This is a genomic window from Stenotrophomonas sp. STK17_22 (assembly GCF_051983905.1).
GTDB lineage: Bacteria > Pseudomonadota > Gammaproteobacteria > Xanthomonadales > Xanthomonadaceae > Stenotrophomonas > Stenotrophomonas maltophilia_A.
Genome location: NZ_CP197010.1, coordinates 4,895,993 through 4,953,663, shown reverse-complemented (window position 1 = coordinate 4,953,663; position 57,671 = coordinate 4,895,993). Strand labels below are relative to the sequence as shown.

General features: G+C 63.3%; 50 protein-coding genes and 1 pseudogene (1 of these 51 cut by a window edge). 38 read left to right on the top strand and 13 right to left on the bottom strand.

Going from position 1 to position 57,671, the window contains the following annotated elements:
• Both ACSYS9_RS23050 and ACSYS9_RS23045 read left to right on the top strand, forming a co-directional pair.
• Positions 1–233, top strand: the end of a protein-coding gene (locus tag ACSYS9_RS23050; protein WP_071227650.1) for a M3 family metallopeptidase. The gene continues 1,606 nt to the left of window position 1, outside the view; the window shows 233 of its 1,839 coding nt (coding positions 1,607–1,839); its start codon lies off the left edge, out of view; its stop codon occupies positions 231–233.
• A 41-nt stretch (positions 234–274) separates the two neighbouring features.
• Complete coding sequence (locus ACSYS9_RS23045) at positions 275–1,642, top strand: TPM domain-containing protein (protein WP_071227664.1); 1,368 nt, start codon at positions 275–277, stop codon at positions 1,640–1,642.
• A 1-nt stretch (position 1,643) separates the two neighbouring features.
• Here the strand turns inward: ACSYS9_RS23045 and ACSYS9_RS23040 are convergent, their stop codons facing one another.
• The gene (locus ACSYS9_RS23040; protein WP_071227649.1) at positions 1,644–2,315 is read right to left on the bottom strand and encodes a VOC family protein; all 672 of its coding nucleotides are present in this window, start codon (positions 2,313–2,315) and stop codon (positions 1,644–1,646) included.
• 105 nt (positions 2,316–2,420) lie between these two features.
• Entirely contained in the window at positions 2,421–3,236 is an 816-nt protein-coding gene (locus tag ACSYS9_RS23035) for an AraC family transcriptional regulator (protein ID WP_071227648.1), read from the bottom strand.
• Positions 3,237–3,437: 201 nt separating this feature from the next.
• Between ACSYS9_RS23035 and ACSYS9_RS23030 the strand changes: the two genes are divergently transcribed.
• Positions 3,438–5,840: a TonB-dependent receptor plug domain-containing protein gene (locus ACSYS9_RS23030; protein WP_440568637.1), complete on the top strand. Its 2,403-nt coding sequence runs from the start codon at positions 3,438–3,440 to the stop codon at positions 5,838–5,840.
• On the top strand, positions 5,840–7,141 hold the full coding sequence (locus ACSYS9_RS23025) for an aminotransferase class V-fold PLP-dependent enzyme (RefSeq protein WP_071227647.1): 1,302 nt from the start codon (positions 5,840–5,842) through the stop codon (positions 7,139–7,141). The genes ACSYS9_RS23030 and ACSYS9_RS23025 overlap by 1 nt, the downstream gene beginning before the upstream one ends.
• 223 nt (positions 7,142–7,364) lie before the next feature.
• On the opposite strand, the gene ACSYS9_RS23020 is transcribed toward ACSYS9_RS23025, so the two are convergent.
• Genes ACSYS9_RS23020 through ACSYS9_RS23005 form a run of 4 tightly spaced genes read right to left on the bottom strand, consistent with a single transcriptional unit; the run spans position 7,365 to position 11,237 of the window.
• Complete coding sequence (locus ACSYS9_RS23020) at positions 7,365–8,879, bottom strand: aminotransferase-like domain-containing protein (protein WP_071227646.1); 1,515 nt, start codon at positions 8,877–8,879, stop codon at positions 7,365–7,367.
• A 9-nt stretch (positions 8,880–8,888) separates the two neighbouring features.
• Complete coding sequence (locus tag ACSYS9_RS23015; protein ID WP_071227645.1) at positions 8,889–9,488, bottom strand: DUF6436 domain-containing protein; 600 nt, start codon at positions 9,486–9,488, stop codon at positions 8,889–8,891.
• Positions 9,488–9,766 (bottom strand): hypothetical protein, encoded by a 279-nt coding sequence (locus ACSYS9_RS23010; protein ID WP_019336318.1) that lies wholly within the window; start codon positions 9,764–9,766, stop codon positions 9,488–9,490. Before ACSYS9_RS23010 ends, ACSYS9_RS23015 begins: the two co-directional genes overlap by 1 nt.
• Before the next feature lie 55 nt (positions 9,767–9,821).
• Complete coding sequence (locus tag ACSYS9_RS23005; protein ID WP_071227644.1) at positions 9,822–11,237, bottom strand: aminotransferase-like domain-containing protein; 1,416 nt, start codon at positions 11,235–11,237, stop codon at positions 9,822–9,824.
• A gap of 183 nt (positions 11,238–11,420) precedes the next feature.
• Between ACSYS9_RS23005 and cyoA the strand changes: the two genes are divergently transcribed.
• The 5 genes from cyoA to ACSYS9_RS22980 all read left to right on the top strand — a co-directional run bounded on the left by cyoA (position 11,421) and on the right by ACSYS9_RS22980 (position 16,088).
• Positions 11,421–12,326, top strand: coding sequence for a ubiquinol oxidase subunit II (gene cyoA / locus ACSYS9_RS23000; protein ID WP_071227643.1), 906 nt, complete (start codon positions 11,421–11,423; stop codon positions 12,324–12,326).
• Between the two features lie 5 nt (positions 12,327–12,331).
• On the top strand, positions 12,332–14,308 hold the full coding sequence (gene cyoB / locus ACSYS9_RS22995; protein WP_006474876.1) for a cytochrome o ubiquinol oxidase subunit I: 1,977 nt from the start codon (positions 12,332–12,334) through the stop codon (positions 14,306–14,308).
• On the top strand, positions 14,305–14,940 hold the full coding sequence (gene cyoC, locus ACSYS9_RS22990; protein ID WP_012512371.1) for a cytochrome o ubiquinol oxidase subunit III: 636 nt from the start codon (positions 14,305–14,307) through the stop codon (positions 14,938–14,940). Before cyoB ends, cyoC begins: the two co-directional genes overlap by 4 nt.
• A 1-nt stretch (position 14,941) precedes the next feature.
• Positions 14,942–15,274: a cytochrome o ubiquinol oxidase subunit IV gene (gene cyoD, locus ACSYS9_RS22985; RefSeq protein ID WP_006399830.1), complete on the top strand. Its 333-nt coding sequence runs from the start codon at positions 14,942–14,944 to the stop codon at positions 15,272–15,274.
• Positions 15,275–15,416: 142 nt separating this feature from the next.
• Entirely contained in the window at positions 15,417–16,088 is a 672-nt protein-coding gene (locus ACSYS9_RS22980; protein ID WP_071227642.1) for an SCO family protein, read from the top strand.
• 127 nt (positions 16,089–16,215) lie between these two features.
• Here the strand turns inward: ACSYS9_RS22980 and ACSYS9_RS22975 are convergent, their stop codons facing one another.
• Both ACSYS9_RS22975 and ACSYS9_RS22970 read right to left on the bottom strand, forming a co-directional pair.
• Entirely contained in the window at positions 16,216–16,809 is a 594-nt protein-coding gene (locus tag ACSYS9_RS22975) for a S8 family serine peptidase (RefSeq protein ID WP_006399785.1), read from the bottom strand.
• Complete coding sequence (locus tag ACSYS9_RS22970) at positions 16,809–18,575, bottom strand: S8 family serine peptidase (RefSeq protein WP_049400824.1); 1,767 nt, start codon at positions 18,573–18,575, stop codon at positions 16,809–16,811. The genes ACSYS9_RS22975 and ACSYS9_RS22970 overlap by 1 nt, the downstream gene beginning before the upstream one ends.
• A 310-nt stretch (positions 18,576–18,885) precedes the next feature.
• Here ACSYS9_RS22970 and ACSYS9_RS22965 point away from each other — a divergent pair, with 310 nt between their 5' ends.
• Entirely contained in the window at positions 18,886–19,326 is a 441-nt protein-coding gene (locus ACSYS9_RS22965) for a DUF2231 domain-containing protein (RefSeq protein ID WP_071227662.1), read from the top strand.
• Positions 19,319–20,629 (top strand): PQQ-dependent sugar dehydrogenase, encoded by a 1,311-nt coding sequence (locus tag ACSYS9_RS22960; protein WP_071227641.1) that lies wholly within the window; start codon positions 19,319–19,321, stop codon positions 20,627–20,629. Before ACSYS9_RS22965 ends, ACSYS9_RS22960 begins: the two co-directional genes overlap by 8 nt.
• 67 nt (positions 20,630–20,696) lie before the next feature.
• Here ACSYS9_RS22960 and ACSYS9_RS22955 read toward each other — a convergent pair whose 3' ends face one another.
• Entirely contained in the window at positions 20,697–21,662 is a 966-nt protein-coding gene (locus tag ACSYS9_RS22955) for an IS110-like element ISStma4 family transposase (RefSeq protein ID WP_440568632.1), read from the bottom strand.
• A gap of 331 nt (positions 21,663–21,993) precedes the next feature.
• Positions 21,994–22,656, bottom strand: a complete 663-nt coding sequence (locus ACSYS9_RS22950; RefSeq protein ID WP_049421123.1) for an exopolysaccharide biosynthesis protein — start codon at positions 22,654–22,656, stop codon at positions 21,994–21,996.
• 149 nt (positions 22,657–22,805) lie between these two features.
• Here ACSYS9_RS22950 and yidA point away from each other — a divergent pair, with 149 nt between their 5' ends.
• From yidA to ACSYS9_RS22935, 3 genes are all read left to right on the top strand, one after another.
• The gene (gene yidA, locus ACSYS9_RS22945; protein ID WP_071227716.1) at positions 22,806–23,639 is read left to right on the top strand and encodes a sugar-phosphatase; all 834 of its coding nucleotides are present in this window, start codon (positions 22,806–22,808) and stop codon (positions 23,637–23,639) included.
• Positions 23,640–24,136: 497 nt separating this feature from the next.
• Entirely contained in the window at positions 24,137–26,455 is a 2,319-nt protein-coding gene (locus ACSYS9_RS22940) for a TonB-dependent receptor (RefSeq protein WP_071227715.1), read from the top strand.
• Between the two features lie 119 nt (positions 26,456–26,574).
• The gene (locus tag ACSYS9_RS22935; protein WP_071227714.1) at positions 26,575–26,961 is read left to right on the top strand and encodes a hypothetical protein; all 387 of its coding nucleotides are present in this window, start codon (positions 26,575–26,577) and stop codon (positions 26,959–26,961) included.
• 124 nt (positions 26,962–27,085) lie between these two features.
• On the opposite strand, the pseudogene ACSYS9_RS22930 reads toward ACSYS9_RS22935, so the two are convergent.
• Positions 27,086–27,559: pseudogene (locus tag ACSYS9_RS22930) on the bottom strand (ATP-binding protein); the annotation flags it as partial.
• A gap of 366 nt (positions 27,560–27,925) precedes the next feature.
• Here ACSYS9_RS22930 and ACSYS9_RS22925 point away from each other — a divergent pair.
• The 23 genes from ACSYS9_RS22925 to ACSYS9_RS22815 all read left to right on the top strand — a co-directional run bounded on the left by ACSYS9_RS22925 (position 27,926) and on the right by ACSYS9_RS22815 (position 55,079).
• The gene (locus tag ACSYS9_RS22925) at positions 27,926–29,728 is read left to right on the top strand and encodes a hypothetical protein (RefSeq protein ID WP_143048170.1); all 1,803 of its coding nucleotides are present in this window, start codon (positions 27,926–27,928) and stop codon (positions 29,726–29,728) included.
• 881 nt (positions 29,729–30,609) lie between these two features.
• Positions 30,610–31,650 (top strand): hypothetical protein, encoded by a 1,041-nt coding sequence (locus ACSYS9_RS22920; RefSeq protein WP_440568628.1) that lies wholly within the window; start codon positions 30,610–30,612, stop codon positions 31,648–31,650.
• Between the two features lie 35 nt (positions 31,651–31,685).
• Positions 31,686–32,132: a hypothetical protein gene (locus ACSYS9_RS22915; protein WP_046984166.1), complete on the top strand. Its 447-nt coding sequence runs from the start codon at positions 31,686–31,688 to the stop codon at positions 32,130–32,132.
• Positions 32,133–32,371: 239 nt separating this feature from the next.
• The gene (locus tag ACSYS9_RS22910; RefSeq protein WP_177179488.1) at positions 32,372–33,484 is read left to right on the top strand and encodes a tyrosine-type recombinase/integrase; all 1,113 of its coding nucleotides are present in this window, start codon (positions 32,372–32,374) and stop codon (positions 33,482–33,484) included.
• Positions 33,485–34,492: 1,008 nt separating this feature from the next.
• On the top strand, positions 34,493–36,445 hold the full coding sequence (locus ACSYS9_RS22905) for an ATP-binding protein (RefSeq protein ID WP_071227722.1): 1,953 nt from the start codon (positions 34,493–34,495) through the stop codon (positions 36,443–36,445).
• A 178-nt stretch (positions 36,446–36,623) separates the two neighbouring features.
• A complete protein-coding gene (locus tag ACSYS9_RS22900; RefSeq protein ID WP_046984168.1) occupies positions 36,624–36,908 on the top strand; it encodes a CnrY/NccY family anti-sigma factor in 285 nt (94 codons plus the stop codon).
• Positions 36,908–37,354 carry a periplasmic heavy metal sensor gene (locus ACSYS9_RS22895; RefSeq protein WP_046984169.1) on the top strand — a complete coding sequence of 149 codons (447 nt, stop codon included), beginning with the start codon at positions 36,908–36,910 and terminating at the stop codon, positions 37,352–37,354. Before ACSYS9_RS22900 ends, ACSYS9_RS22895 begins: the two co-directional genes overlap by 1 nt.
• Before the next feature lie 15 nt (positions 37,355–37,369).
• Positions 37,370–37,927, top strand: coding sequence for an RNA polymerase sigma factor (locus tag ACSYS9_RS22890; RefSeq protein ID WP_143048169.1), 558 nt, complete (start codon positions 37,370–37,372; stop codon positions 37,925–37,927).
• 113 nt (positions 37,928–38,040) lie between these two features.
• Positions 38,041–39,243, top strand: a complete 1,203-nt coding sequence (locus tag ACSYS9_RS22885; RefSeq protein ID WP_160314165.1) for a TolC family protein — start codon at positions 38,041–38,043, stop codon at positions 39,241–39,243.
• 156 nt (positions 39,244–39,399) lie between these two features.
• A complete protein-coding gene (locus tag ACSYS9_RS22880; protein ID WP_275575464.1) occupies positions 39,400–40,410 on the top strand; it encodes an efflux RND transporter periplasmic adaptor subunit in 1,011 nt (336 codons plus the stop codon).
• The gene (locus ACSYS9_RS22875; protein WP_071227708.1) at positions 40,410–43,655 is read left to right on the top strand and encodes a CusA/CzcA family heavy metal efflux RND transporter; all 3,246 of its coding nucleotides are present in this window, start codon (positions 40,410–40,412) and stop codon (positions 43,653–43,655) included. Before ACSYS9_RS22880 ends, ACSYS9_RS22875 begins: the two co-directional genes overlap by 1 nt.
• A gap of 61 nt (positions 43,656–43,716) precedes the next feature.
• On the top strand, positions 43,717–45,087 hold the full coding sequence (locus ACSYS9_RS22870; protein WP_427916529.1) for an MFS transporter: 1,371 nt from the start codon (positions 43,717–43,719) through the stop codon (positions 45,085–45,087).
• A gap of 96 nt (positions 45,088–45,183) precedes the next feature.
• Positions 45,184–45,561, top strand: coding sequence for a hypothetical protein (locus tag ACSYS9_RS22865; protein WP_143048168.1), 378 nt, complete (start codon positions 45,184–45,186; stop codon positions 45,559–45,561).
• Between the two features lie 361 nt (positions 45,562–45,922).
• Positions 45,923–46,546, top strand: coding sequence for a HupE/UreJ family protein (locus ACSYS9_RS22860; protein WP_197593503.1), 624 nt, complete (start codon positions 45,923–45,925; stop codon positions 46,544–46,546).
• 23 nt (positions 46,547–46,569) lie between these two features.
• A complete protein-coding gene (locus ACSYS9_RS22855; protein ID WP_071227707.1) occupies positions 46,570–47,220 on the top strand; it encodes a transmembrane anchor protein in 651 nt (216 codons plus the stop codon).
• 103 nt (positions 47,221–47,323) lie between these two features.
• The gene (locus ACSYS9_RS22850) at positions 47,324–47,689 is read left to right on the top strand and encodes a hypothetical protein (protein WP_046984178.1); all 366 of its coding nucleotides are present in this window, start codon (positions 47,324–47,326) and stop codon (positions 47,687–47,689) included.
• An 87-nt stretch (positions 47,690–47,776) separates the two neighbouring features.
• Complete coding sequence (locus tag ACSYS9_RS22845) at positions 47,777–48,541, top strand: TolC family protein (RefSeq protein ID WP_440568622.1); 765 nt, start codon at positions 47,777–47,779, stop codon at positions 48,539–48,541.
• Positions 48,478–49,026 (top strand): TolC family protein, encoded by a 549-nt coding sequence (locus ACSYS9_RS22840; RefSeq protein ID WP_440568620.1) that lies wholly within the window; start codon positions 48,478–48,480, stop codon positions 49,024–49,026. Before ACSYS9_RS22845 ends, ACSYS9_RS22840 begins: the two co-directional genes overlap by 64 nt.
• Positions 49,023–50,255 carry an efflux RND transporter periplasmic adaptor subunit gene (locus ACSYS9_RS22835; RefSeq protein ID WP_046984179.1) on the top strand — a complete coding sequence of 411 codons (1,233 nt, stop codon included), beginning with the start codon at positions 49,023–49,025 and terminating at the stop codon, positions 50,253–50,255. Before ACSYS9_RS22840 ends, ACSYS9_RS22835 begins: the two co-directional genes overlap by 4 nt.
• Positions 50,256–50,265: 10 nt before the next feature.
• Positions 50,266–53,403 carry an efflux RND transporter permease subunit gene (locus ACSYS9_RS22830; RefSeq protein ID WP_071227706.1) on the top strand — a complete coding sequence of 1,046 codons (3,138 nt, stop codon included), beginning with the start codon at positions 50,266–50,268 and terminating at the stop codon, positions 53,401–53,403.
• A 56-nt stretch (positions 53,404–53,459) separates the two neighbouring features.
• Positions 53,460–54,131: a HupE/UreJ family protein gene (locus tag ACSYS9_RS22825; RefSeq protein ID WP_197652578.1), complete on the top strand. Its 672-nt coding sequence runs from the start codon at positions 53,460–53,462 to the stop codon at positions 54,129–54,131.
• Between the two features lie 19 nt (positions 54,132–54,150).
• The gene (locus ACSYS9_RS22820) at positions 54,151–54,792 is read left to right on the top strand and encodes a hypothetical protein (protein WP_046984182.1); all 642 of its coding nucleotides are present in this window, start codon (positions 54,151–54,153) and stop codon (positions 54,790–54,792) included.
• A gap of 41 nt (positions 54,793–54,833) precedes the next feature.
• Positions 54,834–55,079 carry a hypothetical protein gene (locus ACSYS9_RS22815; RefSeq protein ID WP_046984183.1) on the top strand — a complete coding sequence of 82 codons (246 nt, stop codon included), beginning with the start codon at positions 54,834–54,836 and terminating at the stop codon, positions 55,077–55,079.
• A 139-nt stretch (positions 55,080–55,218) separates the two neighbouring features.
• Here ACSYS9_RS22815 and ACSYS9_RS22810 read toward each other — a convergent pair whose 3' ends face one another.
• Positions 55,219–55,494 carry a hypothetical protein gene (locus ACSYS9_RS22810; protein WP_046984184.1) on the bottom strand — a complete coding sequence of 92 codons (276 nt, stop codon included), beginning with the start codon at positions 55,492–55,494 and terminating at the stop codon, positions 55,219–55,221.
• A gap of 62 nt (positions 55,495–55,556) precedes the next feature.
• Here ACSYS9_RS22810 and ACSYS9_RS22805 point away from each other — a divergent pair, with 62 nt between their 5' ends.
• Positions 55,557–56,171, top strand: coding sequence for a hypothetical protein (locus ACSYS9_RS22805; protein WP_071227704.1), 615 nt, complete (start codon positions 55,557–55,559; stop codon positions 56,169–56,171).
• Between the two features lie 268 nt (positions 56,172–56,439).
• Here ACSYS9_RS22805 and ACSYS9_RS22800 read toward each other — a convergent pair whose 3' ends face one another.
• The gene (locus ACSYS9_RS22800) at positions 56,440–56,928 is read right to left on the bottom strand and encodes a cyclin-dependent kinase inhibitor 3 family protein (RefSeq protein WP_229301142.1); all 489 of its coding nucleotides are present in this window, start codon (positions 56,926–56,928) and stop codon (positions 56,440–56,442) included.
• Between the last annotated feature and the right edge of the window lie 743 nt (positions 56,929–57,671).

The following is a 57,671-nucleotide window of genomic DNA, read 5'->3' as shown; positions in this document are numbered from 1 at the left end:
TGGCCGTGCAGTTGTATGTGCAGGACCAGCGCGACCCCGAAGGGTTCCGTGAGCGCTATCTTGCCGTGCTTGGCGAGGGCTTCGACCGCGCGCCGAACGAGCAGGTGGCGCAACTGCTGGGGCACGCGCCTGACTGGGCGGCCCTGGTGGATGCCGATCTGCAGGTGTTCAACCAGACGGCGGCGCAGCTGCAGGCGCTGCATGCGCAGATCGAGGCAGGGCAGGGTACGTGAACCCGGCGCGCCCCTTGCAGCAGGCGGCCGCCACCGTGTGGATGCTGTTGCTGCTGTGCCTGCTGCCGATGGCGGCGACGGCGGTCACCCCGATACCTGCGCTGGACGATCCGGTGGTGGATGCCGCCAACGCGTTGTCCGCTGAAACCCGCGCCACCCTGCGCAGGCAGGCACTGCAGCTGCAGGCACGGAAAGGTGCACAGCTGCAGGTGCTGGTGGTACCCAGCGTGGGCAGCGAAGGCATCGAGGCCTATGCACAGCGGGTGTTCGATCAGTGGCAGCTGGGGCGCGCCGGTGTCGACGATGGTGTGCTGCTGTTGGTGGCGGTGCAGGACCGCCGCGTGCGCATCCAGACTGGCTATGGCCTGGAAGGAGCGCTACCGGACGCGTACGCCGCTCGCATCATCGACAACGCGATCGTGCCGCGCTTCCGTGAGGGCGATGTCGACCAGGGCGTGCTCGATGGCACGAAGATCATGGTGGCGCTGATCGATGGCGAGGACCTGCCGGCATGGGAAGAACCGTCGGCCAGCAATGTGCTGCCTGCGGACTGGCGACGCGCAGACTCGGTGGTGGCGTTGACCCTGCTGGCCGGTTTCCTGGCCGGGCTGTGGCGCTCGCCGCCGCCCCTCCCGCCGGCGAAGACCGAGGACGATTTCAGCGGCAGCCGTCGGGAGCGGCGGCGCAAGGCACTGGCCGCCAATGCATCGGCACCAAAACCAACCTGGCCGACCTTGCCGGCCTGGGGGCGCCCGATGCTGGTGACCGCTGTTGTGGGTGCGGGCATGCTCTCCGTGGCGCTGCTGCTGCCACGCCATGTGCTGCCGGGCCTGTGCTTCGTGCTGGCGCTGGGTGTGCCGGTGGCTGCCCTGCTGGGCTGGTGCTGGCGCCGCAGTCGAGGTGTGCGCATCGTGCTGTGCGGGATGCTGATGCTCAGCGTGCTCTTCCTTGTGCAGGCGCTGCTGCGTGGCCAGCTGCCACCGAGCCTGGCCCGGCACCTGTTGCTGCAGGTCGCTGCGGGCGTTGTCACCTTGATGGTGTTCCTGCTGGTGCAGGCCTGTCGCACACGCTGGAAGAAGAGCCGCAGCAGCTTCGTCGTGCGCATGACGGTGCTGGTGCTGTTGACCCTCGGCTATGCCGCGGGCGCGTTGCTGGCGATCCATCGTGCCGAAGGTGACGATCCACGGCTGCTGGCAATGATCGTGTCCGGGGTGTGCGGCGTACTGCTGTACTTCGTGTGGTTGTTCACCATGCTGCCGGGCGAGCGCGCACGCGGCCGGGCTTCATCATCCCGCGAACGCACGTCGTCCCGTTCGCCGTCCTCGTCGAGTTCGTCGTCGAGCAGTTCCAGCAGCTGGTCTGGAGGCGGCGGCCGCAGCGGCGGAGGCGGCGCGTCCGGCAGCTGGTAGTTCAGGTCGCCTGCACCCGCCAGCCGAGCGAGGCGTCCTCCACAACACCCGGGCCGGCCACGTCGCCGACCTGCAGCTGCAAGCCGCGCGCGTTCGGCAGGTCCTTCTGCTCGGGGAACCAGCGTCGATCCGCAGCGACCACGATCAGCAGGCCCTCGTCGTCGCCCATCGGCGCGAACTGCGGCGAAGGCGGGCTGATCGGTTGCAGGCCGAACCGCAGGCTGGACTGTTCGCGCACAGCGTCGACATCGTGGCTGGGCAGGCCGACTTCGCTCAGGCAGGTCAGTTCGCTGCCGTGGAACGCACCTTCGCGCGCGCTGGCCGGCAAACGGCGGCGGCCGATCAGTTCCAGGATCAGGCCGTCAGGGCCAGTGAAGTACACCGACTGCGACTGCCAGCTGCTCTCCAGCGCGAAGTAGTCCAGTCCCGCCGGATTGCGTTGCAGCGGCGTGCGCTCACGCAACCAGGTCATCGCCTCGCTGAAGCGGTTGTCCGGTACGTTGAAGGCCAGGTGCACGCCACCGACCGGATGATCACCCGCCGGCTTCAGCTCGATCGTGCTCCAGCCGATGTGCACGTGATTGCCGACCACGCGCTGCTGCAGCACATCGTGGAAATATGCAGCGACGGTGGTGACGTCGGACACCGGCAGGGTGAGGTGAAGCAGGCGCATGATCGATCCTCCGTGGAGCGCATGCACCGAGTGTAGACCTGGCGGGATTGCGTGGGTGTCACCGCGGGCGCAACGATTCGTTACGGTGGGTGCCGCGCTCGAAGATCACTCCACCGGCAGCCAGATTTCCACGCCGCCGTTGCCGCTGTGCTCATCGAAACGCATGTCGTAGCGTTCCAGATCGGGGGCGTCGGCCAGGCTGAGCCCGGAGCCGGGCAGGTAGTGATCCAGCAGCCAGAACCAGGTCGAGCGGATGGTCGAGATGTGCCCGCCGTGCCAGGCCACCAGGTAGCGACGCGGCGGAATGTCCACGCGTTGCCAGTGCGCAGGTACGCTCGGCACCGCGCCGGCCGGCAGTGCGGCGATGTAGTCGAAGCCGCCATCGTCATCACTGTTGCAGCACACGCCGAAGCTGATCGGTGCCGGCGTCGGCCATTCCCGGTTGAGCTGCGCCCACTGTCCGGGTATCGCACCGCCGCTGTCGCGGGTATGCCGCATGCCGATACCCGCGACCTGGAAGGCAGGGGTATCGAGCAGGCGCGGCGCTTCACCGCAGGCAGTCGGCGCATCGTCCACGCGGATCTCCTGCACCAGCGCCAGCCCATCGGTGCCTTGTTCGCGTACCCGCTCCGGGGTCTGCCCGAACTGTTCGCTGAAGGCGCGGGTGAACGCGGCATGGGTGGTGTAGCCCGCGCCCAGTGCCACCTGCAGGATGTCGCCCGCCCCGTTGGCCAGCCGCTGCGCGGCAGCGGTCAGGCGCCGTCCCCGCAGATAACGCACCACCGAGGTGCCGGTGCGGGCCTGGAACAGGCGCGACAGATGGAACGGCGAAAGCCCCGCTGCGGCGGCAATATCGGCCAGTGCCAATGGCCGGTCCGCATGGGTTTCGATGTACCACAACGCCTTGCCTGCCGCGCTCATCCTTCCGTTCCCCGAATCCAATGCCGGGCACAGTAGCGGATCGGCAGGCGCCGCGTTTAGCAGTTCTTGCGCTGCAGCGGCATCAAGCTGTCGCACTGACGTCATGGCTCCTTCACAGATCGCGCCGAGACTGCGCGCCTTGTCCACGCCTGTTGTGTCCGAGCAGGTGCTGGCCCTGTCGCGTCCTCCCGGAGCCCTGCCGTGCATCGTTCGAAGCTTTCGCGTTCCATCCTCCTCGCCCTTTCCATGGCCAGCGCAGGAGGCGCGATCGCAGCGGAGGCCGATGCGGTCGATGCCCCGGCGGGCAGCCGTACGGCGCCCACTCAGCTCGACGCGATGCTGGTCACCGGCACCCGCGCCTCCAACCGCACCCAGTTCGAAACGTTGGCGCCGGTGGACGTGTTCACCAAGGAAGACATCAAGTCCGTTGAATCCACCGACCTGAAGGACGTGCTGGCGCACCTGGTGCCGTCGTTCGTGGTGCAGCGCCTGCCGATGGCGGACGGCCAGGTGTTCGTGCGCCCGGCCACGCTGCGTGGCCTGTCGCCGGACCAGACCCTGGTACTGGTCAACGGTCGTCGCTTCCACCGCAGCGCGCTGCTCGGCAACCGTGGCGCGCAGGCGGCCGATCTGGCACAGATTCCGACCAGTGCGATCAAGCGCATCGAAGTGCTGCGCGATGGTGCGTCGGCGCAGTACGGCTCGGATGCCATCGCCGGCGTCATCAACATCATTCTCGAGGATGGCCCGGGTACCGAGATCACCGCTGGTTATTCGCAGTATGCGCAGGGCGATGGCGCCTCGCGCGACTTCAGTGCACGCACCGGCTGGTCGCTGGGTGACTATGGCAGCCTGGTGCTGTTCGCCGAATCGTCCAACTCCGACGCCACCTCCCGCACCCGCCAGCGCCCCGATGCCATCGCCTTCCAGGCCGCGCATCCGGATCTGGACGTGCCCAACCCGGTACAGCGCTGGGGCCAACCGGAACTGGAAAGCCGCCGTGTCGGCTTCAACGTGAAAGCCAATGCCAATGACACGCTGGAGCTGTATGCGTTCGGCCTGTACAGCCACAGCGATGGCGTCAGCGATTTCAACTGGCGCAATCCGGATACCACCACCGGTGCCTACCGCAACACGGCGATCTTCCCCGGCTGGAACCTGCGTTCGATCTATCCGGTGGGCTTCAGCCCGCAGTACGGCAACGTCCAGAACGACCTGCAGCTGGTCGGTGGCCTGCGTGGCGAGATCACGCCGAAGCTGCGCTGGGATGTCAGCGCCTCGTATGGCCGCAACGCCATCGACTACAGCCTGAAGAACTCCATCAACGCCTCGCTCGGCCCGGCCAGCCCGACCGCGTTCGATCTCGGCCGCCTGACCCAGACCGAGAAGAACGCCAACGCCGACTTCAACTACGAGTGGGATGTGGCTGCGCTGTCCAAGCCGATCAACGTCGCCTTTGGTGGCGAGTTCCGCCAGGAGACCTACCAGGTGCGTGCCGGTGATCCGGCTTCGTACGCAGTGGGCCCGGGCGCTGCCGCTGGCCTGGAAGCCAATTCCAACGGCGCGCCGGGCTTCTCGGCCAGCCAGGCCGGGCAGTGGAGCCAGCGCAGCAAGGCGGCCTACGTGGATATGGAAGTGCCGTTGGGCGAGCGCTGGAGCATCGGCGCGGCCAGCCGCTACGAGGACTTCTCCAGCTTCGGCAGCACGCTGGACGGCAAACTGTCGGCACGCTTCGCGATCACCCCGGACGTGGCCCTGCGCGGCACGGTGTCCACCGGCTTCCGCGCACCGACACCCGCGCAGCTCAACACCACCAGCACCACCCAGGGCCTGGATACGCGCACGCTGCAGATCTTCACCAGTGGCCGCCTGTCACCGAACGATCCGCTGGCGCAGCTGCTCGGTGCCAGGCCGCTGAAGCCGGAAGAATCGCGTACCGCGTCGCTGGGCCTGACCTGGCGCACCGACCTGGGCCTGTCCGGCTCGGTGGATGTCTACCAGATCAAGCTCACCGACCGCTTCAGCCAGTCGGCCAGTTTTGCCATTCCGGCAGGCACGCCGAATCCGCTGGGCTATACCTCGGTGAACTACTTCACCAACGATTTCGATACCACCACCACCGGCGTGGACGTGGTCGGCAACTACCTGCGCGACCTCGGCGCGGGTCGCATGACGCTGACCCTGGCCTACAACTACAACCGCACCCGCGTGGACAACGGCAGCACCTCGGTGGCCACCAACGAAACCCAGCGCGTACTGTTCGAAGACCGCCTGCCCGAGCACAAGGGCAGCCTGACCGGCAGCTGGGACATTGGTGCCTGGTCGTTGATGGCGCGCATGCGCTACTACGGCGCCTGGACCGACGCCAGCGGCAATGCGGTGGGCGACATCTACCAGCGCTTCGGCGCGATGAGCTTCCTCGACCTCGCCGTGGGCTATCGCATCAACGAGCACCAAAGCCTGCGCGTGGGGGCCGACAACGTGCTGGACCGCTATCCGGATGAGGCGGTGTTCCAGGCCAGCCGCGGCCTGGTCTACTCGCGCAACGCGCCGTACGACACCGATGGTGCCAACCTGTACGCGCAGTACCGGTTGAGCTTCTGATGGACCGCACGCGCCGCTCCCTGCTGCGTGCCGGCACCCTGCTGCCGGCCGCAGCCGCACTGTCTTCACTGCCCGCCATGGCTGCCACGCGCTACGCTGCGCCCATGCAGATTCCCGCAACGACCGTGGCGCCGGACGTGCTGGCCCGCGATGAAGGCTATTGGGCCTCCGTGGCCAGCCACTTCGACATCACCGACGAAGTGAACCACCTGGAGAACGGCTACTGGGGCGCGATGGGCCGCGAGACGCTGGCCAGCTACCAGCGCCATACCGCTGAAGTGAACCGTGGCAACGCCTGGTACGGCCGTCGTGAGTTCCCGGCGCAGTACCTGGCGGTGCAGCGGCAGGTAGCCGAGCTGCTGGGCGTGGGCGTTGATGAAATCGCACTGACCCGTGGTGCCACCGAGGCGATGCTGGCCCTGATTGGCGGCTACAACCGCCTGCAGCCCGGCGACCAGGTGCTCTACGCCGACATCGACTACGACAGCATGATCGGCGCGATGCGCTGGTTGCAGCAGCGTCGCGGCGTGCAGGTCGAGCGTATCGCGCTGCCGGCGGTGCCGGACCACGCGCAGATCCTGCAGGCCTACGAGGCCGCATTCGCGCGGCTGCCACGCCTGAAGCTGGTGCTGCTGACCCAGGTCAGCCATCGCCATGGGCTGGTGCTGCCGGTGGCGGAGATCGTCGAACGCGCGCGAGCGCGCGGTATCGATGTGATCGTCGATGCCGCGCATGGGTTTGGCCAGATCGACTACGCGGTGCCGCAGCTGAAGGCCGATTTCGTCGGCATCAACCTGCACAAGTGGATCGGTGCGCCGGTCGGCGTCGGCGCGATGTACGTGCGCAAGGGCCGTGTGGCCGATCTTGACCCGTACATGGGGGAGACCGACGACGGCCGCGTGGGCAGCCGCGTGCATACCGGCACGGTCAACTTCGCCGCCTACCTGGCGCTGCCGGAAGCGATTTCCCTGCACCAGCGTATCGGCGTAGCCAACAAGCAGGCGCGCCTGCGTTACCTGCGCGAGCGCTGGACGGTACCGGCGCGGCAGATGGCACATATCGAAGTGCTGTCCTCGGCGGACCCGGCGCTGGCCAGTGCGCTGGCCAGCTTTCGCCTGCGCGGGCGCACCAGCGTGGTCGACAACATCGCGCTGCAGAAGCGCCTGCTGGACGAGCATCGCGTGTTCACCACCCATCGCGACGGGTTGGAATCGGGTGCGTGCGTGCGGGTCACGCCGTCGGTGTTCACCCGGCCGGAGCAGATGGATGCGCTGGTGCAGGCGCTCTCCGCCCTGGCCTGACCCTGCTTTGGTGGGTGCCAACCTTGGTTGGCACATTCCGTCCGTGCCGGGGAATCTTCCGCCGGGCATGGCCCGGCGCTACCGATCCTCCCCCAGCCTGGTGGGTGCCGACCGTTGGTCGGCACATTCCATCCACGCATGGCGTGCACGGGCATTGCCAACCAAGGTTGGCATCTACCGAAGCGGGTCCCGTAGATCCACGCCATGCGTGGATGCTCTCCACCTACCGCTCGATCGCCGGCAACGCATCCGACAACAACAACCGATCGATCCGCCGCAGCGCACTTTCCAGCTGCCGACGATCCGCCGCCAGTCCCAGCGACAGCCGCACGCCACTCTGATGCAATACCCCCGGCGGGCAGAACGCCGATGACGGCGCAATCGCCAGCCCCTGCAGCTGTGCGGTACGCACCAGGGTGGCATCGGTCCACGGTGCCGGTATCCGACACCACGCATGCAGGCCCTCTGCCCGCTGCAGCAGCGATGGCGCCAGCAGGTAGCGCGCCATGCGCATGCGCTCGCGCGCCTCGGTGCGCACCTGCGCCAGCAGTGACTGCGCCGAACCATCCAGCAGCAGTTGGCTGGCCAGCGCCGAGACCAGCGGATGGCCCATCAACCGCGTCGCCCGCAGTGCGGCCGTCATCGCCTCGGCATGCGCGGCGCTCGGGCAACGCACGAAAGCGGTGCGCAGGCCGGGGCTGATCACCTTCGACAGTGTCGCCACGTAGAACACATGACGCGGTGCCAGCGTTGCCAGCGGTATCGGCGCATCTTCGGCCAGATGCCAGTACGGATCGTCTTCGATCGCAAGCAGGCCTTCGCTTTCCAGCACGCGCGCCAGCGCTTCGCGCCGATGCAGCGGCAGGGTCAGTGCGGTCGGGTTCTGGCAGGTGGGATTGAGATAGACCAACCGCGCACCGCTTTCGCGTGCCAGCCGGGCCAGTGCATCGGGGCACATGCCGTGTTCGTCGCTGTCCACCGGCAGCAGGCGCCGGCCCAGTGCGGCAGCGGCCTGCAGCAGGCCCGGATAGACCAGCGCATCGCAGAGGATCGCGTCGTCGTCGCGTCCCTGGCTGACCAGGATCGACGCCAGCGCCACCTGTGCACCTTCGGTCAGCAGCAGGCAGGCATCGTCCACCTTTCCCAGCATCGACTGCAGCCAGCGCGCCGCTGCGTGGCGGTCGGTGGGGTTGCCACCGCCCAGGTGATAGGTCATCAGGTTCGGCGCGTTGCTGCGCGCAAGCACGGCGGCCGCGCCACGCCGCAGCGTCTCGGCCAGCGCATCGGCATCGGGCACCGGCGGCACGTTCATGCTCAGGTCCACCACCTGGTCGAAGCCGGCCTTGGGCGGTGCGATGAAACTGCCCTGTGGTCCACGCGCTTCGATCAGGCCACGCTTGCGTGCTTCATCGAAGGCGCGGGTGACCGTTGTCAGGTCGATACCGAGCTGCTGCGCCAACGCGCGTTGCGAAGGCAGGCGCTGTCCCGGTGCGAGACCACCGCGGCGCACCGTGCGTTCCAGCGAGTTGACGATGCGCAGGTAGATCGGCCCGCTGTGCGCGAGTACGTCCTGCACCCATTCGCGGGCTGCGACATCCGGTCGCGGCATGTACGGAGCATGTCGGGGCGTATCGTTGCTTCCAACGGCGGGAGCCTGTCCATAACCATCGGTCGGTTCGGACAGGTGACCGCCGTTGTTGTTTGCGGCGGCCACGCCGGCCAGCGTCAGTGATGTCATTGCGCGTCCTCAGCGCTTGGCCTGCCAGGGGCAGTAGCAGCCCACGGCAAGCAGTCCTTTCGGGCGCACGGTCTCGCCGCGCACCAGTCTGTCCAGCAGCGGTTCGACGAAGCTGTTGGCCGAGTTGCAGACCATGCCGATGCTGTACGGTCCTGCGTAGGCGAGGTGGCCCTGGCGATCCCAGATGGCTACGGCGGGGCTGGCCGGAATGTGTTCGATGCCGTCGATGGTCGGCAGGTTGATCACCTTGTTGCGCAGTGGCTCGGGCAGCTCGCCCTGCGTACCCGGGCGGCGGATGGCATAGAAGTCGATGCCGGCGCGGCGGTACATGCTGATCAGGTAGCTCAGGTGCGCACCGGTCTCGCGGTTGCAGACCGCGCACGCCGGGTCCCAGAAATGCACCACGCGGATGCGGCCGGTATCACCGGCCAGATCGGCCGGCAGGCGCAGCTGCGAATCGTCGAAGACGATGGCCTGTTCGGTGAAGGTGGACTGCGCGCTGTAGCCGAAGTACTGCCACAGCGCAGCTGCCACGCCGGCCATGAACAGGCAGGCGATGGCGATCATCGTCGGCAGCAGCCAGCGGCGACGCGGCGCGGCTGCGCCCATCAGGAATCTTCCCGGCCGAACTTGTGCACGTACTGCTTGCGCATCTCGCGGCAGGAATCGGCCTGCGCGCGGCGCTGGATCTCGCTACGCGACGGATCCTCGCTGCGCTGCAAGCACTGCTCGATGGCGTGGCGTTCGGCGGCCTGCACATCCACGGTCTGCGGCTGCAGGCAGACCCAGGCCAGCGCGGCCAGCATCAACACCACAAAGCCACCGCACCCGGCCATCACCAGGTGGAATTTCAGTTTCTCGGCGCGCATCGATGCACGTCCCTTCATCCATACATTGCATACAAAATATCATCTTGTATGGATAAAGCGCCATGCGCCCCGTTCAGACGATGGCGTTGTGGCGTGCCTCGGGGGCCTCGGACAGGATCTCGTTCAGCTTGGCCAGCGCCCCGGCCAGCGCGCCCTGGTCGACCGCGCCGCCCAACGACAGGCGGATCGCGTTGCCCGGTGGCGGTTCTTCCACGCTGAAGGCATCGGAGCTGGCAATGCCCAGCCCCTGCTCCTGTGCGGCCTGGATCAACCGGTACTGGTCGAGCCGCGGCGGCAGCGGCAGCCACACATGCAGGCCGGCCGGATGCGCCTGGGCACGGGCCGGCAGGTAACGGGCGGCAATGGCCTGGCGCTCGCGCAGTTCCTGCTGGAAGCGCTGCACCATGTCCTGGGCCTGGCCGCTGCGGATCCACTGCGAGGCCACCGCCACCATCGACTGGGTCGGCATCAGTGCAATTGCGCGCAGCGCATCCAGCACCGGTTCCATCGGCTCGCCGGCCGGCACCACCAGATAGGCGGTGCGCAGGCCCGGGGCCAGGCACTTGGACAGGGTGGAGATGTAATAGACCGGGCAGCCGGCATCGCGGTGTGCGGCCAGCGGTGGCGCGGCGTCTCCGGCCAGCAACCAGTAGGGATCGTCTTCGATCACGGTCAGATCGTGACGCTTGGCGACCGCCAGCAGCGCCAGCCGGCGCTGTGCCGACATCGTTGCCGTGGTCGGGTTCTGGATGGTCGGCACCAGGTACAGCAGACGCGGGCGACGTAGCTGGCAGGCCTCCTCCAGCGCCTCCGGCAGCATGCCCTCGGCGTCCATCGCCACCGGCACCACGCCCCGCTGCAGCACGCGCGCGGCAGCCAGCAGGCCCGGGTAGGTCAGCTGCTCGGCGGCGATCAGCTCGCCCGGCTGGGTGCGGGCCAGGATCAGCGCACACAGCGCGGTCTGCGCGCCGGGGCAGATCACCACCTGGTCGGCACCCACCGTGCCCAGCATCGGCGCCAGCCACTGCACCGCAGCGGCGCGGTCCTCGCGGGTGCCGGCGCCGACGTGGTAGCTCATCAGTTCGCCCTGGCCCAGCTGCTGGCCCACGTGCTGGAAACCGGCCTCCATGCCCTGTGCGAACGGCGCGCTGCCCAGCAGCGGCGGGATGTTCATGCTCAGGTCCACCGAGGTGCTGCGGTTGCCGGCCGACAACGCGATGAAGGTACCGCCAGCGCCTTGGGCGTCGAGCAGGCCGGCCTGGCGCAGCTCGGCGAAGGCACGGGTGACCGTGGTCAGGTCCACGCCCACCTGCTGGGCCAGGTCGCGCTGCGGCGGCAGGCGGTCGCCCGGGCGCAGCACGCCGTCATCCACCGCCTCGCGCACCTGCTGGGCAATCTGCAGGTACAGCGGGCCGGCGCCCTCGCGGAAGGGGCGAACCCAGGTGCGATTGGGGTGTTTCAGGCGGCGGCCGGCGGCAGGTGGCGTCATCGGTCAGTTTTTTCCATACGTGTAGATGCACAAGTCCATACAATGATGTATCTTGTATAGGCTTGATTGGAGTGGTTCGCCTGCTTGTAGGCGACCTCGTACCCACAGTGTAGCCGCTCCACGCCCGGGCGCTGCGCGCAGGCGAGCCGGTCAAGCGCGCTTCTTCAACAGGGTTGACCTCCAATGAATATCTGCTGGAACCGCATCCGCCTGGCGCTGGTCGCCCTGGCCTGCGTCGGCCTGTCGGGCTGTGACTGGGTGCTGCTGGATTCGAAGGGCATGGTCGGGCTCGCCCAGCGCGACCTGATCCTGATCTGCATCGGCCTGATGCTGATCGTGGTGATACCGGCCATCGTGCTGACCTTCGTGTTCGCCTGGCGCTACCGCGCCGGCAATACCAAAGCCAAATACATGCCGGACTGGTCGCACTCCACCAAAGTGGAGATCGTGGTCTGGGGCGTGCCGCTGATCATCATCGCGGTGCTGGCGGTGATCGTGTGGAAGTCCACCCACGAGCTGGACCCCTACAAGCCGCTGGACGTGGCCGGTGAGCCGCTGCACGTGGACGTGATCGCCACCGACTGGAAGTGGGTGTTCGTGTATCCGGACCTCGGCATCGCCACGGTCAACCAGCTCAACTTCCCGGTCGACCGCCCGCTGGCGTTCAACATCACCTCCAACTCGACGATGAACACCTTCTTCATTCCGCAGCTGGGTGGGCAGATCTACGCGATGGCCGGCATGCGCACGCAGCTGCACCTGATCGCCAACGAGCCCGGCCAGTTCCGCGGCATGTCCGGCAACTACAGCGGGCATGGCTTCTCGAACATGAAGTTCATCGCCACCGCCAGCAGCAACGAAGACTTCGAGCGCTGGGTGGCCGAGGTGCGCAGCGCGCCGGACGCGCTCAGCTTCACGCAGTTCAAGGCGCTGGCCGCACCGTCGAAGAACGCACCGGTGCAGCACTTCTCCAGTGTTGAACCACTGCTGTTCAAGAAGGTCATCGACCAGTTCATCGGCGTTGGTGAGAACACCGCTGCTGCGACCCCGGCGGGCGCTGCCGGCGGTGCCCAGGTTTCCCAGGAGTAACGAACATGTTGGGTAAATTGACGTGGGAGGCCGTGCCGCTGCACGAGCCGATCGTCGTGGTCACATTGGCGGCCATGGTGCTGGGTGGCCTCGCGCTGCTTGGCGCGGTGACGTACTTCAAGCTGTGGGGCCCGCTGTGGCGTGACTGGTTCACCACCGTGGACCACAAGAAGATCGGCATCATGTACGTGGTGGTAGCGCTGGTCATGCTGGTGCGTGGCTTTGCCGATGCGCTGATGATGCGCGCCCAGCTGGCCGCGGCTGGCCCGGGCAGTGACGGCTTCCTGCCACCTGAGCACTACGACCAGATCTTCACCGCGCACGGCGTGATCATGATCTTCTTCGTGGCCACCCCGTTCGTGGTCGGCCTGATGAACATCATCGTGCCGCTGCAGATCGGCGCGCGCGACATGGCGTTCCCGTTCCTCAACGCCTTCAGCTTCTGGATCTTCGTGGTCGGCGCTGCGCTGATGATGATCTCGCTGGGCGTTGGCGAATTCGCCATGACCGGCTGGGTCGCCTATCCGCCGCTGTCGGGCATCGAGTTCAGTCCAGGGGTCGGTGTTGATTACTACATCTGGGCGTTGCAGGCTTCGGGCATCGGCACCTTGCTGACCGGCGTCAACCTGTTCATCACCATCCTGCGCATGCGTGCGCCGGGCATGACCCTGATGAAGATGCCGGTGTTCACCTGGACCGTGCTGGTCACCAGCGTGATCATCATCGCCGCCTTCCCGATCCTGACCGTGGCGCTGGGTGCGCTCACCCTGGACCGCTACCTGGACTTCAACTTCTACACCAACACGTTGGGTGGCAACCCGATGATGTACGTGAACCTGGTGTGGGCCTGGGGCCATCCAGAGGTGTACATCCTGGTGCTGCCGGCGTTCGGCATCTTCTCTGAAGTGACCGCCACGTTCGCGCGCAAGAAGCTGTTCGGCTACAAGTCAATGGTGGGCGCCACCCTGGCGATCGGCATCCTGTCGTTCATCGTCTGGCTGCACCACTTCTTCACCATGGGCTCCGGTGCCAGCGTCAATGCCTTCTTCGGCATCATGACGATGATCATCGCCATTCCCACCGGCGTGAAGATCTTCACCTGGCTGTTCACCATGTACGGCGGTCGCGTTGAGTTCAGCGTGCCGATGCTGTGGACCATCGCCTTCCTGGTCACCTTCACCATCGGTGGCATGACCGGCGTGCTGCTGGCCATTCCGGGCGCGGACTTCCTGCTGCACAACAGCCTGTTCCTGGTCGCGCACTTCCACAACACCATCATCGGCGGCGCGCTGTTCGGCTACCTGGCCGGCTTCGCCTACTGGTTCCCGAAGGTGTTCGGCTTCACCCTCAACGAGCGCCTGGGCAAGTGGTCGTTCGCCTGCTGGGTGATCGGTTTCTACCTGGCCTTCATGCCGCTGTACATGCTCGGCTTCATGGGCATGACCCGCCGCATGAACCAGTACGACAACCCGGCGTGGACGCCGTACCTGATCGCCGCCTTCATCGGTGCACTGTTCGTGTTCGCGGGCATCATCCTGATGCTGGTACAGATCTACGTGAGCGTGCGCGACCGCAAGCGCAACCTGGACCTGACCGGCGACCCGTGGAATGCGCGCACGCTGGAATGGGCCACGCCGTCGCCGCCGCCGTTCTACAACTTCGCCGTGGTGCCCAAGGCCGATGAGCTGGATGCCTTCCACGAAGCGAAGAAGCGCGGCCTGCCGCCGCCGCCGAAGAAGTACGCACCGATCCACATGCCGAAGAACACCGGCGTGCCGCTGATCCTCAACATCTGGATCCTGGTGTTGTGCTTCGCCCTGGTCTGGCACATCTGGTGGATGGCCGCGGCCAGCTTCATCGCGATGATCGTGACCCTGATCGTGCGGTCCTATGACGAGGACGTGGACTACTACGTCAGTTCCGAAGAGGTGGCGCGCACCGAAGCGGCCAACCTTGCCAAGCTGAAGGAGGTACGCGCATGAACCTGTTGACCCGCCCCGAGCTGGCCAGCGACACGCAGGCGCACGAGGACCACCACGAACACGACCATGGCCACGAACAGGGCGGCATGAAGGTGTTCGGCATGTGGGTCTACCTCATGTCCGACCTGGTGCTGTTCGGTTCGTTGTTCGCCTCGTACGCGGTGCTCAGCACCGCCTACGCCGGCGGCCCCACCGGCAAGGACCTGTTCTCGCTGCCGTTCGTGATGGCCGAGACCTTCCTGCTGCTGGTTTCCAGCATCACCTACGGCCAGGCCGTGCTGGCGATGCATCGTCACGACACCTCGGCAGTGCTGCGCTGGCTGGGCGTGACCTTCGTGCTCGGTGCCTCGTTCATCGGCATGGAGATCTACGAGTTCTCGCACCTGATCCACGAAGGCGCGGGCCCCAGCACCAGTGCCTACCTGTCGGCGTTCTTCGCGCTGGTCGCCACCCACGGCCTGCACGTGGCCAGCGGCCTGATCTGGATGGCGGTGGTCATGCACCAGGTCTACAGCCGCGGCCTGACCCCGACCAACATCACCCGCGTGTCGTGCCTGAGCCTGTTCTGGCACTTCCTGGACCTGGTGTGGATCTGCGTCTTCACCTTCGTCTACCTGATCGGAGCCTTCTGACATGGCCCACGTCGAAACCTCGCGCGCCGGCAATGCGCACGGCTCCACCAAGTCCTACCTGATCGGCTTCGTGCTGTGCGCGCTGCTGACCGTGGTGCCGTTCGCGCTGGTGATGAACCCGGTGCTGTCGCGGCCGCTCACGCTGTTCCTGCTGGTCGGCTTCGCGGTGGCGCAGATCCTGGTGCAGCTGGTCTATTTCCTGCACATGGACCGTAAGTCCGAAGGTGGCTGGAACCTGGCCAGCTTCGTGTTCACCCTGGTGATCCTGTTCATCGTCGTCGCACTGTCGGTCTGGATCATCTGGAGCATGCACTACCACATGATGATCAACTGACCGTGGCCGGGGTGATCGGCATGGACCGCGCGATCACCCCGGCACCTCCGTCCTCTTTCCCCCACGGGCAGGCCTGACCGAGACCCCGCCCGCGTCTGCGTTGGTGGTACCCGTGAAGCGCTTTGCTGCTGTTACCCGTTCGTTGTTCTCTCCCCGTTTCCGCCTGCCGCTGCTGGCAGGCCTGGCCATCGGCCTGCTGGCCGGCTGCAGTGCGCAGTCGCGCATGGACTTCTATTCCAAGGACATCGCCTGCGAAGAACTCGGCCAGCAGTGGTCGATGCCCGACAGCCACGGCACCGTGCGTGGCCCGAAGGACCTGCAGGGGCAGGTGACCTATCTGTTCTTCGGCTTCACCAGCTGCCCGGACGTGTGCCCGACCACCATGGTCGAGCTCAGCCAGGTCAAGCACCTGATGGGCAAGGATGCCGACCAGCTGCAGGTAGTGTTCGTCAGTGTCGATCCCGCACGCGACACGCCCGAAGTCGCCCGCACCTATGTGGAAGCGTTCGACCCCAAGGCGATCGCACTGGTCGGCAACGAAGCACAACTGGCCGCGATGGCCAGCGACTTCAAGGCGTTCTACGAAAAGGAACCCGGCCCGGTGCCGGACACCTACACCATGAGCCACATCGCCGGCGGCTACGTGTTTGATCGCCAAGGCCGCCTGCGCCTGTTCGCGCCCTACGGCATGCCGGTGGACAAGCTGTTCTCGGACGTGCAGCGCCTGCTGCTCGAGCCGGGCCACCCGGCCGCCGGCAACGATGCATTGGCCAGCTGCCACCTCAAGCACAGCGATACGCTCGCCGCCCGGTAGGGGTCGACCTTGGTCGACACGCAGTGAATGAATCTGGTGGGTGCCGACCGTTGGTCGGCACACCCCCCACACACCAATACCCCGGCCGACCAGGAGAGCCAATCGGCCGGGGGCACCACTCAACGCCTTACTTGGTTTCTTCCCACTGCACCACGTCCGGCTCGGCTGCCTTGATGCCGGCGGTCGACAGCAGCTTGGTGGTCGCATCCAGTGCCGCGTTCACCGACGGATACTCCACAATCGCGCGGCCCGAGGCCTTGGATACCTTCACCACGGTGCCGCCGGTGGCGGTGGCCGCACGCTGCGCCGAAGCCGCATCGGTGAAGAACACCTTGACCCGCGAGGTCGCCACGACCGGCGCGCCATCGTTGGAGACAGCGGCCGCAAACTTGCTGGCACCGGCATCCGCACGTGCGGCCACACCGGTAGACGCATCCGTGGACCGCTTGCTGCGGGTGCCGACGGCCGCCGCGCTGGCATCAGCCCCGGTGGTGATCCGGAACTGGCCGCCGCTGGCCTGCTGCACGGTTGCCGACGGTGCCAGCTGGAAGCGCGAGCCGCCCACATTGAACGAACGGCCGGTGGCCTCCGCCTTCAACTGCTGCGTGTCTACGGTCGACAAGGTCTTCGCCGGAGGTGTCTGGCCCGAGCTCTGTGCCCAGGCGGTGGTGGTCATCGCCGCGAGGGCGAGGGTGCTCAACAGAATGGTCGTCTTCATCATCAGTGCCCCAGAACGCGGATCTTGAAGAATTCGAGGTTGCCACGCGATGCAGCGTTCGCGGCCTGCCCCAGGTCGGTGACTTCCAGCGTCCAGGTGCCCGTGGCGTTCTCATCCAGGAAGGCATTGCTGGACAGCAGGTCCCAGTTGGTGAAGTTGCGCTGCACACCGTTGAGGCCAGAGCCGATCGCGGTGAATGCCGGTTGCACCACGCTGCGGGTGCCACTGGGCGAGATCAGCACGAACTGCAGCTGGCGGGTGTTGCTGTGGTTGACGCGGAAGCCGAGCTGCACGCTCTCGATGTTGCGTGCACCGTTGGCGAGCTGGAAGGTCAGGCGCGCCGCGGCCGCCGAGGTATTGCCGATGGCCACGGTACGCGTCGTGTTGCGCCAGCCACTATCCACCAGTGCACCCAGCGGCTGGAAGTCCTCTGCGACCTGTACCGCGCGTGCCGCATTGACCACACCGAAACCGTACCAGTTGCTGTAGGCACGGCCGGCGGCATTCACCGTCCAGCCCGGCACCAGCACGCGGCCGTCGGAGTGGGTCACCGCTGCCCGGTTCGGATCGGTGCGGGTGGCGGTGGTGGCCAGGATGTACTTCACATCGCGGTAGGACAGGTTCGGGTTGGTCTCCAGCAGCAGTGCCGCCACGCCCGACACCATCGGCGTGGCCGCCGAGGTGCCGTTCATCTTGCCTGTGTAGTTGCAGGTGCTGTCGATGGCAGACTGGTCGCCGTCCAAGGTGTTGCGCAGGCTCGTGTTCTTGTTGCTTCCCTGCGCGCAGCCGGTGACATCGGTGGTGAGGATGGCCGGATCGTAGCGGATCGCCAGCTGCCCCGGCACGACCTGCCGCTGCCAACCATTCTCACCGCCGAAGCCGGACACCCACAGCGCCGAGCCGGTGGACGAGTAGGACGAGCGCACGCCGTCGGCGCGCACGGCGGCAACGGTGATCACGTTGAACAGGTTGTTACGCGGGTCGCGACCGGCCGGAATGCAACCCGTGTTGCGGTTCTTGGTGTCTGCCGAGCAGATGTCGGTGCCATCCGAGCGTGCGCCGTTGTTGTGGTTGTTGCCGGCGGCCTTCACGTAGATGCCACCGCGCCCACCACGGGTGCCGGACATGGCCTGCTCATAGGCGGCGATGTCGTTCTGGCTATAGGCGAGCGGCAGGTTGGGGTTGCCCGGGCTGGAGCCCCAGCTGTTGTTGAAGACCCCCACGTCGGCCACTTCGGCGCCGTCCCACCACGAGTACTCGATGTTGGAATTCGAATTGCCCTGGGCATTGGAGGCCAGGAAATTGAAGCCCTTGAGTGTGGCCGCCGAGGCAACGCCGCGCACGCCCAGGTTGTTGGCACCTACAGCACCGGCGATGCCGCCGACCATGGTGCCGTGATTGTCGCGGTCGGGATTGGACGGTGAAGGGTTGTTGCTCTGGTTGGCGAAGTTCTTGCCGGCGACCGCCGCGACGTTGGCGGCCAGGTCCGGGTGTGCGATCTGCAGGCCGTCATCGACGATGGCGATGGTGACGCCCTGGCCACGGATGCCATTGCGGAACAGGCCATCCACGTTCAGATCGTTGCCAGCCACCGGCAGGGTATCGCCCAGTACGGCCTGTCCGGTGTTGAGCAGATGCCACTGACGCCCGGCCAGCGGATCGGCCTGCTGGGCCTGGGCGGTGACGGCCAGGCTGCCCAGCACCAGGGCAGTGGCAAGGGCCAGGCGCGCGGAGCGCGGTGGCGCGGAGCGTTGCGTGTGTCGCTTCATACACGAATCCTTCTGTTGTGAATCGGCATGGCAGGACGGCGGGGCGGAACTGCCCCATCGCAACGAGCCAAACGCGACACAACGAAGAACCCCCTACCTCTTCACACTCCCAATCTGCAGATGTGCCGATTGCGTCACAAACACTTATGCCGTGGGGTAATGACGACTGCAGCGGCCCGCATCTGGTAGGTGCCCATCTTGGTTGGCACGCGTATCGACGCATGGCGTGGATCCACCCGGCATCATCGCGCGCCCTCACATCCGGCTGTGCTACTACAGCCCGTGCACCCTTCCGCATCGGAGCACGATGATGGTCAACCCTCTGGCCCAGGCCCATCGCGGCCCCGGCACCACGCTGTTCAGCCTGTTGAACCCGATACCCTTCGGCTTATTCGTCGGTGCATTGATCTTCGACGCGATCTATCTCAACAGCGCCGAGGTGATGTGGGGCAAGGCCGCCGCCTGGCTGATCACCTTCGGACTGCTGATCGCCATCATTCCGCGCCTGATCAACCTGTTCGCGGTCTGGCGCCGCAGCGGTACCGCCACCCGCATCGACCGCATCGACTTCTTCCTCAACTTGGTCGCAGTGGTGCTGGCCATCTGGAACGCGTTCGTGCACAGCCGCGATGCGTATGCCGTCGCGGTGCCGGGTACGATCCTGTCGGCGCTGACCGTGGCCCTGATCGCCCTGGGCCTGATCCTGCTGTCACTGCAGCCGCCGGTGCTGCAGGGAGGTCGTCATGGCTAAGCACATCCTGCCCACCGTGGCCGCGCTGGCACTGGCCGTCACCCTGTCGGCCTGCGCGGGCAAGGCCGAATACCACCCCGCTGACCAGTCCGGCGCACAGCCGCCGCTGCCGGCACCGAAGAACTTCCTGATGCCGCCGATGCAGGTGCCACGTGGCGTGGGCTGGGCCGATGGGCAGTCACCCACAGTGGCCGAAGGCCTGAAGATCGAACGCATCGCCGCCAACCTGCAGCATCCGCGGCGATTGTTGACTCTGCCCAACGGCGATGTGCTGGTGGTGGAGGGCAATGGCCCCGGCGAAGAACCGGTCACCACGCCCAAGCAGTGGATTGCCGGCAAGGTGAAGGCGCGCTCGGGCAAGGCCGGCAAGGGCGGCAACCGGGTCACCCTGCTGCGCCGTGCGCCTGGTACTGCCACGTGGACCCAGCACGTGTACATCGAAGGCCTGCATTCGCCGTTCGGCATCCAGTTGATCGGTGACACGCTGTACGTGGCCAACACCGGCAATATCGTGCAGTACCACTACGTGCCGGGCGAGACCCGCATGTCCGACAAGGGCCGCGAGTTCACCGACCTGCCCAGCACCATCAACCACCACTGGACCAAGGAACTGCTGGCCAGCCGCGATGGCCGCAAGCTGTACGTGGGCGTGGGCTCCAACAGCAACATCACCGAGAATGGCCTGGCCGTTGAATACCGCCGCGCAGTGGTGCTGGAAGTGGACGTGGCCACCCGTGGCAGCCGCATCTTTGCGTCGGGCATCCGCAACCCGACCGGACTGGACTGGGAGCCGAGCACCGGCACGCTGTGGGCCGTGGCGAACGAACGCGATGAAATCGGTGCGGATCTGGTGCCCGATTACCTCACCTCGGTGAAGGAAGATGGCTTCTACGGCTGGCCCTACAGCTACTACGGTCAGCACGTGGACGAGCGCGTGCAGCCGCAGCGGCCGGACCTGGTGGCGAAAGCCATCACGCCGGACTACGCCATCGGCTCGCACGTGGCGCCGCTGGGCCTGCTGTTCTACACCGGCCAGGCACTGCCGGCGCAGTACCACGGCGGCGCCTTCATCGGCGAGCACGGCAGCTGGGATCGCTCACCATTGAGCGGCTACGAAGTGGTCTACGTACCGTTCAAGGACGGTAAGCCGACCGGGCGGCCGCAGACCGTGGTCAGTGGTTTCGCCTCGAAGGACGAGAAGACCCTGATGGGCGCACCGGTGGGGATGGCGATGGACGCCGAGGGCGCACTGCTGGTCGCCGACGACGTGGGCGACGTGGTGTGGCGGGTGTCGGCCAAGTAACTCTGCAGCGTCGAGCCACGCTCGACTGCGTTGGATCTGGCCCTTGTAGATACCGTGTCGCCCTCGCCTAGGCAAGGGCGACGTCAGGCTCAAAGGGTCGGTCACTTCTCAGTACGCCCCAAATCAGATGGATGAGCTTGCGCATCACTGCACACATGACGACCTTGAAGGGCTTGCCTTTCGCGCTGAGCCGGTCTGCAAAGGACTTCAGTGTGGGGTTGTGGGTCTTCCCGGTCAGCGCCGGCATGTACAGCTTTTTGCGGAAATTGGCGTCGCCGGCGCGTGATATCCGGCATTTGCCTTCGTAGTTTCCTGATTGACGCTGGGCCGGATTCAGGCCCGCGTGGGCAACCACCTGGCGCACGTCGCTGTATTTGCTTAGATCCCCCAGAATGGCCAACAGCTGGGCACTGCTGGTGTTGCCTACACCGGGGATGCTGGTAAGCAGTTGATGACGCCGGCGCAGGTCCGGATCGTTATCGATATGGTCCTCAATCGCCTTCTGGACCTGCTTGATCTGCTCTTCCAACGTCCGGATCACATCCTTGATCCCTTGCTGGACCGAGATATCGGCAACGTCCAGGCGGTTGTGCTCCATCTGCAGCATTTCCTGGAGATCATCTCGACGCCGTACCAAGGCGCGCAGCTTCACCTCCGAGGGCGTCGGCGGAACGTAGGGATGCAGCTTTTCCGAGCGTTGTGCCTCAAAAAACCGGGCAATCAGCTTGGCGTCGCTGCGGTCAGTCTTGGTCCGCATCCCCTCCGCCTGCCCAAACGCCTTTACTCGGGCGGGATTGGCCACATGAACCACGACCCCCGCCTCCACCAGTGCTTGAGCCAAGGCCTCGTGATAGATGCCTGTAGCCTCCATACCTACCGCCGCGTTCGGCGCATGCTTGGCGCGCCAAGCCAGAAGCTCATCAAAACCCTTTGGCGTATTGGGGAGTTTGGCCTTGGTTCGATACTTGCCGTGAGATAGAGGCAGGGCGATGTCAAAAGTCGCCTTGGCTGCGTCGATGCCGATAAATTGCATGATTTCGCTCCAGCTTGAACTTACGATCGTGATCGGAAGCCGCCAGACTTGCCCTTGTGAGTACAGGCTCTCACCCGATGGCGGGCCTAAGATACCGTTCAAGTTCCATGGCGGTGTCAGGCCGCCGACGCGCTGAATCTACTTTGCAAGCTCGAAGGCTTAAGAGCCGAGGCAGCGTCATCGGAGCCTCCCGGGTCACCGGGGGATTGTGCCTGATCAGGGCACGATCCAAGACACAAGAGTCGAGCCATGCTCGACTGCTTTTGCCAGCAGCAGTCGAGCATGGCTCGACTCTACAAAAAGCCATAAGCCGCCGAGCCTGGGATCGGTTCTACACTTCCGACGGCGCCGCGCGCAGCCCGCTGAACACCGATTCGGCAGCGAACCCCACGCCACCCAGCAGCACGCCGAAATACACCACCGTGGCCACAACAAAGCCGTACCCAGCGGCCACCGCCGCACCATCGCGCTGGATGAAGCCAATCGCAAAGGACATCAGCGCCAGCGCCGGCAAGGTATTGCTGAACGGAATCGGCCCGGCCGGCGCCATCAGCAGCAGGGTCGCGAACACCAGCATCAGGTTGTTCAGGCGCATCATCTTCTTCGAGCGCACCATCACTGCCAGCCGCATCGGCCGCGACAACCGCTCCATGCGGTGCACCCACTTCAGCGCACGGCCCAGGTTGGCCTTCAGCTTGTCGGTGGCGATCTCGCGGCGTGCCAGCTTCTGCGGCACCCACAGCGGCCGGTTGCGTACGCGGCTCAGGCCGATCAGCAGGATCGAGGCACCAAACACCGTGCTCAGCCCCGGAATCGACACCGGAATGATGAAGATGGCCGAGAGCAGGATCACGATCAGCAGCAGGCCTTCGTCGCCCAGCGCACTGAGCAGGGTGCCGACACTTACCTGGTCGCCGGGCAGCTCGTCGATCATCTGCTCGATCTGCTGGGCCAGGGGTGCGCTGTCATTGGTTTCGGGGGCACGGTAGGTCATGCGTCGCAAGGTTCTCCAGGGAAGGGCGGTCAGCGGGCCGTCCTGCGGTGGGGGACGCACAGGCTCCCGCAGTATCCCGGCCAACGTGGGCAAAGAGGTGAACCGGGCATGAGGGGTTAAACTGGCGTGCCCCGCACGAGTTGAACGCAATGGACATGGGCCGCAGGCAATCGACCATCGAACTGGTCGCCATCGATATGGATGGCACCCTGCTGGACCCCACCCACACGCTCACCGCGCGGGCCAAGCAGGCGATCGCGCAGGCGCGCGCGCTGGGCGTGCACATCGTGCTGACCAGTGGCCGCCCGGTTCCCGGCCTGGCACCGTTCCTGCACGAGCTGGGCATCACCGGCGACGACGACTACTGCATCGCCTGCAATGGCGGCCTGGTGCAGCGCATCGGCACGTGCGAAACCGTCGTCGAGTATCCGCTCAGCTTCGACGACTTCCTGTTCTGCGAGCAGGTGGCCCGCGATCTGGGTGTGCACTTCCAGGCGCTGGACAGCCGGCGCATGTATACGCCCAACCAGGACATCAGCTACTACACCGTGGCCGACTCGCATCTCTCGCGGATGCCGCTGTCCTATCGCCGCGTGGCCGACATGGACCCGTCCATGTCGTTCATCAAGCTGATGATGATCGACGAACCCGACGTGCTGGATGCCGCCATCGCGCGCCTGCCCAGCGAACTGACCGAGCGCTTCGCGGTGCTGAAGAGCGCACCGTTCTTCCTGGAGGTATTCGACCACCGCGCCGGCAAGGGGCCAAGCCTGCAGAAGCTGGCCGAGCACCTGGGCATCGACCGCGCCAACGTGATGGCCATCGGTGACCAGGAAAACGACCTGACCATGCTGCAGTACGCCGGTACCAGCGTGGCGATGGGCAATGCCATCGACGCGGCGAAGGCGGTGGCGCGGTTCGAGACCACCAGCAATGCAGACGAAGGCGTGGCGCGCGCCATTGAGCGTTTCGTCCTGCAGTAACCGCGCGTCCCTATGCCCTGGTAGGTGCCAACCTTGGTTGGCGCACGCACACCGTATGCGCCGACCAAGGTCGGCCTCTACCATGTCCCATCCGCCCTGGTAGGTGCCAACCTTGGTTGGCACACGCAGACGGCAAGCGCCGACCAAGGTCGGCCTCTACCGGGTCCCGTCCGCCTCGGTAGGTGCCAATCTTGGTTGGCACACGCGCACCGTATGCGCCGACCCAGGCTATACCCACGTATAACCCACCCATCCCCATCGCCATCCGCGCTGTACCACCGCGCAATGGCGAATGCGGCACTGCGATGCAAGAATTTCGCACGTCGAAATCACCCCATCGAATCCCACGGCAGATGATCGCCTTCGTCTGCTGACCGGCGCGCACCGCGCCGTCACTCCCTCAACGCAATCGCATTGCCAGCCAGGGCGCCGACACCGGTGCTGCAACGCGCTGGGCGTGCGCCTGCGCCGCTCTCTCCCTGCACCTGGATCTGCCCATGAACACCCCACCCACGACGCGCCTCGCTCTGGCCGTCATCACGGCCATCGCCGCACCTGCGTATGCCGCCGAGACTCACGACGCAGCGCATGACACCCCCACCACCTTGAATGCGCTGCAGGTCATCGCCACGCCGCGCGGCGCGGCCGTTGCGCCCACCCAGGTGGTTGGTCCAAACCGCTACGTCATCAAGGCCGAAGACCTCGACGCGATGGTCACCGGCAACAACGGTCTGGCCATGCTGAAGCAGGTACCGGGCGCCAGCTACACCGCCACCGATGGGCTGGGCCTGGATATCTCCGCCACCAGCTTGTTCGTGCGCGGCTTCCGCATGAATGAAATGGGCATCACCTTCGAAGGCGTGCCACTGAACGACAACGGCTTCCTCTCGCTCACCGGCACCAGCGTGGTGAACGTGGGCGTGCCCGATGGCATCGGCGCGATTACGGTCAGCCCCGGTGGCGCACCGGTCAGCGTGTTCTCCAGCAGCGTCAACGGCGGCAGCCTGGAATACCGCCTGCGCGAGCTGCAGGACACGCCCAGCCTGCGCGTGAAACAGGGCGTGGGCAGCAACAACACGCTGGTCACCACCGTGTCCGGGCAGAGCGGCCAGCTCGGCGAGCATGGCCCGAAAGTGCTGGTCGACCTGCAGCGTGTGTCTGCCGATAAGTACCAGGGCGAGGGCACCCAGAACTTCCTGCGCGGCGACCTGAAGCTGCAGCAGGATGTCGCCTGGGGTGACTTCACCGTGTTCCTGTCCGACAGCAAGGCCAAGGTCTGGGGCTACAACAACATCTCCTTCGACATGATCCGCAAGCTGGGCTGGAAGGCCGACATCTTCTATCCGGACTACGCGTGGGCCTGGTACGTGGCCTCGCCGGAGAATGCGGACAAGTCCTGCGGCGCCTACACCTGCGGTGAGCTGTCCGAACTGATCCCGTACGACACTGGCCAGATCACCCGCGACCGCGTGTCCTCGATCAACCATCGCTTCCAGATCACCCCGGCGCTGAGCGGCAACGTGCAGCTGTACAACGCCAACAGCCACACCCAGGCTACGCTGACCGACCCGACCGTGCCGTCGCCAAACGGCGCACCGTTCTCCGAACAGGTGCAGACGCCGCGTGTGAATCGGCTGGGTGGCATGGCCAACCTGCAGTTCGAGACCGGCGCGCACACCTTCACCGCCGGTTTCTGGCAGGAGAAGAGCAAGGCCGCAGCCAAGACCGAGTGGTACCAGCAGCCGCTGCTTGGCGAGGGCCCGCCGCTGAAGGCCACCGGTCCGTTCGATGTGTACGGACCTGCGTTCAAGACCGACAACGCATCGAGCTGGGTGACCCGCTCGCGCCAGTTCTACCTGCAGGACGACATCGTGTTGAACGACACGCTGAAGCTGGGTGTCGGCTTCAAGGCCGTGGACTTCCGCACGAGCGGTGGCGGCCTGGGGGATGCCAAGGACCGGCCGGTGAACGGCACGCTGCGCGCGAAGAGCAACTTCCTGCCGCATGTCTCGCTGTTCTGGAGCCCGACCGAAGCCACCGATGCCTTCATCGACCTCGCCAACACCATGAACGGCTACCGCGTGGCCCAGCGCGGCAACATCGGCTACACCGCCTCGGCGTGGACCATCACCGACCAGGAAGAGTTCGACCGCGTGGCCGGCACGCTGCGCCCGGAGAAGAACTGGAATCTGACCGTCGGCGCGTCGCATCGCTTCGACCGGCTGACGATCACCGGTGACGTGTTCTACAACGACATCCGCAACCGCCTGCTGTCGGCCGCCATCGGCACCCAGTTCGCGCAGATCAACACCGTGCGGTTGATGCCGAAGATGCACGTGATCGGCGCCGACCTCGGCATCACCGCCGACCTGACCGACCACCTGCAGTTCTACCAGGGCGTGGCCGTGGCCCGTTCGTACTACGACAGCGATTTCGTGGTGGGCGACACGGTGTACCCGATCAAGGGCAACGCCCAGCCGGGCTATCCGCAGATCTCGCTGGTCAGCGACCTGTCGGCGCATTTCGGTGACTGGCGCTTCGGTGCCACCAGTACCTCCTACCTGCGCCAGCCTTTCACCTACGAGAACGACATCCGCGTGCCGACCTTCTGGCAGGTCAACACCTATGCCGCCTACCGCTTCGGTGCGGACAGCGCGGTGCCGGGCCTGGAGCTGCGGCTGGACGTGAGCAACCTGTTCAACCGCCACAACATCGGCACCGCCACCATCGCCGGCTCGTCGTTCTCGGGGGATTACCAGACCCTGCAGCGCAGCGCGCCACGGCAGCTGATGTTCAGCACCTCGATGGCGTTCTAAGTAGATCCACGCCATGCGTGGATGCACCTGGCGGTCCCCAGGCAGGTGCCCAGATCCGCCCACAAACCCGCCTTGCGCAATCAACAGGGATTTTCTGGCGGCGACGCAAGGTTCCCACAATGTTGCTGGGTCATGCTGTCGGCATGGCTCAGTACAACCCGCGATCACCGTTGTTCGACATACGGAGTCATGGACGGCCCCGGCAGGCGCTGTCCGTGGCGCCTGTGATCGACCTGCAGTCCGAGTACCAGTTCTGGCACGTCTACGAGCGTGTGGTCCGCCCGTTGCCCGGTGGGGGGCTGCGGCTGGCCTGGCTGGTGTGCCAGAAGGTGTACCGGGACCGGTGGCAGCACCCGCACGACAGCGACGAGGCGGCGTTGTCGCGGGTGTTGTTCGGCGGGAACATGACGGCTGACCGGGCGTCGGAGCTGGCGGAGCTGCACGCGCTGGTCAGCCGTCGGGTGGCGTTGCTGGCGAAGCGGGGACGGTTGCATTCCGCAGCCTGATGCCTGCCCTTGGTGGGGTCGACTGTTAGTCGACCGCTCTTCGCATCTACCTCACAGAAGGCCGCGCTTCGCGCACGAGTCGACCAACGGTCGACTCCACCAAGAGCCAACCCGACCGGCATTTCTAAGGCTTTCCCCGATCCAACTGCCGATACCCGATCGCTTCAGCCAGATGCGCCGTCTGGATCACCTCGCAACCCGCCAGATCCGCAATCGTGCGCGCCACCCGCAGAATCCGGTGCATCGCCCGTGCGGAAAGCTGCAGACGCTCAATGGCCTGCTCCAACAGATCCTGATCGGCCTCGCTCAGCTTCGTACAGGCACGCAGCGCCGCCGGTGGCAGATGGGCATTGAGCCCGCCACGCGCCTGCTGCCGGGCATGCGCGGCTTCCACCCGTGCACGTACCGCAGCACTGGGCTCACCCAGCGGCGTACTCTCCCGCAGCTCCACCGCGTCCATGCGCGCCACGCTGATATGCAGGTCGATACGGTCCAGCAACGGGCCGGATACCCGCGCGCGATAGCGGTTGATGCGCTCGTCACTGCACAGGCAGCGGTTGCTGCGGTCACCGGCCCAGCCACACGGGCAAGGGTTCATCCAGATGTTTTGTGAGGAATAGTGCTTGGGAAAAAAGATAAGGTGCGGCAAATTAGCTCTGCTCACCACGGTAGCTCACATTGCATGGCAACTAGAAAGAAGAAGAGTGTCGGCGAGGTCCAAACGGGCCCGGACGGACTTTGGATCACGGTAAGGGCGATCGGTCGGGCGCATGGAGTAGCGTCGATTGACTTCACATTTCTTCGGAGTTGGATCGGACCTCGCGGTCAAGCCGCATTTGTCGATGCAATTGTCAAGCTATCAAGGCGCTACGTCGCGGCCCAGAACACGTACTCGGTTCGCTGCGTCCTTCAGTTCTGGCAGGCCCTCGGTGCAAGAAGGGGGTGGTCGGCTCCAAGTCGTCGAATGAGTTCCGCTGCCTTGGTCGCGCAATTGTCTGATCTTCGGGGTGAGTTCTACGCGGCCAGAGCGGCGGTTGGAGTCGCGCTAACTACGATCACGAATCAGTGGACCAGCTTTGTTCGATTCATCCCCTGTCTTGTTCAGACCGGTGCAATCAACTTCGTCGAATCGAAATTGGCTGCCATCTCCGCTCCGCCTCGCGCGCTCATCATTGCGGATAGGGAGCATGCTGCAAACTCACCAGTGTGCCTGAACAACGCCCCAAAGACTTTGAATTCGGCACAGAACTCATACAACGACAATCTCTTCGAGTCGATCTCAATCGTTGATGGAAGTGCAGAGTACCTAGATCGCTATCAGGAAAAACTTGGGAAGGCAGTAAACACGATTCTCCGCTGCGCAGTGAAGGACTTCGAGGAGTTCGTGGCTCAACGAGAGAGAGGCTTGGCTGAAATTAGCCGTTTCGATGTAGGTTCACTACATGAGCTTAAGGCGCATCGCCGAGGCGGATTCTCCCGAGAGAACTGGGGGCACCTGCTGAATCAAGAGCGATATGAGAAGGGTCTCAGGATTGCCTTGGGGATATGCGTCTTTGATATGGGCGGGATTCCTAGGCAGCGACGCAAATTCGATGTGAAGTCGAGCAAGGCATCCATCTTAGATGGGTCTAGCAGAATCTGGGACTTCGTTTCTTCGTTCGGAAAGAACGAGCTCCTGCCATACCTTGGCATCATGAGTAGCAAGCAGGCGGCGGTCTGCATACTGATCCTACTCATTGAACACCCGATTCTTAACCCGGTGGCGTTGTACAGGGCCAGGATAGAAAGGGATCGTCATGGTGGAACCTACATCTCCTCCGATGGTCTTGTCGGAAAAGGGGGTATTCGCTTTAGCGTGGAGAAGCTGCGTGCGGGTGAGGAGAAGAGTGTGGAGCTTTCGCCTCTTGCCCAGCGAGTTCTTGTGAAGGTCTTCGAGTGGACCGAGCCCGTACGTACTCGGATGATCCAGGAAGGGAGAAGGAAGGATGCAAACCATCTTTGGATTGGCATCAGTAGCCTCGACTACCGTTTGAAAGCCTTCTCGGAGAAAGCGTTCCTGAATGCACTTGGTGCATCTGAAGCTTGGCGCAGTGTCAGGGGAGCCGGCATGGTCACCCGGGCAACGAACTTCGGGGAGCGCCATGCCGAGCTCGCTCCATGGAGAGAGAAGCTCACCTACAAGAATCTACGAATGAACTCCGGAGTGCTAAAGTTCCTTGAGGCAGATGGTGATCTTGTCGTAGCGGCGAGGATATTTGGCCACCGATCGGTCAAGACGACCTTGGGGCACTACGTCCCAAATGCCCTTCGCATCGCCTTGTTTGAGAGGCAGGTTAGGCGGCACCAGAACAGACTGATCGTTCAAGCATTTTCTGATCACGAGCGGCTTCTTGAAGTGTCGGATTTCTCGACGGTTGAGGACCTCCACCTGTTCCTCTCGGGTAGCGCGGACGAGGCTGCTGAAGCTCAGGTTCCCCGCCGTGTGTACAAGGCCGCTTCTCCTGGCGCGGGACTGATCCTCTGTAAGGATCCTGATGCGCTGGCGGTTGCAATGCTCTACCGGGATCGCTTGGAAAGCGCCAGTGCGACCTTCCTGGATCGACCTGATCTCCGGACCGGAGTTGCCCCGCGATTCTGGAGAGACTTTGTGGATGCGCTGACTGCGCCATTGCCCCCGGCATTGATTGAGATCACTGATCTTGTCGAGTGTGCATTGGCTAGAAAGACTGTCATCATTTCTCGCATTCGGCTGCCGGAGATCCGGTGATGGCTCAACTTCCCTCGGAGGTCCTGTCCTTCTTCAGTCGGACCCAAACCGGTTTGAGCCCATTAGTGCGTCCGTGGTGGCTGAAATCCGCGGTCCACGAATCTGTATGGAGAGTTGAGACGGGAAAGAGAGATCTGCGCCAAGTCGGTGAGAAGAGTCGCGGTGGGCAGGTTCTGAGATGGGATCTACTGCTACCAACGGGACGATTGAGCACATCATCTCACGCAGTTATCTGTGAACAATGTAAGGCGTTGATCATCGCCGTAGCGAAGGTCCGTGGATCAACCCGGTCGCTCAGATCAGTTCACGGCGCACTGTTTCTCTTCGCAGAGTTCTTGGCCCTTAAGTACGAAGAGAAGTTCCTGCGTGACGGACTCCTAGTCGCTCATCTGGACGACGTAGAGGCATTCATGGAGTCCTATGCTGAGGCGGGGTCTTGCGGGACGGGGCGGTTCATTGAGCGGCTTAGCTCTTACCTTTCGGCTGAGATTCCGTTGGAACGGTTAGACGCGGATGAGGTTAGGAACCACTTTGGTTTGACGGAAACAAACCAGTTGAGTTTGGTCGCCATTGGCGCGGCTATATCGGTGGACTGGCAGAGGCTGCGCAGTAGTCCCGCATTTCGGAGCCATCTGACCCAGTACGGGTACCGAGGAGAACGCGACTTAAGCCGCGGCGCTCGTACCACCAGCGGCTATGCGGATATCTTTCCGCTACTGGCTCAGGCCTCGCACTCCGTCCAGAGCCTGAGCGCGTGGGCTTTGAGCAATGTTCGCGAGGTTCGCGATGCTTGCCGACCTTTTCGCAGAGAACAGTCGGGCCGCACGGCGACATTGCCACCGACCGTCTGTAGGCAGTTTGTTAGGTCAGCGTGTGCGTGGATGCTTGAGGAGGCGCCTGCATTGGAGGCTCACCTTGCAGGGTTGATTGATGAAATCGCCCAAAGTGGTGACCTTGGCCACCGGTCGCCAACTGCATTGTTGAAGGATGCGGAAGCGCTGATTGAAACCGGTCCACTAGTACGCTGTTCGAGGTTCGTTTCCCAGCGTTTCAGGGAGAGAGGGGATGACAGGTACTGTGATTTGGAACCCTATCGGTTGTTCCCTTTGGTTCTCGGACTGATCCGAATCCATCTAGGAGTTTGCTTTGGACTTGTGGCCTTGTTTGCTTGTGCAAGGAGATCCGAGATCATTGACATGGGGTTGCATGCGCTCCTGACATCTGATGGTCGCTACCACTTGACGATTCACCAGGCAAAGCGGGGGGAAGGGAACGAGAGGCCGAGGTTTGACAAGCCTGTGCCACGTATCGTTGCCATGGCGATATCGATCATGAACAATCTCAGGACGCAACTACTTCGGGTGATGCCCAGGGAGGATGCGTTGCTGGATGATCGCGTGATGTTCTTCGTCGGAATGCAGGGCATCAGGCCATTCAGTGAGAATCATCCGCGCGTCGTTCTCCAGCTCATAAGTGACTACTTTGATCTCCGTGGCCCCGACGGAAAGCGATGGGTGCTTGAGCCTCATCAACTGCGAAGGAGCTTTGCTATGACATTCTTTCATTCGGAGGGGGAAGAGTCATCTCTACCTGCGCTCGCGTGGCTCATGGGTCATCATGATGTCGAGGAGACTTGGAGATACGTGAAGGAGTCTATGACGGGCAAGGAGATCAGTCATGCAGAAGCCTGTTTGGCGATTGCGGCTGTGAACTCAGGTGATGGCTCGGAATCTGCCCAAAAATTGAAGACGCTTCTTCTCGAGCACTTCGGAAGCGACGATCTCGCTGTTCTCGATCATGATGATGTCTTGGAGTATCTGGAGATGCTCTCTGAGGAGCGAAAGATCAGTGTCAAGCCGATTCAGATTACAACCGGCGATCGTAGTACGTTCACAATCCTCATTTCGCACAGAGGGGAATGATGCCAAGGCTCAGTAAAGGACAGGTAGCTGCGGGTGTGCGGGACAAGCAGCTTCGTGCTGAACGGAGTGTTCGGGGCATCATCGCCATCCTGGACGAGGCGGTGGCAGTTGGGTCCCTTCTTGAAGAGCATAGTGATCTCTTTAGACGCATGAGTGATCTTGCCGGGATGAATGATGAGGCTCGAGGCATCTTTCCGATGTCGGTTCGAACACTCAGGAACAATGTGGAATCGCTGTACCCAGGCGGGATGGAAGCGTTTAGGCGTGCCATCGGAGAGCTTCTGGGGGCCGCGAGGAAGCCTGTTGCACAGCAGGAAGATGAGGCTTGGCTGGAGGATGCTGTTCTGGACATGACCGCTAGGTACAGTGATCTCGTGCAACGCTTCAAGAGGCTGGCTCTTGGATCGGAGGTCGCAGCCGATGAGCTAAAGCGACACTTCGATCGGTACCGCGGCTCTAGCTCCCTGCGGGTAGTGAAGTGAAGATTGATGGTGGTTTGTGTAGGAGGGCCAGCAATCAATTCCGGTTACCGGGGGTTGGACGCGTCACCTCGTTCCTCGATAGGGGCGCCGCAGGAGGCATGAAGGTGGTGTTCTTCCCAAACGGCCGTTCTTGCTGGGAAGTGAATGCGTACCTAGTTCATTGCCGACGCCTTGGGCTGACGGTAGGTACGATATCCACCTATGCGAGTGAGCTAAGCCTGCTGGTACGATTTCTGTACTTGCGTCGCCTGGAGCTGAGAGAGATCGATGATGATCATCTGATCGAGTTTGCTGATTGGCTGGTGGTTCGGGATGAGTCCAGCGCAAGGCACATCAATCGTATCCTCTCACGTGTTCTCGCTTTCATTGGCTGGGCCGAATGTATCAGTCTCGGCCCTTCCCAGATCGGCCGGCTTGGTGAGCAGGCGATTATCACGGTTGAAAGGCGCGTGGTGAGGACGAAACGGCTGGACCGGGTGTCCTCGGACAGGCATGCAGCGATGCTTCCAAGTGGTGCAAAGCGAGTCGTACGACCAATGCCTCTTGAGGTATTTCGCCGACTCCTGGCGCAGTGCGAGCGAAGCGCGAAGCGCACCTTTGTAAAGAGTCGCAATCGCGCGATGCTCCTGATACTCGCGGATACCGGGATCAGGCGCGAAGAGCTTGTTTGGATCAGGGTCACCGATGTACTTGATGCATCGAAGGGTGATGGCATGCTGAAGGTGCGGACCTCGAAGAGGAGGGGGAACCCTATACGTCTGGTTCCTGTTCCCGCACTAACTTTGCAGGAGGTCATGAAGTACATCAGGGTGCAACGGGAAATGCATATGCGCCGCCATACCAAGTCCGGACGGGGGAGTCGCGACAAGGGTTGGGTCTTCTGCTCTCAGAGCGGTTCAAGGCTAGCTGCTGCAACGGTGAGCCAGACTTTCTCGGATCTGCGGGCGCTTGCCGGAGTTTCAGAGCGCGCTACGGCTCATATGCTTCGACACAGGTACATAACTCTTCAGGTCATCGATCGGATCAAGAGGCTTCGAAACATTGGGATTCTTGGCGTTGAGGCAGCAGCAACGGTACTCGCACAGGTGGCTTCTTTAAGCGGCCACTCCAATCCTACTAGCATGTGGGACTACATTGACTGGGCCTATCAGGAAATGGCCTCGGATGCCGAGAACCGCGGGACCTTGGAGATTGGCGAGCTCATCCGGGAACTGGAGGTTTTTGGTGATGCGGCGATAGAAAGCTCCGAAGGGAAAGCCCTGCTTAGCCGGGTTCGTAGCGCACTTGCTTCGCAGCTTGAGAAGGCTCCGAAACTGGGTGTACTCGCCCACCAAGGGATGGGGCTGGGATGAACTGCTTGTGCAGGGGCGCCGGTGGTATGGGTGAGAGCCCTTTGCTGTTGGTGTGGTGCGGGCGATCCAGCACCTCTAGTAGCCGGAAGCGACGTCCATCGAACAGGGCGTCACTGGGGACAGTGAATGTCCTACAGAGTATTGGGTGTCGTGACCACCTTGATCGGTTGCCGGCGACGCCGTAAAAAGCGCCTTCTTCCTTGCGGATGCGATGCACACGCTTGTGGTCGTCCCACCAGGCGTCCCAGCGAAGCATCACCAACACGGGCTCACAGCCATAATGGATGCGCGCGTGAGTGCCCGAAAGCACATGGTTCGCGTTCCGAGTCGCCCTTGCACTGACCGGAATTCAATCGTTGGCGGTCGTGCTGTTCGCTGGCGTCGTACTTCGAGCGTGTAGCTCGTTTCCCTCGGTGCCCTCTCCGCTGGATGCTCAGGCATTCTGGGCAACGGTAGCGTGCTTGATCGTCGGCCGCACCGTCTTCGCTATAGGTTCCCAGAGCCTTGGGCCAGGCATTGCTCGGTCACGCGTGTTGCGCTGCTGGTCGGAACCGAACCGCTTTCGGAGCGCTATTTGACTCTATTTGGATGGGTGAGGTCATTGGAAAAGCGGCTTGGGCGGGGGCGAGGCCGGACAGTCCGGAGGAGCGCTTGGGCTGGCGCCGATACCGATTGTGCTCAACGTCCCGCGGGAACCAGCCCAAAGCGCATCAGCTGAGCGGGTGCAGCTGGGCTGCTGACGTGAAACTCTGATATCCGCTTCTGGCCGAAAGCGGACGCTTAGCTCAGTGGCTGTCTATACGGCACATTCCTGGTCGGCGTGCTGACGGAGATTACCAAGTGGGTCAAGCGGAGCGGGCGAGGGATTGAACGGCGCTCCGGCAATAGCACACGCGTCGGCTGGCGTCGCGGCAGGTGAGATGGGCTGGGCTTAGCTTTTTGCCAAACTCGGCGGAAGGCGGCATAGTCTTGCACATATTACCGATCAAGCACTTAGCGGATATTCCCATGGCCAAGAAGGGCAAGGCAGCCAACCAAGCTCTCTTTGAGGAAGACTACGTGCTGCGGTCACTCGGGCGGATTGGCTATGACCCAGATATGGCGCTCACTGAGCTGGTGGCCAACACGTGGGATGCAGGGGCTGCCAGGGTTGCCGTGATCATCCCCGAGGAAACAAGTGGCATGCTGTCGGTCGAAGACGATGGCCACGGGATGACCGAGGACCAGTTTCGCAAGCGCTGGATGACCTTGGGATACAACAGGCATCGAAGCCAAGGGGCGAACGTCCAGTTTCCTTCCGAACGCGACGATTGGGTACGCATGGCCTTCGGACGCAACGGTATTGGTCGCCATGGCTTGTTGTGCTTTTCTGATCATTACACGGTCGAAACTTGGACAAATGGCGTTCTTTCTACCTTCGTGATTGGGACCCGAAATCAGCCGTCGCCGTTCTACATCCAAAGCCATGAGACAGCCACCCGTTCGGGCCATGGCACCCGGTTGTTGGTGGAGGTTGAACGCCACCGCCCAGATCCAGATCGGATCAGGACGGTCCTGTCAGGACGCTTCCTGCACGATCCGCAGTTCGTCGTTTCGGTGAACGGCCAGTCCGTCCCGCTGTCTGAGCATGAGGGCCTTCTGGAGGAACGCAAGATTCAGGTCGAACCTGGCTTTGATGTCACGGCGTATGTGGTGGACACAACACGCACAGCGAAATCCACCCGCTACCAAGGCGTAGCGTTTTGGGTGAGCAATCGGTTGGTCGGGCTGCCGAGTTGGACCGTTGGGCCGATGGTCGTTCTGGATGGGCGGGTGCGCTTTGCCAAGCGCTATGCCCTCGTGATTGAGTGCGGATCGGAGTGGCTTTCCGAAATCGAACCAGACTGGTCGAAGTTCAAGACTACGGAGCGAACTGATCACCTTTTCGAAGCGGCCAACGGGTATGCCCAGGAAATGGTCGAGAAGTTGTCGGCCCACCTGATCGAGGAGAACTCAGAAGACGCGCTCTACAAGAATCGAGAGGATCTGCGGACGCTACCTAGGCGATCCATGCTTGAAGTAGCCCAGTTCACAAAGACCGTGGTGCATGACCAGCCAGGGATACCGCCGGAGACCCTCAACAAGGTCGTCAAAGCGGTTATCAAGATTCAGAAGGCACGAAGCGGTTCAAGTTTCCTTGACAAGCTGATGCAGCTGGATGAGCACGACATCGACGGGCTGGATCGATTGCTAGGACAGTGGACTGTGGAGGATGCGCTCACGGTTCTGGATGAGATCGACAGTCGTTTGTCCATCATTGCCGCCATGGAGAAGCTCAGCGGCGACCCGGAAGCTGACGAGTTGCATACCCTTCATCCGCTCGTGACGCAGGCGCGTTGGCTGTTTGGGCCGGAGTTCGACAGTTCGGAGTATGCGTCGAACAACACCCTGCGAACAGTCGCCACCAGTCTATTCAAAGCGAGAAAGCAGAATCAGACCTTTGCTAATGCTGCGAAGCGCCCCGACATCGTCGTCCTCTCCGATGCCACTCTCTCAATCGTCGGGACGGAAAGTTTTGATACCGGCAAGGATCAGCTCGTGATGATGCGCGATGTCCTGCTCATCGAGTTGAAAAAAGGGCGTTCTGAAATCGGTCGCAAAGAAATGAATCAGGCGGCAGAGTATGTCGATGAACTTGTCTCCAGCGGAGGCATACAGGGTGGGCCTTTCTTCCATGCCTTCGTGGTCGGCCATTCGGTCGCATCCAATATCCCAACTGTCAATAACCTGGAATACAACGGAGCCCAGCGCGGACGGGTAACAGCGACCACTTACAACCAGCTCGCATTGACAGCAAACCGGCGCCTCCATGGGCTAAAGGCAAGAATACCCTCACGGTACGAGGAGGTTTCTGGTTACGAGCTTGTCCAGAAAGTCATGGGGACGCCAAGCCAAGCATCGTTCGCTCCGCTGGCAGAGTAGGGCGGTGTCTAGCCCGGGTTAGGCGATCGCTTATGGCCGAAAGCAGACATCGTTGACGAATCCCGCTGGGGCAGAGCTCCCGGAAGGCCTATTCAGAAACCACGTTCATCAACTGCTAGTGTTCGAGGGGAAGCCGCCCTGGCAGCCGTATGAAGTATGTGGACGAGGAGATCTGCAGATGAACAACCTTGATGACTGGCTTGCAAAAGCCGCAAACGCAACGCGCGCAGATGCCAGCGCGGGAACCGATGCGCTGCTGGCCCGCCTGGCCCAGGAGCCGCCACCTGCCAAGTGGGCGGGACGCCGCGAGCTCCGCCGCGCTGTGACCTGTGCTGCGTTGTCTGCGGTGCTGACCTGTGGCGGGGTGGGCTCTGCATTCCTCGTCACCCAGTCCAACCCGCGGCCCACCTGGGTCGCGGCGCCGTCTGCCATGTCCCCCTACGCCCTGCTGGTGGAACGCTGATGGCTATCGGAACCGCCATGCGCCTGCCTTTGGCGACCTTGGCCGGCGCGGTCATCGGCGTGGTTTGCGCCCTGGGGATCGGCTGGGGCTGGCACTACCTCAACCCTGGCCACAGCGACCTGCATGAACGGCTGCACGCCGTGGTGCCCCTGGACAATTCGGAGAAGGACATCCTGCAGGCCAAAGAGCAGCTCTTTGCGACGCGCAGGGGCGAGATCGAGGCGCGCTTGCGAATCGCCAACCGTCAACTTGCCGATGCCATTGCGGCCGATCCTCGCTGGAGTCCGCAGGTAGAGGCGGCAAGCAGGGAGGTCGAGCGTGCGGCGGGTGATCTGCAGCGTATCACGCTGGAGCACGTCTTCGAGATGCGTGCAGGGCTGAAGCCCGATCACCGCGCTGCCTACGACAAGGCGCTGCTGGACGCACTGCGCAACGATTCCCCTTGAAAGCATGGCCTGAGCGTGACGATCGAGGAAGACAACAACTGGGCCGTCGAAGCTGCTGCGGGTGACCCAGCGGCATTCGCGCGCCTGGTGCGCAGGCACTCGCCGGCCATCACACAGATGGTGCGAGGCATGGGCGTTCCGGAAACCGACGTGGACGACGTCGTGCAGGAAACGTTCGTGTCGGCGTGGCGCGCGTTGGCTGAGTATGACCCCGCTCGCCCGGTGCTTCCGTGGTTGATGCGTATCGGAATCAACAAGGTTCGCGATACCCAGCGTTTCCGCCGCGTGCGTTACTTCCTATTCAAGGCCCGGCCCATCGACGATGAAGAGAGCCGGACGCTGGTATCGGACCAGGCCGGCCCGGAACAGAGCGCCAGTTCCAGCCTTGAACTCGCCAGCGTGATGCGCGTGCTCGACAGCATCGATCCCGCCTTACGCGAGGCACTGGTGCTGACGGCATTCGTCGGTCTGTCCCAGGTTGAAGCGGCCGCTGCGCTGGGAATCAGCCTGAAAACGATCGAAGGCCGCGTACTTCGCGCCCGGGCAAAACTGGCCTCGGCGTTGGGTCGTTAGAAAAAAATCTCCCAGATGTGAGGGGAGCGGCACACAGGCCGCGTAGTGCATGAGACGACCGCTGATGCGGCATCACTGCACTGGACCCCTGGATGAAGTACTCATTGCTTGCCTTGTCGACACTGCTGGCGCTGTTCGGCACATCGGTGGCGTGGGCCGCCGACGCGCCCACCTACGAAGATCTACTGGAACAGAGCAGGGCGCAATCGCCTTACCTGCAGGAAAAGCGCTTCGACACCGCAGCGGCCGCCGGCGATGCCCGGCAGGCCAGAGCATTGCGCAACCCCACTATCGACGGCCTTGTCGAGAATCTCAACGCACCCTTAAGCAATGGCAGCAGCCAGCGCCAGACGACCTACACCCTAACCCAGCCGCTGGAGATCTTCGGCCAGCGGAGCGCGCGTATCCAGGCGGGCGAGAAGGGCCTGCAGGCGGCCGAAGCTCGGCAACACCAAGCGCAGGTTGAGTTCTCGGCAGCGCTGGCGGTGGCCTACGCCGCTGCCGAGGCCAGCCTGATTCGCCGGGCAATCGCGCAGGAGGATGTGGAGCGCGCCGAGGGCGACCTGCGTGCGGCCAAGGCTCTGGTGGAAGCTGGCAAAGAGGCCAGCCTTCGTTCCGCCCAAGCCCAGGCCGGCCTGAGCGCGGCGCAATCGGCTGCTGCCAGTCGCGATGCCGAGACGACGGCTGCTCTTGAGCAGTTGTCGGTGCTGGCCGGCCAGACCGAGACGTACTCAGGTGTGGGCCAGTCCCTTCTAGAGCGCGACTGGCCAACGGTGGGCGCAACCGCAGGCGATGCCACGGCGGTGCTGACAGCCAAGGCGGACGTGGACGCTACCGAAGCCCAACTGCGTATCGAAAGGCTCAAGCGTGCGCCGGACCTGAGCGTGTCTGCAGGGCGTCGCAGCTTTGCAGCAGGTGGGGACGCGCTGGTCGTGGGCCTTTCGCTGTCCGTGCCGCTGTTCGACCGCAACAGTGGCGGCATCAGCGCCGCCCGTGCCCGTACCGACGCGGCCAGGGCGCGATTGGACGCTGCGCGCCTGCAGAGCCAGGCAGATCGCGCTACCGCGTTGTCCCAGGTGGCTGCGGCACGACGCGGCCTCGAGGCAGCTGCCGAGGGTGAAAAAGCCGCGGCCGAGGCCTACCGCATGGGCCGTCTGGGGTACGAGGCCGGCCGCACGCCCCTGGTGGAACTGCTGCTCAGCCGCCGCACGTTGACAGAAGCGCGGCTGACCGTGGTCGATGCGCGCCTTGCCCGGGTCCGTGCCTACGCATCACTTGCAATGGCCAATGGCCAGATCGTCTTCGGAGACCGTTGAATGAAGCGAAACACCCCTTCCGTGAATACTCTGGGCATGCTCGGCGTCGCCGCGCTGGCGCTTGGCGCAGGCTTCGGCATCGCCCGCCTTTCGCAGTCCTCCAGCGCGCCTGCCCCGGCAGACGCTGCGCCCACTGCCGCTGAAGATACCGGCGGCGTGCAGGCCGTTGCCATTCCCGATGCATATCTTGGAGCAGCCGGTATTGCCGTGGAGGCTGTCACCTCTGCCGACGTGGCAGCCAACATTGGCGCAGCAGGCTCCGTCGTTGCCATTCCGGGTGGCGAAGCCGTGGTTGTATCCAGGGCCGCAGGCAACGTGACCGAGGTGCTTCGCCAGGTGGGCGACAAGGTCGCCAAGGGCGATGTCCTTGCACGGGTCGCCAGCCCTGATGGCGCACGCATTGCAGCAGATCTGCGCGTGGCCAATGCCGGTCTTTCCCTGGCGCAGAAGAACGCCAGCCGGGACCAGTCGCTGTTGGCGCAGGGGGTGCTTGCCCGGCAGGAGGCCGAAGCCAGCCAAGCTGCCTACCTGTCGGCACAGGCCGAAGCGCAACGGGCTGCGCTGGTGGCTCGCACCGCCAACGTCGATGGCGGCGGCAGCGTTTCGGTGGTCAGCCCCATCGCCGGGACCATCAGCAGTTCCCAGGCCACACTGGGTGTATTCGTTGAACCACAGGCCACCCTCTATCGCGTCACCGGCTCGAACGGCGTGGAGGTGCAGGCATCGGTGCGCGCGGGTGATACCAGCCGGATCCGCTCCGGTGATCCTGCCACCATCGTGCGCTCTGACGGCACCGTGGTATCAGGCAAGGTCCGTTCTGTAGCGACGGCGGTGGGAGGATTGACTCGAGCTGCAACCGTGGTGATTACGCCGGAAAACGCTGGCGCCGGACTTGTCGTCGGTGACGGCGTGCAGGTGCGCCTTGTGGCGTCAGCCGGGCAGTCCGGTGGCATGTCCGTTCCCGAAGAAGCCGTGCAGAACATCGATGGCAAAGACGTGCTGTTCGTGCGCACGGAGAAGGGGTTCAACGCCCAGCCCGTGTTCGTAGGCGTGCGTAGTGGTGGAATGGCGCAGATCCTCTCCGGTGTTTCCGCAGGAACCCGCGTAGCAACCCGCAACGCCTTCCTGGTGAAGGCGGAAATGAACAAGTCCGGCGGAGACGAGTGATGATCGAACAGGTGCTTACAGGTGCCGTGCGGCACCGCTGGCTGGTGTTGTTCATCACGCTGGTGATCTCGGTCATCGGTGCCTGGCAGTTGAACATGCTGCCGATCGATGTCACCCCGGACATCACCAACAAGCAGGTGCAGATCAACACCGTCATCCCCACGCTCAGCCCGGTGGAAGTGGAAAAGCGGGTGACCTATCCCATCGAGACCGCGATGGCGGGCCTGCGCGGCGTTGCCAACACGCGTTCGTTCTCGCGCAACGGTTTCAGCCAGGTGACGGTCATCTTCGATGAAAGTGCCGATCTGTACTTCATGCGCCAGCAGGTCACCGAGCGCTTGACCCAGGCCCGGCCGCAGCTTCCCGAAGGCGCCGAGCCGCTGATGGGGCCGGTTTCCACTGGCCTGGGCGAGGTATTCCACTACAGCGTCGAGTTCACACACCCCGATGGCAAGGACGCGCCACGCAACGATGGCAAGCCCGGATGGCAGAGCGATGGCTCGTTCCTGACCGATCAGGGCGATCGCCTGGCCGATGACATGGCGCGCCTAGCGTACCTGCGCACGGTACAGGACTGGATCGTGCGCCCGCAGCTGCGCACGACGCCGGGCGTGGCTGACGTCGACAGCCTGGGCGGCTATGTGAAGGAGTATGTGGTCGAGCCCAATGCAGCCAAGCTTGCTGAGTATGGGTTCTCCTACACCGACCTGGCGAACGCGCTGCAGGATGCAAATCTTTCGGTGGGTGCGGACTACATCCAGCGCTCTGGCGAATCCTATCTGGTGCGAGCTGATGCCCGTATCCGTTCGGTGGATGAGATCGCGCGGGCCGTGGTGGGTAACCGCAACGGTGTTCCGGTCACGGTGGGTGATGTTGCGCGGGTGGTGATCGACGGCGAGCTGCGGCGAGGTGCCGCCAGTCGCAACGGCTACGAGACGGTAGTGGGCAGCGCGCTGATGCTGGTGGGCGCCAACAGCCGCACCGTGGCCGCCGCCGTCGGCGACAAGCTCAAGGAGATCAGCAAGACCATGCCGCCGGGCGTGAGCATCGTCCCGACGCTGGATCGCTCGCAGTTGGTGGTGGCGACCATCAAGACCGTCGCCAAGAACCTGACGGAGGGCGCGCTGCTGGTGGTGGTCATCCTGTTCGCGTTGCTGGGTAACTGGCGTGCGGCAGTGATTGCTGCACTGGTAATTCCGTTGTCCCTGCTCATCACCGCCATCGGCATGAACAAGCTGGGCATCTCCGGCAACCTGATGAGCCTGGGAGCGCTGGATTTTGGACTGATCATCGACGGTGCTGTGATCATTGTCGAAAACTCACTGCGACGATTGGCCGAGCGTCAGCATGCCGAAGGTAGAATCCTCACTCTGAGCGAGCGCCTGCACGAGACCATCGCGTCCTCCAAGGAGATGGTCCGCCCGACGATCTACGGACAGGCGGTCATCTTCCTCGTCTTTGTTCCGTGCCTGACGTTCCAGGGCGTGGAAGGCAAGATGTTCTCGCCGATGGTGATCACCCTGATGCTGGCGCTTGCATCGGCCTTTGTCCTCTCGCTGACATTCGTTCCGGCGATGGTCGCGGTCATGTTGAAGGGCCACATCTCCGAGAAGGAAGTGCGTGTAGTGGCGGCCACGAAGAGCCGTTACCAGCCGTTGCTGCGCAATGCGATCCGGCAACCGATGCCATATCTTGCCGGCGGATTGGGCGTATTGCTGGCCGGCGCGGTGGCGTTCTCCTTCGTCGGACGTGAGTTCATGCCGACACTGGACGAGCAGAACCTGAACCTGTCCTCCGTTCGTATTCCCTCCACCTCCATCGAACAGTCGGTGGCCATCGATCTTCCCTTGGAAAGGGCTGTGCTGACGCTTCCCGAGGTGCAGACCGTCTACTCCAAGGCGGGTACGGCGAGCCTTGCCGCAGACCCCATGCCGCCAAACGCATCGGACAACTACGTCATCCTGAAACCGAAGGACCAGTGGCCTGATGGTGTGAAGACCAAAGAGCAGGTCATCGAGCGCATCCGCGAGAAGACCGCGTTCCTGGTGGGCAACAACTACGACGCCACGCAGCCGATCGAGATGCGCTTCAACGAGCTGATCGGTGGTGTGCGCAGCGACGTGGCGGTGAAGATCTACGGCGAAGACCTGACGGCCTTGGCCACCAGCGCAGACAAAATTGCTGCTGTGCTGAAGAAGATTCCCGGGGCATCGGATGTGCGTGTGGCCCAGACCGGTGGCTTCCCGACCTTCGACATGGCGTTTGATCGCGCAGCGATCGCCCGCTATGGCCTGACCGTGAAGGATGTGGCTGATACGGTGTCGGCCGCGTTGGCCGGACGCCAGGCGGGCCAGATCTTTGAGGGCGATCGCCGCTTCGATGTGGTGGTTCGGCTGCCCCGCGTCGACCGAAGTGATCTGGACGTCCTGGGTGCGGTGCCGGTCATGCTGCCGCCGGGGAATCAGGAAGGCAGCCCTTCGGTGCCGCTGCGTGAGCTGGTCAGCTTCCGCTTCACGCAGGGTCTGAACGAGGTGAGTCGTGACAACGGCAAGCGCCGGATCTATGTAGAGGCCAACGTAGTGGGGCGTGATCTGGGCAGCTTCGTGGACGATGCCAAGGTAGCGATCGCACAGCAGGTGCAACTGCCGACCGGCTCGTGGATCGAGTGGGGCGGGCAGTTCCAGAACCTGCAGGCAGCTACCCAGCGTTTGGCCATCATCGTGCCGCTGTGCTTCATCCTGATTGCCGCGGTGCTGTATATGGCCATCGGCAACGGGCTGTTGACCGGCACTGTGCTGACGGCCGTACCGCTGGCGCTGGCCGGTGGCTTCTTCGCGCTGGCCTTGCGTGGCATTCCGTTCTCGATCTCGGCAGCAGTGGGGTTCATTGCTGTTTCGGGTGTGGCGGTGCTGAACGGACTGGTGTTGATCTCCGCCATCAAGAAGCGTCTGCATGACGGCATGGAGCCGGACGAGGCGGTGGAGCAGGGTGCAATGGAGCGCGTCCGGCCCGTGTTGATGACGGCCTTGGTTGCTTCACTGGGGTTTGTGCCCATGGCGATCGCAACCGGCACGGGTGCTGAAGTGCAGAAGCCGTTGGCAACCGTGGTCATCGGCGGCCTCATCACGGCCACCGTGCTGACCCTGTTCGTCCTGCCGGCACTGTGTGGGCTGGTGCTGCGCAGGACTGCGCGCAGGAAGGCAGCGGGCATCGAGGACCCACTGCCGGCGCCGGAAACCGATTGAGTACGTTCCCTTCCACAGTTTCACGCCCGGCCCTGCGGATCGTTCTACGATCCGCAGGGTATTGGCATTTCTGCACTCCATTCCTCCGAGGACAGCCATGATCGAGGTTCTCCGTTTTCCGACCTTCAGGAATCTGTTCGCTGCCCAGGTGATTGCGTTGGTCGGTACTGGCTTGGCGACCGTGGCGCTTTCGCTGCTCGCCTATGACCTGGCTGGCGCGCAGGCCGGCCAGGTGCTCGGCACGGCACTGGCCATCAAGATGGTGGTCTACGTCCTGCTCGCGCCTATGTCCGGCGCGGTCGTGCCAGCCAATCTGCGTAAGCCGGTCCTGATCGGGCTTGATCTGGTGCGCGCGGCCGCGGCACTGTGCCTGCCTTTCGTGAATCAGATCTGGCAGGTGTACCTGCTCATCGCTCTTCTGCAGTCGGCATCAGCCTGCTTCACGCCGCTGTTCCAATCGACCATTCCGGAAATCCTCAAGGAAGAGCGCGACTACACCCGTGCATTGTCCTTGTCGCGGCTGGCGTATGACCTGGAAAGCCTGCTCAGCCCTGCGCTGGCGGCGGCCCTGCTGACACTGATCAGCTTCCATGGCCTTTTCGCCGGTACGTCGGTGGGCTTCGTCTGCTCAGCGCTGCTGGTCGTGGTCACGGCATTCCCCTTCGTTGCAGCCTCGCCGCGCAAGGAAGGCCCCTATGCACGGGCCATCCGTGGCATGCGTATCTATCTGAAGACGCCTCGACTGAAAGGCCTGCTGGCGCTGAACCTGTGCGCTGCCGCGGGTGGTGCGATGGTATTCGTCAATACGGTGGTGGTCGTGCGCAACGTGCTGGGCGGTGCTGAAGCCCAGGTCGCCTGGGCCCTGGCTGCGTTCGGCGGCGGCTCGATGCTGATGGCGTTGGTTCTTCCCAAGGTACTGGACCGCGTACCGGACCGTCGCGTGATGCTCTCTGCAGCCAGCATGATGCTTGCGGTGCTTACCGCCTTGGGGGTTACGTGGTGGCTGACGCCCTCCGCGATCGGCTGGCCCCTGGTGCTGTCCGGCTGGGCATTGCTGGGCATGAGCTACGCCGGCTTGGTGACACCAGGCGGCCGGCTGCTACGGCGCTCGGCAGAGTCCACTGACCTTCCTTTCCTGTTCGCCGCGCAGTTCTCGCTTTCCCACGTCTGCTGGCTGATTGCCTACCCACTGGCCGGTACCGTGGGGGCACGCCTGGGCATGCCGGTGGCGGTTCTGGCGCTCGCGGTGGTGGCCTGCGCGGGGCTTCTATTCGCCTGGCGTACCTGGCCTGCGAATGATCCTGACGCAATCACCCACCGACATGATGATCTCCCTGCGGACCACCCGCACATGCAGGAACACGCGCATACGGAACAAGGCCACTCGCACCGTTTTGTCATCGATGACAACCATACCCGTTGGCCCGGTTGAACGACGAGTCACCAGAGATGCCCAGTAGCGCGCGCACGCTGAACAACCCCCCTTTTTCGTGTCGACTTTGATCCAGCAACACACTAGTCTTTGAGCATGACATCACTGCGCCGGATATCGAATGTGCGACTGCTCACCAGCATCTTTCTGATGCTGGTGGCAAGCATGTTCCTGCGCCCGGTGCTGAATCATCTTGGCGAGCTGCATGGTCTGCAGCACATGGTGCAGACCGCAGCCGAACATGGACATCCGCACGCGGGCGATCGTGATGCTGCAGATCGGGATCCTCTGCACGCGTCGGGCGGCCATGGCGTGCTGCACCAGTCCGATCTGGGCGGGTCACTTGGCATCCTGCTGGACGTAGCACTCCACGATCCAGCCATCGGCCGTGGTGCGCACCCTTGGCATCGCCAGGCAGCGTTCATTGCCCATCACTGCTCATCGTTGTTCAGGCCTCCCATCGTCGCGGCCTGATGCCGGGCGCATGTCTGCCGCGCTGCCTGCTTTCTGCGGGCATGCGGCTGGCTTGCGGCTAGACGCATCGCGGTTCCCCTCTGTATTCCGGCCACGATCCGGCTGACTCCTGCGCCACCGCGCGGTAACGACGTGCATGCGTGCCCTGGCACACATCTGCATGGCGTTGCCGTGCGCCTGTGGCGGGGCGCGGCGCGGAGGACCGTGGCATGTCATGTCACTCAAGAACTCCATCATGATCCCCAGACCACATTCCGGGCTATCCACCCGTACCCATCCCATGGCCATGCCGTCGCATTGGCCGCGCACGCTGCTCGCAGCGATAACCATGCTGTTGCTTGTTTTCACTGCCGATGGTGCTCTGGCGCATGCCATCGCCGAGGGCGACAAGGGTTACATCCAAGAGATATCAGGGGTAAATCTGATCGCCTTCGCTTACCTGGGCGCCAAGCACATGGCCACCGGGTATGACCACATTCTGTTCCTGCTGGGCGTGATCTTCTTCCTTTACCGGATGAAGCATGTCGCGCTGTACGTCACCCTGTTTGCCATCGGTCATTCCACGACTATGCTGCTGGGTGTGCTCTTCAATGTGGGCATCAACAGCTATCTGATCGATGCGATCATCGGCTTGTCAGTGGTCTACAAGGCGCTGGATAACCTCGGTGCCTACCAGCGTTGGTTCGGCTTCCAGCCCAATACCAAGGTCGCGACACTGGTGTTCGGACTGTTCCATGGCTTTGGCCTGTCCACCAAGATCATCGAATACGACATCTCCCCCGATGGTCTTCTGCCGAACCTGCTCGCCTTCAACGTCGGGGTGGAAATGGGGCAGATGCTTGCCCTGGGCGCCATCCTGATTGTGATGGGCTACTGGCGCCGCACCGCCAGCTTCTTCAAGCACGCCTACTTCGCCAACGCGGCAATGCTCTGCGCAGGTTTCGTCCTGATCGGCATGCAGCTGACCGGCTACGCCATTTCCTGAATCCTTGAGAGATCCCTACCATCATGTACAACAGCAAGCCCCTCGAAAGTGACCTCCCCAGCAGCCGTCAGCTGGCGCGCACTACCCTCATCGCCGCCGGCATCGCCGTCGTGCTTCTCATCGGTGTCGTGCTGCCTGCGGAACACGCCGTGGATCCGTTGGGTATAGGCCGAATGCTGGGTCTGACCGAGATGGGACAGATCAAGCAGCAACTGTCCGAAGAAGCCGCAGCGGATGCGGCCATGGATGCCCGGGCCGAGGAGGGCCTCGCCGTGCTCACCCAGGTCTCCACGCGGGATCGCCAGACAGTCGAAGTCACTTCCAAGCCGGCCGCTGCTTCGGCCTCAGCGCCCGCAGCTACGGAGTGGCGTGACGAAGCCGAAGTCGTGCTGGCGCCCGGTCAGGGTACCGAAATCAAGCTTTCCATGAAGGAAGGCGAGCGTGCGACCTACACCTGGTCGGTCCAGGGCGGGGTGGTGAACTTCGACACCCATGGTGACGGCGGTGGTCGTGCCATCAGCTATGAGAAGGGGCGAGGTGAGGCGTCCGACCAGGGCGTACTTCTGGCCGCCTTTACGGGCAACCACGGCTGGTTCTGGCGCAATCGCGGCGAGGAACCGGTCACCCTGCTGCTGCGTACGGGCGGGCAGTATGAACAGCTGAAGAAAATGTAAGACCAGGCCAGGAGGGCGTGCCCGGGGCAGCCGGGTACGCTCCTCTGCAAACATTCGTCCTACCATCTCGACAAGGCCACGTGCCACATTTACCCTAGATCCCATGCGTCTTTCCGCCCGCCACCGTGTGCTCGCCCGCATCAGCCTTTTCGCGCTGATGCTGCTGAGTGTTGTGGCGCGGCCGATGGTGATCCAGCTGAGCGAACTGCATGGTCTGGAGCACGACATCGCCGCTGCGTTCGACCATGGGCATTCCCATCCGGCCGGAGCCAGTGACAACCTCGACGACGACCACGCCTCTGGTGCGCACAGCGTGCTGCACCAGGCAGACGCAAGCTTCGCAGGGAGCCTGTTCAATGGCCACCACCAGGTAGTCGCTCTCGCACTGAGCGCCGACGTGCCCGCATTGCGGCTGCTGCGCGTGCCTTTGGGTTATCCCGCCTCGCCCTTCCGGCCTCCGATCGTCTGACAACGCCTGCCGCGTCCGCGCGGCCTGTTCTGCTGCCTGCCTTAGCGGGCGGCAGCGCGTTGTTCTAACATCTTTCCGGAGGCTTCCGTGAAATTCCGTAGTGTGTGGGCGCTGGCCATTGCCGGCGCCTGCGGTATGGCCGTGCCTGGCCATGCCGCCGAAGTTCTGCGCCTGGAGGAAGCGGTCGCCCGCGCCCTGGGCAGTCATCCGAGCGCCGCAGCTGATGCCGCCCAGCTGGAGGCAACCCGCAGCCGTGCAGCCCGGGAGGGCCTGCCGGCGCCAATCATTCTGGGCGGGGAACTGGAGAACGTTGCTGGCAGCGGCAGCGTTTCAGGGATGGATGCCGCTGAGGCAACGTTCCGCGTATCCCGCCTGCTGGAACTCGGCGGCAAGCGCGCTGCGCGACAGGCATTGGGCGGCGCGGAGATCGACGCGGCCCAACGGGCAGGGGACGTGACTCGCGTAACCATCGCCACCCGAGCCGCAGGACGGTTCATCGATGTGCTGGCCGCGCAGGAGCATGTGGAACACGCGCAGGAGCGCATCGCGATGGCGCGCGCCCTGCAGCGAGAGGTCGGGCGTTGGGTCTCGGCGGCGCGCAATCCTGATTCCGACCTGCGAGCGGCAGAAATCGCAGTTGCCGACGCCGAACTCAAGCGCGATCAGGCGCTGGAGCGTCTGGAGTCGACACGCCATGCGCTCGCAGCTTCATGGGGTGCGTTGACGGTCGACTTTGGCGCCGTCGCTGGTGATACCTCGGTGCTGCCCCCCTTGAGCAGTTCCAGGCGATGGCCGCGAAGCTGCCTTCGACACCTCAGCAACAGCTTCTTGAGTCCCAGGCAGGCGTGCTGACCGCGCGCCGTAACGTGGCGCTTGCCGCCGCCCGGCCAGATGTCAGCGTGGGCCTGGGCATTCGCCGGCTGGAAGCCACCAAAGACAGCGGATTGGTGATGTCGGTTTCTGTCCCATTGGGCAGCCGCAAGCGATCAGCGTATTCCGTTTCTGAAGTCGACCACGAGCTGTCTGCCCTCAGTGCCCGGCGCCAAGCGCAGGCCGTTGAACTGCAACAGGAACTTTTCGATATCTACCAGCAATTGCGGCAAGCGCAGCTGGAGGTCGAGTCGGTACGCGAACGCCAGCTGCCCAAGGCCGAGGCAGCACTGAAGCAGAGCCGGCGCGGCTTCGAGGAGGGCCGATTCTCCTATCTGGCGCTGGGCCAGGCGCAGAAGACCCTGTTCGACCTTCGCGAGCGCGAAGTTGAAGCCGCCGCCCGCTATCTCCGACTGCTGGTCGAGGCAGATCGCCTCACCGCCTCCGCTCTGGACATCCGCCCATGAACCGCTACGCATTCCTGATCATGTTCCCCTTGGTCCTTTCCGCCTGCGGCGGTGACAAAGCCGCGACCGAAGCCTCTACCGAGACAGCTGCCGCATCCGCCGACTACGAACGAGGGCCGAATCGAGGGCGCATGCTGCGTGACGGCGATTTTGCCCTCGAGATCACCGTTTACGAAACCAACACGCCGCCACACTTCCGTCTTTACGCGTATCGCAACGACAAACCGATTCCGCCTTCCGAAGTGCAGGCGAGCATGCAGCTCAAGCGTCTGGACGGCGAGGTCAATACCTTCAGCTTCAAGCCGGAGAACGGCTACCTCGTCGGCAGTGGGGAGGTCACTGAGCCGCACTCGTTCGATGTGGTGGCCGAAGCCACCGCAGCAGGCAAGTCCCATCGCTGGAACTACCCCTCCTATGAAGGCCGTACGCGAATCGAACCACAAGCAGCTAAGGACGCGGGCATCGTGGTGGAAGCAGCAGGCAGTGCCAGCATCCGCGACACAGTGACCTTGATGGGCAACGTGACGGTCAACACGGCGCGGCAAGCCGCAGTGAAAGCACGCTTTCCCGGCGTGGTGCGCAGCGTTGCAGTCGAGATGGGCCAGCGAGTCAGTGCGGGCCAGACTCTGGCCACGGTGGAAGGCAACGACAGCATGCGCAGCTATGCCGTCATCGCGCCGTTTGGCGGAATTGTGTTGGCGCGTAATACCAGCGTTGGGGACGTGGCGGCAGACAACACGTTGTTCGAGATCGCCGACCTCTCCGAGGTATGGGTAGACCTGCGGGCACTGGGCACCGACGCCGAGCGGCTTGCTGCAGGCCAGGTGGTGACGCTTCGCTCAGCCACTGGCGCCCATGAAACCCAAGGACGGGTGCAGAGCCTGCTCCCCTTGGCCAGTGCCGGCCAAAGCGTAGTCGCACGGGTCAGCATCCCCAATGAAGACGGCCGGTGGCGCCCGGGTATGGCCGTGTCGGCCGAGGTCGTGTTGTCCGAAACCCAGGTCCCGTTGGCAGTCAAGGAATCCGGGCTGCAGCGCTTCCGTGACTTCACCGTGGTCTTCGCACAGGTGGGCGACACGTATGAGGTGCGCATGCTTGAGCTCGGCAAGCGCGATGGGCAGCTGGTCGAGGTACTCGGTGGCCTCAAGCCCGGTACCCGTTATGTCAGCGAGCAAAGCTACCTGATTCGCGCGGACATCGAAAAGTCTGGCGCGAGCCACGATCACTGAGGGGCATCCCATGCTAGAGCGAATCATTCGCGCGTCCATCGCGCATCGATGGCTTGTGCTGCTGCTCGTGCTGGCGCTGTCCGGCCTGGGCATCTGGAACTACAGCAAGCTTCCCATCGACGCCGTGCCTGACATTACCAATGTACAGGTACAGATCAACACCGAAGCCCCTGGCTATTCGCCACTGGAAGCCGAGCAGCGCGTGACCTTCCCGGTTGAAACCGCACTGGCCGGGTTGGCACGTCTGGAGTACACACGCTCAATCTCGCGCTACGGCCTTTCGCAGGTGACCGTGGTATTCGAGGATGGGACAGATATCTACTTCGCCCGCCAGCAGGTTGCTGAGCGTCTGCAGCAGGCGGCCTCCCAGTTGCCCAATGGCCTGAAGCCAACACTGGGACCGGTTGCCACGGGCCTGGGCGAAATCTTCATGTACACCGTGGAGGCCGAACCAGGAGCTGAGAAAACCTGGACGCCAATGGCACTGCGTACCCTGCAGGACTGGGTGGTACGCCCGCAGATGCGGCACCTGAAGGGCGTGACCGAGGTCAACACCGTGGGCGGTTACGTCCGCCAGTTCCATATCACGCCAGACCCCCGCAAGCTGCAGGCCTATGGCCTGACCCTGCAGGACGTCATGGAGGCCGTTGCCCGCAGCAATGCGAACGTCGGTGCGGGCTACATCGAGAAGAGCGGCGAGCAATACCTGGTACGCGTGCCTGGGCAGGTTGCCGACATGGACGGCCTGCGCAAGATCGTGGTGGCTAATCGAGAGGGGCTGCCGCTGCGGGTAGGCGATCTTGCTGATGTCCACGAAGGCACCGAGCTGCGGACCGGCGCCGCCACCAAGGATGGAAAGGAAGTTGTGCTTGGCACGGCCTTCATGCTGATCGGCGAGAACAGCCGGGCCGTCGCCCAGCGCACCGCTGCCAAGCTGAAGGAGATCGACGGCACGCTGCCCGAGGGCGTTCGTGCGCACCCGGTGTATGACCGAACCGAGCTGGTGGATCGCACCATTGAAACGGTGAAGAAGAACCTCCTGGAGGGCGCGCTGCTGGTCATCGCGGTGCTGTTCCTGCTGCTGGGCAATCTGCGCGCCGCGCTCATCACCGCTGCGGTCATCCCGTTGACCATGCTGCTAACGATCTCCGGAATGGTTCAGAACCGGGTATCGGCCAACCTGATGAGCCTCGGTGCGCTCGACTTTGGCCTGATCGTGGACGGCGCGGTCATCATCGTGGAGAACTGCCTGCGCCGCTTCGGTGAACGCCAGCATGCGCTGGGACGCCTGTTAACGCGCGAGGAGCGATTCTCCCTGGCCGCTTCGGCAAGCGCCGAGGTCATCAAGCCCAGCCTGTTCGGTCTGTTCATCATCGCGGCGGTGTACATCCCGATCTTCGCGTTGTCGGGTGTGGAAGGAAAGATGTTCCATCCCATGGCCTTGACCGTGGTAATCGCCCTCACCGGTGCCATGGCGTTGTCGCTGACGTTCGTGCCGGCTGCCGTGGCGCAGTTCGTCACCGGCAAGGTGTCCGAGAAGGAAACCAAGGTCATGCGTGGCGTAACCCGCCTGTATGGCCCTCTGCTGGAGCGGGCGGTCAGTGCCCGTAGGTGGGTGGTCGGCGCAGCGGTTGCACTTACCGTGGTGGCCGGCATCGGTGCCAGTCGCATGGGTACAGAGTTCATCCCCAACCTGGATGAAGGCGATATCGCCCTGCACGCGCTGCGCATCCCCGGAACCAGCCTTACCCAAGCCATCGGCATGCAACGCCAGCTGGAAGCTGCCATCAAGCAGTTCCCTGAAGTCGACGAGGTGGTGGCCAAGATCGGTACTGCCGAGGTGGCGACCGACCCGATGCCTCCGTCGGTCGCCGACACCTTCATCATGCTCAAGGATCGGGACCAGTGGCCGGACCCGCGCAAACCAAAGGCCCAGCTGATTGCCGAGCTGGAGAAGACCGTCAGAGCCATCCCCGGCAACAACTACGAGTTCACTCAGCCGGTGCAGATGCGCATGAATGAGCTGATCGCCGGCGTGCGCGCGGAAGTGGCGATCAAGCTCTATGGCGACGATCTGGATCAACTCGCACAGATCGGCAGCCAGATCGAGGACGTTGCCAACCGGATCACCGGCGCAGCGGACGTGAAGCTGGAGCAGGTCTCGGGCCTTCCGTTGATGACCATTACGCCTGACCTGGACGCGTTGGCGCGCTATGGCGTGGCAATCGACGATGTGCAGAAGACCGTATCGGTCGCATTGGGTGGGGAGTCCGTTGGCCAAGTATTCGAAGGTGATCGTCGTTTCGACATCGTCGTGCGGCTGCCCGAGAACCTGCGTCAGGACACGCGCACGCTGGAATCACTGCCTGTAACGGTGTCAGGTTCGACAGAGGCCGATGCTGATCGCGGTTTCGTTCCGCTGGGGCAGCTGGCCAAGGTTGAGGTGGCTCCAGGCCCGAATCAGATCAGCCGCGAGAACGGCAAGCGGCGTGTGGTTATCACCAGCAACGTCCGCGGACGCGATCTCGGCTCGTTCGTCGAGGAGCTGCGCGCCGCCGTCGGAGATGAAGTCCAGCTGCCTGAAGGTTACTGGGTGGAGTATGGCGGCACGTTCCAGCAGCTCATCTCGGCCAGCGAGCGGCTGATGGTGGTGGTGCCCGTAGTGCTGGTGATGATCTTCGGCCTGCTGTTCATGGCGTTTGGTTCGGGACGTGATGCCGCCATCGTTTTCAGCGGCGTGCCGCTCGCCCTTACCGGCGGTGTGGCGGCTCTGTGGCTGCGTGACATTCCGCTGTCCATCTCGGCCGGTGTCGGGTTCATCGCGCTTTCGGGCGTGGCGGTACTGAACGGCCTGGTGATGATCAGCTTCATCAAAAGCCTGCGGGAACAGGGTGTGCCTCTCCACCGCGCTGTCAGCGAGGGGGCAGCGGGACGCTTGCGACCTGTGCTGATGACTGCCCTGGTCGCCAGCCTGGGCTTCCTGCCCATGGCACTGAACGTCGGTGCCGGCGCTGAAGTACAGCGTCCTCTCGCCACGGTGGTCATCGGCGGCATCGTCTCGTCCACGCTTCTGACGCTGCTGGTGCTTCCTGCGCTTTACCGCCTCATCCATCGCGAGGGCGATACGTCCAAGGATGAAGCCGAATGACGCTTTCCCTTTTTCCAACGTTGAGGAACCTACGCTTGATTCCGTTGAACAGACCGTTGTCGTGGCTCCTCCTGCTGGCCGCGCTGTTGATTCCCTGGGCTGCGTTCGCCCACGGTGTCAGTGAGGGTGACCAAGCCTTCCTGGAGGACAGCACGGGCACCCAGCTGATTGCATTTACCTACCTGGGTGCCAAGCACATGGTCACAGGGTACGACCACCTGCTGTTTCTGTTCGGGGTGATCTTCTTCCTGTACCGGATGCGTGATGTCAGCATCTACGTGACCTTGTTCGCCATTGGTCACAGCACGACGCTGCTGCTGGGCGTGTTGGGTGGCTTCCACGTGAATGCCTACTTGGTGGACGCCATCATCGGACTGTCAGTGGTCTACAAGGCACTGGACAACATGGGGGCGTTCAAGCGCTGGTTCGGCGTGCAGCCCAACACCAAAGCAGCCGTGCTGATCTTCGGCTTCTTCCATGGCTTCGGATTGGCAACGAAGTTGCAGGATTTCACCCTGTCGGCTGATGGTCTTGTCCCGAACATGCTGGCGTTCAACGTCGGCGTGGAGCTGGGCCAGCTGCTGGCCTTGGCCGGCATCCTGATTCTGATGGGCTTCTGGCGTCGCCTGCCGTCCTTCCATCGGCAGGCCTACAGCATCAATACCGTCCTGATGTGTGCCGGCTTCGTGCTGATGGGCATGCAACTGACGGGCTACTTCGTTTCCTGACCTTTGATCGAGGCTTTCAATGTCCATTTCCATCAATCAGCAACTTCCCAGCACTCGCCGACTGCTCAAATCGACCGCGCTCGCCGTGGCGGTCGCTGGTGTGATTCTGATCACTACCGTACTGCCCGCCGAGTACGGCATTGACCCGACTGGCGTGGGTCGTGCCCTCGGTTTGGATGCGCTGGCCGCGAGCGGCGATTCCTCCGCATCTGAAGCCGTTCCTCAAACCTCAAATGGGCGCCCGGAAGCCATTGCGGCCTTGTCCGAGAAGGCCAAGGTCGCCTTCGGAGAGAACAAGGGGCAATCCCTTGATCCAGCGGCTGTAGGTTTTGGTTCTGGCGCGCTGCGTCAGGACACCATGACCATCGAAATCGAGCCAGGCAAAGGCATGGAGCTGAAGTCCCACATGACCACGGGTGCAGGAATGCTGTTCCGCTGGACATCCAGCGCTCCGGTTGCCGTGGACATGCATGGCGAGAGACCTGACGTGAAGGGAGCCTGGACCAGCTACGCCGTAGAGGGCGCCCAATCGAAAGCAGAGGGGACTTTCATCGCTCCCTTCGATGGAACACATGGCTGGTATTGGCAGAACCGAGGTACCTCGCCGGTGATCATCACAATCGAACTGAATGGCTATCAGGCCGACCTGTATCAGCCGTAACACCCCCGGCATTCCGCCGGAACCAACCCAGGAGTCAATCCATGAAACTGCGTTATACGTTCGCTGTATGCCTCGTTGCCGGCCTGACATGGTCCTCAGGCGCATCTGCCCACGATCCTGCCTTGCATGCCGATCCGGTGCCGGCCGCCGCGCCACAAGCTAAGCCAAAGACGTGCGAGCAGCTGGCTGATCGATCGAAGTACAAGGTTGATCTGAATGACTCTCAGACCAAGGCATTGAAGGAGCGTTGCGACGCCGAGGCGGCTTCGGGCGCTAAGAAGAAGTAAGCGGTGGGCAATGTGGCCCGGCTGTAAGTGTCGGGCCACATTGATGCAGAAGTCGCAGTGCAGGCACCGTGTGCTGGGACGTCCGTTTCTGGCCGAGATCGGACATTGCCCGCCTCGTTGAGCCGTACGCCTTGGCTGCTTAGGGTCTCTTGCACTCGGTGCCGATCTGCTCAGTGAGAACTGTCAGGGACTGCTGGAATGCGGCGGCGAATTGCTGGCTGCCCTCCCTCTCGTGGCTATGGGCGATCGAGGGGAGCAGTCTGGTCCACGTGTCGAGCAGAATCACCGGGTCTTGGTGTGTTAGAAACGAAACCCGCAACCCATACTCCATTGCTTTGAGGTAGCCGCGGTGCATCTCAAGTGCGGCCTCGCAAGCGTGGAGGCGCTCAAGGATTTCTGTGATCTCGGAGGTCATGGCAGTCTGGACAGGCAAGGGGTGGGAAGGCGATAGTTTGCGAACATCTGGACGAGTCCGCCATGAGCATCCTCAACCTTCTGCTCACTCGTGATCACCTTGTCGTCGCCGTGGATACCTTGGCAGAGGATGCTCTCACAGGGGCACATTCCGCCGGGGCAAAGCTGCTGCTGATCCCTCAGCACAACCTGATGTTTGCTACGCGAGGTTCTACGCAGTTCTTCCTTCGCATTTATGAGCTGGCGCTGCAGGCTAGCTACCGCGCAGATTTCACAATGGAACAGTTATCTGTCGAGCTGGGGTTGGTGGTGGACCAGCTGTGGCCGAACTACGAGAAGGCGGCAGCCGAGGCAGGATTACCGATCGAGCAGCTCGGGACCGAGTTGGTGTTTGGTGGCTGGTCGTCGAAGAGCGACCGGATGATGGCCACGGCATATGCCAAGAGCGGCAGCCAGCACCCTTGCGTGGTCCAGCCGATCCGGGGGCAGCTGGCCTCACCAGGCGAACCGCTCCGGGCCGTGATTCCTAGCATGGCCCAGAAGGATCTGCTGGCCCACGCACGCCTGCAGGCCAGCTACCTCAATGAGCAACTTGGCCGGCGAGTGGCGGGAGGCCGGTTGCTGGCTGGGTTCTTGCAGAAGGGACAGGCCGTGCTCAAGGATCTTGGAGAGATCTAGGTCGTTGGCGGCAATCCGGCTAACGCCAGAATCCGTCCGCCCCTTATTTCTCTTCTCCGCGGGACCAGTAGGCTCAAGGCTAGTCGTGGATAAGAAAGATCTATCGGGGGAGGGGGCTATCGTCTTCTGACCGAAGCCGGGCATTGGTCAGTCGCCCGATACTGACTTGCGCCGGCTGCTGCCGCGCCCTCTCCTAACGCGACGATCCTCAGCAGCGACACGTTGGGGTTGGTCTTATCAGAAGGACAGGAAGCTGATCAGTGCTTCCCTAGAGGTGATGTGAGGCAGATGCCCAGTTGTGCAGGAACTCCTCTTGCTCCAATGTCTCAACGGCACCAAGGCGTACCATTCTCACGCGCCTGATCGCATCCTCGCTGCTCAGGGAAGTCTTGGTGCTGAGGAGAAGCATGCAGGCGACAGTGCCTGCTCTGCCAAGTCCGCCCTTGCAATGGACGACAACCCGTTTGCCGTTAAGTAGCGCGTTGCAGATGGACGTCTCCAACTCCTTCCATCGCTGGAGGAACCCGTAGTCGGGCGCGGCGCCATCCACGATCGGCAGTCCGTACCACCGTAGACCATGGTCTGCTGCACGCTCTGGCAGAGCGGCGATCTGAAGATCCTCGAACTCCCAAGGCTCAATTAGACTGATGAGATGACTTGCGCCCCATGAACTTATAGCTTGAAGGTCCATATCCAAGTCTCGCGACCACGATCCGGTCATAGCTGTGACTTGATGCTTGCCAGGCGCGAACGTCACCCCGATGGCCCCACCGCAATGGCCAACCGGGAGAGTCGCAATCTGAAGGGGGTGGGAAAGACTGGTTCTGGTCACGCTGACTCCGGCGATTGAATGGCGCGCTCTGTCATGCAGAGAACCTAGACGTGGCTTCGTCTGCGGCTCTGGCGCGATGGCTTCGATTGATGCTTAGTCAGGCGAGCTAGAAAGCAGCGACACTCTCTCCCCGATGCGTCGCTGGGCGGCCTGCAACCCACTGTCATCAGCAAGGTACGGTGATGCGAATAGCGGGGCCTCAACCCAGAACTTGTGTTGACCCCGGTGGATGTAGGGGCGGTGGTCGTCAAGCAGCAGAGCTTGGCCAAGTAGTGGAGACACGAATCGAAGGTCCTTGGTAGGCCCAGTCCATTCGACGTAGCGGACCCCTGTGAACCAGCCAGGCACATGGCCTTCCTCAGCCAGAAGTAAGGCGATTCTTAGCGACATATGCCGAGATACCGTTGTGAAAAGCACAACCTCATCAAAGGTGGTTCTAGCATAATCTAGGAAATCCCGAAGTCCTGGTCGAGGAATTTGGCTGACCGCATTGGAGATCAGGGTTCCCTCAAGATCGAGGGCGAGGATACTGGGGCGCATGCGATAGGAGCCTATCTACGTTTGAGTGCGTCGTAAGAGACGCGATCTGAGTCCTGGCCCCTCTTGCTGCCGAGCCAGAATAGGAGGGGCGAGCCAGTAGTCGTCGCCAATAGGCAGTAGGCACTCCA

Excerpts from the sequence above, each read along its gene's own strand:
- ACSYS9_RS23045 (WP_071227664.1), top strand. The coding sequence starts at position 275 with ATGCTGTTGCTGCTGTGCCTGCTGCCGATGGCGGCGACGGCGGTCACC.
- ACSYS9_RS23040 (WP_071227649.1), bottom strand. The coding sequence starts at position 2,315 with ATGCGCCTGCTTCACCTCACCCTGCCGGTGTCCGACGTCACCACCGTC.
- ACSYS9_RS23035 (WP_071227648.1), bottom strand. The coding sequence starts at position 3,236 with ATGAGCGCGGCAGGCAAGGCGTTGTGGTACATCGAAACCCATGCGGAC.
- ACSYS9_RS23025 (WP_071227647.1), top strand. The coding sequence starts at position 5,840 with ATGGACCGCACGCGCCGCTCCCTGCTGCGTGCCGGCACCCTGCTGCCG.
- ACSYS9_RS23020 (WP_071227646.1), bottom strand. The coding sequence starts at position 8,879 with ATGACATCACTGACGCTGGCCGGCGTGGCCGCCGCAAACAACAACGGC.
- ACSYS9_RS23015 (WP_071227645.1), bottom strand. The coding sequence starts at position 9,488 with ATGGGCGCAGCCGCGCCGCGTCGCCGCTGGCTGCTGCCGACGATGATC.
- ACSYS9_RS23010 (WP_019336318.1), bottom strand. The coding sequence starts at position 9,766 with ATGAAGGGACGTGCATCGATGCGCGCCGAGAAACTGAAATTCCACCTG.
- ACSYS9_RS23005 (WP_071227644.1), bottom strand. The coding sequence starts at position 11,237 with ATGACGCCACCTGCCGCCGGCCGCCGCCTGAAACACCCCAATCGCACC.
- cyoA (WP_071227643.1), top strand. The coding sequence starts at position 11,421 with ATGAATATCTGCTGGAACCGCATCCGCCTGGCGCTGGTCGCCCTGGCC.
- cyoB (WP_006474876.1), top strand. The coding sequence starts at position 12,332 with ATGTTGGGTAAATTGACGTGGGAGGCCGTGCCGCTGCACGAGCCGATC.
- cyoC (WP_012512371.1), top strand. The coding sequence starts at position 14,305 with ATGAACCTGTTGACCCGCCCCGAGCTGGCCAGCGACACGCAGGCGCAC.
- cyoD (WP_006399830.1), top strand. The coding sequence starts at position 14,942 with ATGGCCCACGTCGAAACCTCGCGCGCCGGCAATGCGCACGGCTCCACC.
- ACSYS9_RS22975 (WP_006399785.1), bottom strand. The coding sequence starts at position 16,809 with ATGATGAAGACGACCATTCTGTTGAGCACCCTCGCCCTCGCGGCGATG.
- ACSYS9_RS22970 (WP_049400824.1), bottom strand. The coding sequence starts at position 18,575 with ATGAAGCGACACACGCAACGCTCCGCGCCACCGCGCTCCGCGCGCCTG.
- ACSYS9_RS22965 (WP_071227662.1), top strand. The coding sequence starts at position 18,886 with ATGGTCAACCCTCTGGCCCAGGCCCATCGCGGCCCCGGCACCACGCTG.
- ACSYS9_RS22960 (WP_071227641.1), top strand. The coding sequence starts at position 19,319 with ATGGCTAAGCACATCCTGCCCACCGTGGCCGCGCTGGCACTGGCCGTC.
- ACSYS9_RS22955 (WP_440568632.1), bottom strand. The coding sequence starts at position 21,662 with ATGCAATTTATCGGCATCGACGCAGCCAAGGCGACTTTTGACATCGCC.
- ACSYS9_RS22950 (WP_049421123.1), bottom strand. The coding sequence starts at position 22,656 with ATGACCTACCGTGCCCCCGAAACCAATGACAGCGCACCCCTGGCCCAG.
- yidA (WP_071227716.1), top strand. The coding sequence starts at position 22,806 with ATGGACATGGGCCGCAGGCAATCGACCATCGAACTGGTCGCCATCGAT.
- ACSYS9_RS22940 (WP_071227715.1), top strand. The coding sequence starts at position 24,137 with ATGAACACCCCACCCACGACGCGCCTCGCTCTGGCCGTCATCACGGCC.
- ACSYS9_RS22935 (WP_071227714.1), top strand. The coding sequence starts at position 26,575 with ATGTTGCTGGGTCATGCTGTCGGCATGGCTCAGTACAACCCGCGATCA.
- ACSYS9_RS22925 (WP_143048170.1), top strand. The coding sequence starts at position 27,926 with ATGAGTTCCGCTGCCTTGGTCGCGCAATTGTCTGATCTTCGGGGTGAG.
- ACSYS9_RS22920 (WP_440568628.1), top strand. The coding sequence starts at position 30,610 with ATGCTTGAGGAGGCGCCTGCATTGGAGGCTCACCTTGCAGGGTTGATT.
- ACSYS9_RS22905 (WP_071227722.1), top strand. The coding sequence starts at position 34,493 with ATGGCCAAGAAGGGCAAGGCAGCCAACCAAGCTCTCTTTGAGGAAGAC.
- ACSYS9_RS22900 (WP_046984168.1), top strand. The coding sequence starts at position 36,624 with ATGAACAACCTTGATGACTGGCTTGCAAAAGCCGCAAACGCAACGCGC.
- ACSYS9_RS22895 (WP_046984169.1), top strand. The coding sequence starts at position 36,908 with ATGGCTATCGGAACCGCCATGCGCCTGCCTTTGGCGACCTTGGCCGGC.
- ACSYS9_RS22875 (WP_071227708.1), top strand. The coding sequence starts at position 40,410 with ATGATCGAACAGGTGCTTACAGGTGCCGTGCGGCACCGCTGGCTGGTG.
- ACSYS9_RS22865 (WP_143048168.1), top strand. The coding sequence starts at position 45,184 with ATGACATCACTGCGCCGGATATCGAATGTGCGACTGCTCACCAGCATC.
- ACSYS9_RS22855 (WP_071227707.1), top strand. The coding sequence starts at position 46,570 with ATGTACAACAGCAAGCCCCTCGAAAGTGACCTCCCCAGCAGCCGTCAG.
- ACSYS9_RS22850 (WP_046984178.1), top strand. The coding sequence starts at position 47,324 with ATGCGTCTTTCCGCCCGCCACCGTGTGCTCGCCCGCATCAGCCTTTTC.
- ACSYS9_RS22840 (WP_440568620.1), top strand. The coding sequence starts at position 48,478 with ATGGCCGCGAAGCTGCCTTCGACACCTCAGCAACAGCTTCTTGAGTCC.
- ACSYS9_RS22835 (WP_046984179.1), top strand. The coding sequence starts at position 49,023 with ATGAACCGCTACGCATTCCTGATCATGTTCCCCTTGGTCCTTTCCGCC.
- ACSYS9_RS22830 (WP_071227706.1), top strand. The coding sequence starts at position 50,266 with ATGCTAGAGCGAATCATTCGCGCGTCCATCGCGCATCGATGGCTTGTG.
- ACSYS9_RS22820 (WP_046984182.1), top strand. The coding sequence starts at position 54,151 with ATGTCCATTTCCATCAATCAGCAACTTCCCAGCACTCGCCGACTGCTC.
- ACSYS9_RS22815 (WP_046984183.1), top strand. The coding sequence starts at position 54,834 with ATGAAACTGCGTTATACGTTCGCTGTATGCCTCGTTGCCGGCCTGACA.
- ACSYS9_RS22810 (WP_046984184.1), bottom strand. The coding sequence starts at position 55,494 with ATGACCTCCGAGATCACAGAAATCCTTGAGCGCCTCCACGCTTGCGAG.
- ACSYS9_RS22805 (WP_071227704.1), top strand. The coding sequence starts at position 55,557 with ATGAGCATCCTCAACCTTCTGCTCACTCGTGATCACCTTGTCGTCGCC.